45 protein-coding genes and 2 riboswitches (1 of these 47 cut by a window edge) are annotated in these 57,671 nt (G+C 47.2%); of the genes, 7 read left to right on the forward strand and 38 right to left on the reverse strand.

Annotated elements, in window-relative coordinates; all coding sequences use genetic code 11:
- Nucleotides 1-2,314: 2,314 nt before the first annotated feature.
- The 4 genes from ACWJJX_RS17590 to ACWJJX_RS17605 all read right to left on the reverse strand — a co-directional run bounded on the left by ACWJJX_RS17590 (nt 2,315) and on the right by ACWJJX_RS17605 (nt 9,942).
- Nucleotides 2,315-3,607 carry an AbiJ-related protein gene (locus ACWJJX_RS17590; RefSeq protein ID WP_454023158.1) on the reverse strand — a complete coding sequence of 431 codons (1,293 nt, stop codon included), beginning with the start codon at nt 3,605-3,607 and terminating at the stop codon, nt 2,315-2,317.
- A gap of 597 nt (nt 3,608-4,204) precedes the next feature.
- Nucleotides 4,205-5,587: a 23S rRNA (uracil(1939)-C(5))-methyltransferase RlmD gene (gene rlmD / locus ACWJJX_RS17595; protein ID WP_454023159.1), complete on the reverse strand. Its 1,383-nt coding sequence runs from the start codon at nt 5,585-5,587 to the stop codon at nt 4,205-4,207.
- A gap of 147 nt (nt 5,588-5,734) precedes the next feature.
- A complete protein-coding gene (locus tag ACWJJX_RS17600; protein ID WP_020955460.1) occupies nt 5,735-6,646 on the reverse strand; it encodes a diacylglycerol kinase in 912 nt (303 codons plus the stop codon).
- 152 nt (nt 6,647-6,798) lie between these two features.
- The gene (locus ACWJJX_RS17605) at nt 6,799-9,942 is read right to left on the reverse strand and encodes an efflux RND transporter permease subunit (RefSeq protein ID WP_070081472.1); all 3,144 of its coding nucleotides are present in this window, start codon (nt 9,940-9,942) and stop codon (nt 6,799-6,801) included.
- A gap of 128 nt (nt 9,943-10,070) precedes the next feature.
- Here ACWJJX_RS17605 and ACWJJX_RS17610 point away from each other — a divergent pair, with 128 nt between their 5' ends.
- Nucleotides 10,071-10,919 carry a TetR/AcrR family transcriptional regulator gene (locus ACWJJX_RS17610; RefSeq protein ID WP_345913216.1) on the forward strand — a complete coding sequence of 283 codons (849 nt, stop codon included), beginning with the start codon at nt 10,071-10,073 and terminating at the stop codon, nt 10,917-10,919.
- Between the two features lie 62 nt (nt 10,920-10,981).
- Here ACWJJX_RS17610 and gatB read toward each other — a convergent pair whose 3' ends face one another.
- From gatB to gatC, 3 genes are read right to left on the reverse strand one after another with little or no spacing between them, the layout of a single operon-like run.
- On the reverse strand, nt 10,982-12,412 hold the full coding sequence (gatB, locus tag ACWJJX_RS17615) for an Asp-tRNA(Asn)/Glu-tRNA(Gln) amidotransferase subunit GatB (RefSeq protein ID WP_015388583.1): 1,431 nt from the start codon (nt 12,410-12,412) through the stop codon (nt 10,982-10,984).
- A 13-nt stretch (nt 12,413-12,425) separates the two neighbouring features.
- Nucleotides 12,426-13,883, reverse strand: a complete 1,458-nt coding sequence (gatA, locus tag ACWJJX_RS17620; RefSeq protein WP_007609878.1) for an Asp-tRNA(Asn)/Glu-tRNA(Gln) amidotransferase subunit GatA — start codon at nt 13,881-13,883, stop codon at nt 12,426-12,428.
- 14 nt (nt 13,884-13,897) lie between these two features.
- On the reverse strand, nt 13,898-14,188 hold the full coding sequence (gatC, locus tag ACWJJX_RS17625; protein ID WP_003155732.1) for an Asp-tRNA(Asn)/Glu-tRNA(Gln) amidotransferase subunit GatC: 291 nt from the start codon (nt 14,186-14,188) through the stop codon (nt 13,898-13,900).
- A gap of 420 nt (nt 14,189-14,608) precedes the next feature.
- On the opposite strand from gatC, the gene putP reads away from it, so the two are divergent.
- Both putP and ACWJJX_RS17635 read left to right on the forward strand, forming a co-directional pair.
- Entirely contained in the window at nt 14,609-16,087 is a 1,479-nt protein-coding gene (gene putP, locus ACWJJX_RS17630) for a sodium/proline symporter PutP (protein ID WP_077721906.1), read from the forward strand.
- 120 nt (nt 16,088-16,207) lie between these two features.
- Nucleotides 16,208-16,900 carry an MgtC/SapB family protein gene (locus ACWJJX_RS17635; RefSeq protein WP_003155735.1) on the forward strand — a complete coding sequence of 231 codons (693 nt, stop codon included), beginning with the start codon at nt 16,208-16,210 and terminating at the stop codon, nt 16,898-16,900.
- A 36-nt stretch (nt 16,901-16,936) separates the two neighbouring features.
- Here ACWJJX_RS17635 and ACWJJX_RS17640 read toward each other — a convergent pair whose 3' ends face one another.
- From ACWJJX_RS17640 to ACWJJX_RS17660, 5 genes are all read right to left on the reverse strand, one after another.
- Nucleotides 16,937-17,932: a phosphotransferase enzyme family protein gene (locus ACWJJX_RS17640; protein ID WP_044053002.1), complete on the reverse strand. Its 996-nt coding sequence runs from the start codon at nt 17,930-17,932 to the stop codon at nt 16,937-16,939.
- 236 nt (nt 17,933-18,168) lie between these two features.
- Nucleotides 18,169-19,365, reverse strand: coding sequence for a CamS family sex pheromone protein (locus tag ACWJJX_RS17645; protein WP_003155737.1), 1,197 nt, complete (start codon nt 19,363-19,365; stop codon nt 18,169-18,171).
- Between the two features lie 15 nt (nt 19,366-19,380).
- On the reverse strand, nt 19,381-21,387 hold the full coding sequence (ligA, locus tag ACWJJX_RS17650) for an NAD-dependent DNA ligase LigA (protein ID WP_003155738.1): 2,007 nt from the start codon (nt 21,385-21,387) through the stop codon (nt 19,381-19,383).
- A gap of 24 nt (nt 21,388-21,411) precedes the next feature.
- Entirely contained in the window at nt 21,412-23,631 is a 2,220-nt protein-coding gene (pcrA, locus tag ACWJJX_RS17655; protein WP_454023160.1) for a DNA helicase PcrA, read from the reverse strand.
- Nucleotides 23,632-23,688: 57 nt separating this feature from the next.
- On the reverse strand, nt 23,689-24,378 hold the full coding sequence (locus ACWJJX_RS17660) for a heptaprenylglyceryl phosphate synthase (RefSeq protein ID WP_003155740.1): 690 nt from the start codon (nt 24,376-24,378) through the stop codon (nt 23,689-23,691).
- A 195-nt stretch (nt 24,379-24,573) separates the two neighbouring features.
- Between ACWJJX_RS17660 and ACWJJX_RS17665 the strand changes: the two genes are divergently transcribed.
- Nucleotides 24,574-26,148 carry an FMN-binding glutamate synthase family protein gene (locus tag ACWJJX_RS17665; protein WP_454023161.1) on the forward strand — a complete coding sequence of 525 codons (1,575 nt, stop codon included), beginning with the start codon at nt 24,574-24,576 and terminating at the stop codon, nt 26,146-26,148.
- Nucleotides 26,149-26,183: 35 nt separating this feature from the next.
- On the opposite strand, the gene ACWJJX_RS17670 is transcribed toward ACWJJX_RS17665, so the two are convergent.
- The 3 genes from ACWJJX_RS17670 to ACWJJX_RS17680 are packed head-to-tail and all read right to left on the reverse strand — an operon-like array spanning nt 26,184 to nt 29,260.
- Entirely contained in the window at nt 26,184-26,495 is a 312-nt protein-coding gene (locus tag ACWJJX_RS17670) for a YerC/YecD family TrpR-related protein (protein ID WP_003155745.1), read from the reverse strand.
- A gap of 2 nt (nt 26,496-26,497) precedes the next feature.
- Nucleotides 26,498-27,493, reverse strand: a complete 996-nt coding sequence (locus tag ACWJJX_RS17675) for a DUF3048 domain-containing protein (protein ID WP_063174586.1) — start codon at nt 27,491-27,493, stop codon at nt 26,498-26,500.
- A 24-nt stretch (nt 27,494-27,517) separates the two neighbouring features.
- Nucleotides 27,518-29,260: an adenine deaminase gene (locus ACWJJX_RS17680; RefSeq protein WP_003155748.1), complete on the reverse strand. Its 1,743-nt coding sequence runs from the start codon at nt 29,258-29,260 to the stop codon at nt 27,518-27,520.
- A gap of 121 nt (nt 29,261-29,381) precedes the next feature.
- Between ACWJJX_RS17680 and ACWJJX_RS17685 the strand changes: the two genes are divergently transcribed.
- Complete coding sequence (locus ACWJJX_RS17685) at nt 29,382-29,612, forward strand: YgaP family membrane protein (protein WP_003155749.1); 231 nt, start codon at nt 29,382-29,384, stop codon at nt 29,610-29,612.
- A 167-nt stretch (nt 29,613-29,779) separates the two neighbouring features.
- Here ACWJJX_RS17685 and purD read toward each other — a convergent pair whose 3' ends face one another.
- From purD to ACWJJX_RS17800, 23 genes are all read right to left on the reverse strand, one after another.
- Entirely contained in the window at nt 29,780-31,048 is a 1,269-nt protein-coding gene (purD, locus tag ACWJJX_RS17690; protein WP_146283750.1) for a phosphoribosylamine--glycine ligase, read from the reverse strand.
- 14 nt (nt 31,049-31,062) lie between these two features.
- On the reverse strand, nt 31,063-32,601 hold the full coding sequence (gene purH / locus ACWJJX_RS17695; protein ID WP_043866892.1) for a bifunctional phosphoribosylaminoimidazolecarboxamide formyltransferase/IMP cyclohydrolase: 1,539 nt from the start codon (nt 32,599-32,601) through the stop codon (nt 31,063-31,065).
- Nucleotides 32,598-33,185 (reverse strand): phosphoribosylglycinamide formyltransferase, encoded by a 588-nt coding sequence (purN, locus tag ACWJJX_RS17700; RefSeq protein ID WP_454023162.1) that lies wholly within the window; start codon nt 33,183-33,185, stop codon nt 32,598-32,600. Before purN ends, purH begins: the two co-directional genes overlap by 4 nt.
- The gene (gene purM, locus ACWJJX_RS17705; RefSeq protein WP_003155753.1) at nt 33,182-34,222 is read right to left on the reverse strand and encodes a phosphoribosylformylglycinamidine cyclo-ligase; all 1,041 of its coding nucleotides are present in this window, start codon (nt 34,220-34,222) and stop codon (nt 33,182-33,184) included. Before purM ends, purN begins: the two co-directional genes overlap by 4 nt.
- 91 nt (nt 34,223-34,313) lie before the next feature.
- Nucleotides 34,314-35,744 (reverse strand): amidophosphoribosyltransferase, encoded by a 1,431-nt coding sequence (purF, locus tag ACWJJX_RS17710; RefSeq protein ID WP_060674456.1) that lies wholly within the window; start codon nt 35,742-35,744, stop codon nt 34,314-34,316.
- On the reverse strand, nt 35,720-37,948 hold the full coding sequence (gene purL, locus ACWJJX_RS17715; protein ID WP_454023163.1) for a phosphoribosylformylglycinamidine synthase subunit PurL: 2,229 nt from the start codon (nt 37,946-37,948) through the stop codon (nt 35,720-35,722). Before purL ends, purF begins: the two co-directional genes overlap by 25 nt.
- Entirely contained in the window at nt 37,932-38,615 is a 684-nt protein-coding gene (purQ, locus tag ACWJJX_RS17720; protein WP_198863519.1) for a phosphoribosylformylglycinamidine synthase subunit PurQ, read from the reverse strand. Before purQ ends, purL begins: the two co-directional genes overlap by 17 nt.
- Nucleotides 38,612-38,866 carry a phosphoribosylformylglycinamidine synthase subunit PurS gene (gene purS, locus ACWJJX_RS17725; protein ID WP_003155758.1) on the reverse strand — a complete coding sequence of 85 codons (255 nt, stop codon included), beginning with the start codon at nt 38,864-38,866 and terminating at the stop codon, nt 38,612-38,614. Before purS ends, purQ begins: the two co-directional genes overlap by 4 nt.
- The gene (gene purC / locus ACWJJX_RS17730; RefSeq protein WP_146283754.1) at nt 38,866-39,585 is read right to left on the reverse strand and encodes a phosphoribosylaminoimidazolesuccinocarboxamide synthase; all 720 of its coding nucleotides are present in this window, start codon (nt 39,583-39,585) and stop codon (nt 38,866-38,868) included. Before purC ends, purS begins: the two co-directional genes overlap by 1 nt.
- Before the next feature lie 75 nt (nt 39,586-39,660).
- Nucleotides 39,661-40,953: an adenylosuccinate lyase gene (gene purB, locus ACWJJX_RS17735; RefSeq protein ID WP_454023164.1), complete on the reverse strand. Its 1,293-nt coding sequence runs from the start codon at nt 40,951-40,953 to the stop codon at nt 39,661-39,663.
- Complete coding sequence (purK, locus tag ACWJJX_RS17740) at nt 40,953-42,134, reverse strand: 5-(carboxyamino)imidazole ribonucleotide synthase (RefSeq protein ID WP_454021865.1); 1,182 nt, start codon at nt 42,132-42,134, stop codon at nt 40,953-40,955. Before purK ends, purB begins: the two co-directional genes overlap by 1 nt.
- Entirely contained in the window at nt 42,088-42,576 is a 489-nt protein-coding gene (gene purE / locus ACWJJX_RS17745) for a 5-(carboxyamino)imidazole ribonucleotide mutase (protein WP_003155768.1), read from the reverse strand. Before purE ends, purK begins: the two co-directional genes overlap by 47 nt.
- Before the next feature lie 132 nt (nt 42,577-42,708).
- Nucleotides 42,709-42,810, reverse strand: a riboswitch (purine riboswitch).
- Between the two features lie 78 nt (nt 42,811-42,888).
- Entirely contained in the window at nt 42,889-43,086 is a 198-nt protein-coding gene (locus ACWJJX_RS17750; RefSeq protein ID WP_007609843.1) for an NETI motif-containing protein, read from the reverse strand.
- Nucleotides 43,083-43,637 carry a DUF2179 domain-containing protein gene (locus ACWJJX_RS17755; protein ID WP_014469850.1) on the reverse strand — a complete coding sequence of 185 codons (555 nt, stop codon included), beginning with the start codon at nt 43,635-43,637 and terminating at the stop codon, nt 43,083-43,085. Before ACWJJX_RS17755 ends, ACWJJX_RS17750 begins: the two co-directional genes overlap by 4 nt.
- 118 nt (nt 43,638-43,755) lie before the next feature.
- Complete coding sequence (locus ACWJJX_RS17760; protein WP_003155777.1) at nt 43,756-43,929, reverse strand: Fur-regulated basic protein FbpA; 174 nt, start codon at nt 43,927-43,929, stop codon at nt 43,756-43,758.
- Nucleotides 43,930-44,067: 138 nt separating this feature from the next.
- On the reverse strand, nt 44,068-44,850 hold the full coding sequence (locus ACWJJX_RS17765) for a hypothetical protein (RefSeq protein WP_014304542.1): 783 nt from the start codon (nt 44,848-44,850) through the stop codon (nt 44,068-44,070).
- 197 nt (nt 44,851-45,047) lie between these two features.
- Nucleotides 45,048-46,370 (reverse strand): NCS2 family permease, encoded by a 1,323-nt coding sequence (locus ACWJJX_RS17770; RefSeq protein WP_088461587.1) that lies wholly within the window; start codon nt 46,368-46,370, stop codon nt 45,048-45,050.
- 133 nt (nt 46,371-46,503) lie between these two features.
- A riboswitch (purine riboswitch) is annotated at nt 46,504-46,605 on the reverse strand.
- 124 nt (nt 46,606-46,729) lie between these two features.
- Nucleotides 46,730-48,172 carry a DUF4179 domain-containing protein gene (locus tag ACWJJX_RS17775; protein ID WP_454023165.1) on the reverse strand — a complete coding sequence of 481 codons (1,443 nt, stop codon included), beginning with the start codon at nt 48,170-48,172 and terminating at the stop codon, nt 46,730-46,732.
- The gene (locus tag ACWJJX_RS17780; protein ID WP_038457145.1) at nt 48,154-48,687 is read right to left on the reverse strand and encodes a sigma-70 family RNA polymerase sigma factor; all 534 of its coding nucleotides are present in this window, start codon (nt 48,685-48,687) and stop codon (nt 48,154-48,156) included. The genes ACWJJX_RS17775 and ACWJJX_RS17780 overlap by 19 nt, the downstream gene beginning before the upstream one ends.
- 104 nt (nt 48,688-48,791) lie before the next feature.
- Complete coding sequence (gene guaA, locus ACWJJX_RS17785; RefSeq protein WP_007408887.1) at nt 48,792-50,333, reverse strand: glutamine-hydrolyzing GMP synthase; 1,542 nt, start codon at nt 50,331-50,333, stop codon at nt 48,792-48,794.
- A 163-nt stretch (nt 50,334-50,496) separates the two neighbouring features.
- A complete protein-coding gene (locus ACWJJX_RS17790) occupies nt 50,497-52,704 on the reverse strand; it encodes a DUF4129 domain-containing transglutaminase family protein (RefSeq protein ID WP_146276258.1) in 2,208 nt (735 codons plus the stop codon).
- An 18-nt stretch (nt 52,705-52,722) separates the two neighbouring features.
- Nucleotides 52,723-53,892, reverse strand: coding sequence for a DUF58 domain-containing protein (locus ACWJJX_RS17795; RefSeq protein WP_454023166.1), 1,170 nt, complete (start codon nt 53,890-53,892; stop codon nt 52,723-52,725).
- On the reverse strand, nt 53,892-54,854 hold the full coding sequence (locus tag ACWJJX_RS17800; RefSeq protein WP_128575069.1) for an AAA family ATPase: 963 nt from the start codon (nt 54,852-54,854) through the stop codon (nt 53,892-53,894). The genes ACWJJX_RS17795 and ACWJJX_RS17800 overlap by 1 nt, the downstream gene beginning before the upstream one ends.
- Before the next feature lie 336 nt (nt 54,855-55,190).
- Between ACWJJX_RS17800 and gabP the strand changes: the two genes are divergently transcribed.
- Nucleotides 55,191-56,576, forward strand: a complete 1,386-nt coding sequence (gene gabP, locus ACWJJX_RS17805) for a GABA permease (protein ID WP_454023167.1) — start codon at nt 55,191-55,193, stop codon at nt 56,574-56,576.
- Nucleotides 56,577-56,684: 108 nt separating this feature from the next.
- Nucleotides 56,685-57,671 carry the 5' portion of an outer spore coat copper-dependent laccase CotA gene (cotA, locus tag ACWJJX_RS17810; protein ID WP_182069622.1) on the forward strand. 552 nt of this gene lie beyond the right edge of the window, so the window shows 987 of its 1,539 coding nt (coding positions 1-987); it begins with the start codon at nt 56,685-56,687; its stop codon lies off the right edge, out of view.

The following is a 57,671-nucleotide window of genomic DNA, read 5'->3' on the forward strand; positions in this document are numbered from 1 at the left end:
ATACTCCAAGATGGAAACTCTCCAAGTTCAATTCCAAGGGGTTTGAGTTTATCAATCCTTGCTGCAAACTCATTAAAATTATCTATAGAAACACTACATAAAGTTATATGCCTATACTCGGAGAAATTTAATTCCTTTATAGGATTATGTTCCTCATCGCATACAATAACTCTTCCCTCATTTTTTAGTGTTTCTATTAATCTACTAGCTTGTTCATGAGGTTTCTTTGCTAGATTCTCTATTGATTTAATGAATGCTTCGAAGTCAGTAGTAGGATGAGTATAACTAAATGATCCACCCTTTACTTCCACCACGAGTAATTGGTCATCAAAAATTAATATGCCATCACATTCACACCATTGGTTTTTTCCGTTATTCCCAGTCTTACTTTGGTAATAAATAGATCTATAAATATCTGAATTTGGTAATAACCTATTAAATAAATCAAAAGGTATCTGTTCAGATATTATCTTTTGTTTTTCATTCCACTCTTTTTTATACTCTGGTTTTAATCTAAATATCAACCTTTGTATCACTCTATACAAATTGTCAAAAAGACTATAATAATCGAAGCAATAGATAGCGCCTTCAATACTTATAAAAGGCCGCTCTTCTATAGGCGTTCTTCTTAGTGGCCAGCCTGAAAAATCTCCATCAGAATAAAAACTTTTTTCCTCTCCAACCTCCCATGACAGGTGCTTTAACAAAGCTTTTGGCAAGCCCGTTATTTTTTCCACATTAAATAAATCATATCCCATAAAGCGTCCCTTGAAGGAATCGCTAAGATCCTTTAAACCCATTTCCACTAATAATTCATCCATTTTTTCTTGAGGGTTTTTGGATGTATCCTCAACACTTTCTCCTAATACCGGAAGAGTTTTATCCATAATAAATCTAAGATCACAGACAGCATCACTCATTCCACGCATTAAGGATATTTGTAATTTTTCCAAGCTTAAAAGAAAATTGTTAATATTTACACCAAAGAGTTCAACAAAGACTTCATCATGAGGAGATAATAGTTCTAGATGATGAATAATATCATGAACTGGATACCTTTTACCTCTTACCGAAGTTCTCACATCCTGAGCTTGAACATAAAAGAAATCATATTCCGGATTATATTCTGGGTCGGTACTCTCTAGAAATGCCGAATGTGTTATGTGATAATAACTTAAATTAGAATAAAGTTCGCTGACTTTTTTGTGGATTTCTCCCCATACTTCGGTGACGTTCTTGTTGATATTATCCCCTTTTTTCTGCTCCGTTGAAGCAATAACACTTTGTAGATAATCCACCATCCGTAAAGAAATAATTTCATCAAAACCGTAGTTCACTTCAGATGTCTTACCCAACATTCCCATATAATAGTTACCATAACTTTGATGTAATAATAATAAAGGATCACAACCCGAAACTAATTCACGAATTTCAAAAACAAGTTTATCTATTTTGTTTTTTACATCTGGATATTCTTTAACTAAGTGACTTATATATTCTCGCCGCATCTCGTATGTCATATTATTCCTTACAATAACTTCTTTTCCAAAGGACGCTAATTCTATTGGTCCAAAGTTAGCATAGTTATCCGGTTTTAGAGTTTTAATCCTTCTTTTTTTCATAATGCTCCTCCTTAAAAAGCAACTCCTGTTTTTATGAAAGATAAAAAATTCTAGGTATTGTTAGTAAGTTTAAAATTAAGTTAATCAACTCCTATTGGTCATAAATGTATATATCCTCTTACTCATAATTAAGATTTAGTTATCTGGACAAGAAAGTAATCCTTAAATCATCTTACTATAAAATTCATATTTTTAAAAAATTACACAAAATTAATATTTTTGTACCTGCGTAATAAATTTTATGATAAGCTTCTTCTGAGAATGATAGTGATGATATTCCTTATAAAAAACATCAAAAAACTTAAGGAAACTGGTGAAACATGTAGAGGAGAACAGAACTCTTTTCTTGGAGAGATTGCCATACTTTATTTATTAATACTAATATTGTATTTGTATTACTCATGTTAGTCACTCATTCCTCAATTTCACTTTAATGTGAGTTACGTTGATTCTGTCTACCTTTTTGCTTTTGCTGGTTAACACTATATTAATTAACTCTATTTTCATAAGAATAATAGGCATAAATACAAAACATAATATTTCTTTACTAAAGGTAGAAGAAATATTAGATGCAATCATATAGTTCTTAACAGAGAGCAACAATCAATTATGACCTCCCATTCTTTAAATTAATAAAAGAATGATATTCAAACTGTACTAGCCCGAGGTTATTTTAATAACAGACAGTTATCTTAAATCACTCCTTTATTATCCAAGTATCTAATGGCAGTCGTGACTAAAGAAAGGCATCGTTTGTAAAAATAATCATAATGCCTATTATCCCTAATATCGACTTTTGTAGTTTCATGATGACGGATTCTAAAGTTGTTTCCGATTCTTGTAAGCTCCTGAAATTCATTTTCGAATAATTCTTTAAAGATCCCATTGTTACCACTCATATTTTCAGTAATTCTATTTACTGATTTTTTCTTATCTAACGTTGGCGAATAATATGTCTTTAGTCTTTCAAAAGCATCCCAGAGTTTTTCAACAGCGATATTCAAATTCTCTTTCTCATAATACCTACTAGCTTCCTGAAGTAGTTCTTTCAATCCTGCCTCGCCAATTGAAGCCCATGAACTATTTGTTATGTGACTAGTTACCAAGCTTTCAATTTTTCCGTTATTTAACTCCAGAAGAATATAATTCAAATTAAATATTGTATTAATATCTGCCGCAAAATCACTGTTACAGTGCTTTTCAAAAAACTCTATTGCATCTATCACATTATAAGGCGAAGTGGACAAGATAAATTCTTTGAGGCTATCAGTTTCGACATATTTATTCTCCTTATTAAAGCATTTGGGAGTATAAAACATCTTTATATCTTGAAGAATTTCTTCACTTATTAAAACATCATATTCCCATCCCGTTTCGCTTACCTTTCTAATTCTGAAATCATATTTCTCGAAGATTTTGTAAATTTGGTTTCTTGCTTCCCGTTTAATTTTAAATACTATTTCTTTCTGTTTTATCGCTTTTTTATTTCTTTGAGAAAAAGGAACAAACATGTCATTTTCCGCTTGATATATTCTCCAACTATACACATCACGGTTGGAGATTTTCTCGGCAGGATATAGTTCATAGCCATCATGCTTTAATAATTTATTTATCTCAGTAAGAAAATCCATCCAATACCCTTTTTCAAATCTAACTGTCGGATGAAATATTTCACAAATAAATCTCAAGTATATTTCATCGTTCCCATCTTTTAAATGAAACCGCTCGTCCTCAAACACCCAACAATATGGGTAATCATTATTGTTTATTGTGTGTTGCCATATGTCGCCTTCAGCATCTGAAAATCTATAGTCAGAACTTGGCATACTTTTTAAATCATATAATCTTTTGAGAAATTCAATCTCATCCATTTGTCCAAAATAATGATAAGTAACTTTTTTCGTATCAAATATTTCTTCTATATCCATTCCGTTTTGAAACAAATCAAGAATATCACGTTTTGTAATCTCGCTAATTTTGTTCATAGTTATGAATCATTCCCCTTTCAATACTATCCAAAAGAAAACTACTTGCATAAATTAACTTCAGACAATAAGTTTTGTCTTCCACCATAAAGTTTATGGATACTCAAAGTCTTTTTTATTTGCTTTTTCAAAGTAAAGGGACATTCCTATAATTAATTCACAGTATTAACTATTTTCTCACTATTTGTTTGACTTGTATAAGCAACGCTTATTCCTTTCTTCAAAACATTTGGATTGAATTAACCATCAGGAGGAACGTACGTGGTGAAATTCAAGATGAGGAATATCAAAACGCTCATAGATGACAACAATTACAGATTAAGGAGCTAAATGAAAAAAGAGTAACATTAGAAAAAAGGTTTCATTAAAGACAAAACGAGGACTTATCAAAGCTGATTCAGCAAATTAAGGAATCACTCAAAAAACTGTTCTAGATGAAAAAATGGTATACAAACTTATAGAACGAATAGAATGAAATAAAAGAAGGTGGAAGTCCGAGAATCTTTTAAAGGTTCTCGGATCACTATATATCTTCTTTTTTACTCAATAATTCTCATGAATTCTAGGTCTGACTTATAAGTTCTTTTTTAGTGTTGATTATTCGTCGTTTAGTACAAGCAATGCACAGCACTCCACATGATTCGTATGCGGGAACATATCCACAGGCTGCACTTCGAGCGTCTGATATCCGCCATCCTCAAGCACCCTCAGGTCTCTTGCAAGCGTGCCTGGATTGCAGGACACATACACCACCCGCTTCGGTTTCATGTCGATGATTGTCCGCAGGAGGGCTTCGTCGCAGCCTTTTCTTGGCGGGTCGACGACGAGGGTGTCGGCCGTGATGCCTTCTTCATACCATTTCGGAATGACGGTTTCCGCTTCTCCGACTGCGAATTCCGCGTTTGTGATGCCGTTCAGCTCAGCGTTGCGTTTCGCATCCTCGATGGCTTCCGGCACGATTTCGACGCCGTACACTTTTTTCGCCTGCTTCGCCAAGAAGAGAGAAATGGTCCCGATGCCGCAGTAGGCGTCGATGACGGTTTCTTCTCCTTGCAGCTCTGCGTACTCAAGCGCTTTGTCGTAGAGCACTTTTGTCTGTTCCGGGTTGACCTGATAGAATGATCTGGCGGAGATGGCGAATTTGACGTCTCCGATGAGGTCGTAGATGTATTCTTCTCCCCAGATGACGTTTGTTTCGTCCCCAAAGATGACGTTTGTTTTATTTGGGTTGATGTTCTGCACGATTGATTTAACGTGCGGGAATTGCGCCGTAATGTCTTCGATGATCTTCGCTTTGTGCGGAAAATCACTTGTTCTTGTGATGAAGACGATCATCATTTCGCCCGTGACGACGCCGTATCTGACCATAATGTGACGGAGCCAGCCTTTATGGCGTTCTTCATTATAGGCTTTGACACCGTATGCTGCACAGATGTCTTTGACGGCTTGAACGGCTTCGTCGTTTTTGGATTGCTGAATCAGGCAGGCGCTCATGTCGATGATGTCATGGCTTCTTTGCTGATAGAATCCGGCGACGAGTCCGCCTTCTCTTTCTCCTACCGGCACCTGCGCTTTGTTTCTGTAGTTCCACGGGTCTTCCATGCCGAGCGTCGGGTGCACGGTGACTTTTGAGAGGTCCAGCTTGCCGATCCGTTCTAAGACGTCTTTGACTTGTTTCTGTTTAAACAAGAGCTGGCCTTCATAGGTCATGTGCTGAAGCTGGCAGCCGCCGCATTGCTTGTAGATCGGGCACGGGGCATCCGTTCTGTGCGGGCTTTCTTCCTTCAGCTCAATCAAGCGGCCGAAAGCGAAGCCTTTTTTGACGCGTGTCACTTTGATTTGCGCTTTTTCCTCAGGCAGGGCGTTCGGCACGAAGATCGGGAAGCCCTGAACCTTTGCGACGCCCGCTCCTTCGTGCGTCAAATCCTCAAATGTCACATCATAGTATTCATTTTTTTCTATCGGGGGTTTCATTTTCATCTATAATCACCTCTCGTTTTACCAAAAGCCTTGTTTCAGCGTGCTGGCAAACCTTCAAATTCAATGTCAGCCTTCAAAGGTTTCCGATCACGCTGAAAAGATGACAAAATCCTAAAACGAATACTGTTTTAGGATTTTGTCCGCGTATTAGTCATCCAGCTGTTCCGCTTTCTCCTTCGGCATGATGACGTGAATATGCCGATACAGGTTCACGAATTCGCCGGGCAGCATGCCGCCGTATTCGCCGTCCAGGTTCAGCTGCATCTTTTCTGATACATTGACTTTCACGCGGTTCGCTTTTGTGTAAATAATGTGCTGATCGTTAATATGATCGCCTCTGAGCGCCATGCTCGCGACTCTGATAAACTCCGCGAGATTGGCTTTTTTCAAAATAATTAAATCAAACATGCCGTCATTCAGGCTGGAATCAGGGGCCAGCTTCTCGAATCCGCCGACCGAGTTGGTCAGCGTCACTAAAAACAGCATAATTTCGCCTTGAAACAGCTTGCCGTCATATTCAATCTCGACTTCTGTCGGTCGAAGTGAAGGCAGCATTTCCATTCCCTTTAAATAATAAGCAAGCTGGCCGAGCATCGTTTTCAGTTTGCTTGGCACATCGTACGTCAGCTCCGTCAGACGGCCTCCTCCGGCGATGTTGATAAAATACTGACCATTCACCTGTCCGATGTCGATCGGGCGGGCTACGCCGTTAATGACGGTATCAGCGGCATTCAGTATATTCTCTCTCGGAATGCCCAGCGCTCTGGCGAAATCATTTGTCGTGCCGACCGGAATGATGCCCAGTGTCGGGCGTTTGTCTAACGGCGCAAGACCGTTGACGACTTCATTAATCGTTCCGTCTCCGCCGGCTGCGATAATCAGGTCAAACTCCCGCAAAGCGGCTTCTTTTGCGGCGTGGGTGGCATCCCCCGCGCATGTGGTGGCATGGGTGGAGGTTTCATAACCAGCTTGTTCAAATTTTTGCAGGACCTGGGCAAGATTTTTCTTAAAAAGCTCCCGTCCTGAAGTCGGATTGTATATTATGCGTGCACGTTTCATTATCTCATCATCCTACTTAAGAGTATCCGATCCATTATTAACACTAACAACCTTTAATTATACTATGACTTGAGAAAATCGCAACAATATGTACAGGAATTGCCAGAAGAAAAAAGGCCTCGGCTCCGTTTAAGGAGCCAAGGCCCGCTGTCTTACTCTTCTTCCGTTCCAGGTTTTTTCTTACGGAATTTCGCTAATACTTCATATACGATCGGTACAATCAGAAGGGTCAGCAGAGTCGAACTGATTAAACCGCCGATAACGGTGACACCGAGTCCTTTAGAAATGACCTGGCTTCCGCCTTCAAAGCCCAATGCCAATGGAAGCAGGGCGCCGATTGTCGCGATCGCCGTCATCAGAATCGGACGCAATCTCGTAGAGCCGGCTTCCAGGAGCGCTTCTCTCGTCGATAGGCCTTCCGCTTCTTTATGGATGACGCGGTCAATTAAGACAATCGCGTTTGTGACGACGATTCCGATCAGCATCAGCATACCGATCATGGCATTCAGACTGACCGTCTCTCCGGATACATACAGTCCGACTAATGCGCCGATGACTGTAAACGGAAGCGAGAACAGAATCGCAAACGGCGCTAATGCTCCGCCGAACGTGATCACAAGAACGAGGTATACGATGGCGATTGCGGCAAGCATCGCTAACCCGAGTTTCGTAAAGGAATCTGCAATATCCGCTGATACACCGCCGGTATCAATTGATACATTGTCCGGTTTATCCAGTTTGTCAACTTTCTTTTGAACGGCTGATGACACCTTCGTGACGTTGTCAGAAGTGACGGTTGCCGTTACGTCAGCGTACACTTTGCCGTCGCGTTTGGAAATGGTATCAGACGTCGTGCCGTTTTTCACTTTCGCCACATCGCCGATTTTTACTTCTTGGCCTGCAGGCGATGTGATAGTTTTATCCTCTAATTCTTTTACACTCTTATACTGGTCTTTTTCTGTTTTGATGTTGACGTCAAGCTCTTTGCCGTCTTTTTTCACCGTTGTCAAAGGAGACTGTGACGTTTGGGACATCAGGGCTTGGGAGATTTGCGAAGCCGTCAGGCCCTGCTTGCTGAGTTTCTCCTGGTCAGCGACGAACGTGTACTCGTCATATGTGCTGGAAAGGCCTGAGTTGACGTCTTTCAGATCCTTCTCCTTTTTCATGATGCCTTCGATGTCTTTGACCGTGCCTTTAATATCAGACTCTGAATCTCCGTACACATAGTACGTTAATTCGTTGTTGTTGCCTGACGAACTGAAATTTTGTGATTTCCATTCGCCGCGGCTCGATGTTTTTTTGATTTCTTTTAAGACATTGTCTTTTTCTTTGTCAAAATCAGGCGTGTCATCCTCGTATTTCACGTAGAACAATGCGCCGTTTGAGCTTCCGCCGAGCGGACTTTGCGATCCTAAAGAATACTGAACAGTATCGACATGTTTGCGTTTAAGCAGCATATCTTCCGCTTTTTGCGCAGCTTTTTCAGCTTCGCTTTTCGTTTCGCCCGGTTCAGGCGTGTATGTGAGCTGCATCGTTTTGTCCGCTTGCGCAGGCAGGTAGCTCGCGCCGATCAGAGGTACGAGGAACAAACTGCCGACAAGCATCAGAACCGCGATGATAGATGTAATCCATTTATGGCTTAATGACCAATTCAGCACTTTTTTATAGAAATTGGCCAATCTGCCCGGCTTATGCTCTTTCGCTTTAACAGGTGCGCCTGTGAGCGATTTTTTGAATAAGCTGTGCGCAAGCATCGGCACCAGTGTGATCGAAATCAACAGTGATGCGGCAAGCGCGAAGACGATTGTTAAGGCAAACGGCATAAACAGTTCGCCGATCTGTCCGCCGACCATGGCAAGCGGCAGGAATACGGCAATGGTTACGATCGTTGATGACATGATCGGTTTAAACATTTCTTTTGTCGCTTCACGCACCAATTGCTTCCCGCGTAAAGGTTCATCTTTCAGCCTCATGCGGCGGTAAATGTTTTCGATCACGACAATCGAGTCGTCGACTACCCGTCCGATGGCGACCGTCATCGCACCGAGCGTCATTATGTTCAATGTGACATCAAGCTGATTCAGCACAAGAAGTGCAATCAGCAGTGACAGCGGGATGGAAACGATAGAAATCATCGTTGATTTAATATCTCTTAAGAATAAGAGAATGATCACGACCGCAAAAATCGCGCCGAAAATCGCTTTGCTTAACATCGTATCCACTGACTCTGTAATCGGCTCTGCCATATCAAGAGTCGAGCTGTACTTGAACCCTTTATGGTCTTTTTTGTATTGATTCAGTTCATCTTTAATCGCATCGGCCACTTCTACCGTGTTGGCGTCATTGGCTTTTACGATATTAATTCCGATGCTGTCCTTTCCGTTCGTGCGGGAAATGGATTCAGCTTTTTTCACATCTTTAATGTCGGCAATGTCAGAAAGCTTGACTGTCGGCACCCCTGCTGACGCGCTTTGCTGTGCCTGCTGCATAGCCTGAGCATCCGCCGCAGATGCCGCACCGGCTCCGCCCGCTTGACCTTGAGCGGCAGAAGAAGATGTGACCGGAATTCTCATCTCTTTCAGATCTTTAATTGACGTAATATTTCCGTTAACGACAACTGATTTTTCTTTGTTGCCGAATGTGTACAATCCAAGCGGCGTATTGACGTCAGAGCCTTGGATCACTTTCTTGACGGTATCTTCATCAAGTCCGTACTCTTTCATTTTTTTGTCTTTGAAAGAGAATTCCACCTGCTCTTCCTGCTGCCCGGAAACTTGTACGGACGCAACGCCCTGAATGCCTTCAAGCTTAGGAACGAGAGTGTTTTCCACATTTTTAGTCAGATCTTCAAGCGAGCTTTTGCCGCTTGTCACACTGAGCGTCAAAATCGGGAAAGAGTTGAGGCTGTAACGGGAAATGTCAGGTTTTTTCGCGTCATCAGGAAGGCTGACACTGTCCAGCGCTTCAGCGACTTCGGTTTTCGCCTTGTCCATATCCTTGTTGTAATCATATTCAATCATAACCGATGAGACGTTTTCAGAGGATGTGGACGTTACGACGCTCACTCCTTCTAAATTCTGCACCGCCTGCTCGATCGGTTTTGTCACGTCATCCGCAACTTGACTCGGAGCAGCTCCGGGATAAGTCGTATTTACCGAGAGGTAAGGCATGTTGACGTCCGGTATGGATTCCTGCTTCATATTCATACCGGCATACAGCCCTGCTACAGTAACGATAATCGTCATCAGCCAAACTGCGAATTTGTTCTTCAGTACAAAGTTAATAATGTGGTTCATCATGTCCTCCGTTAATTTTTATTGACTGACTGGTCATTCTATATAATACTAAACGGTATAACTCAACATCGTCAACTAATAAGGCAGTAAATTTTTCTAAATTTTTCAGGATTAAGGGGAAGCACGTCATGAACGAAAAAAAAGAGAAAATCATAAAAACAGGCATCCATTTATTTGCCAAAAAAGGGTTTTCTTCAACAACCATTCAGGAAATCGCCGGTGAATGCGGAATTTCAAAAGGGGCCTTCTATCTTCATTTTAAATCAAAAGAAGACCTTTTGCTCTCAGCATGTGAGTATTACATCGGCATGTCTATGGAAGAAATAAAGAAAATCAAAACAGAACATCAGCATAAATCGCCTAAGGACGTATTCCGAAAACAAATCGCTTATCAATTCCAGGAATTTATGGAGCACAAGGACTTTATCATTCTCTTGCTGAGCGAAAAGGTCATTCCTGAAAATCAAAAGGTCAAACAGTATTTTCATGAGGCCAATATTCAATTTAACATGCTGTACCGGGATGCTTTGCTCTCCGTTTACGGAGATGCCGTCATACCGTTTATAGCGGATGCGTCCGTTATGGCGCAAGGAATAGTGAGCTCCTATATTCATTTCTTGATTTTTAATGAACATACGGCATTCCGGACGGAAAACGTGGCGGCCTTTCTGATTGCCAGAATCGATGATCTGATTACGGGACTGATAAGAGACAATCCCGATCCGCTGCTGCCGGAGGATATCTTCACTCAGCCCGCGGCGGACAGAGAAAGACTGCTTGCGGATATTCAAAAGATAAAAGCACAGCAGGGGCTGCCTGAGGACGTCCTCGTATCGCTTGAAGTCATTGAAGAGGAATGCGCAAAGGAAGAGCCGCGAAAACCGATTATTAAAGGAATGCTGTCCAACTTGGCAGGCAGCGGAAATGAGCAGATTGAAACGCTGCGGGCTTCCATTGAAACCTATTTCAGCTTATAAAAAAAGAGACCGGCGCTTACCGGTCTCCGTGTCAGCAGCGCCCTTTCAGGCGGCTGCTTTTTTTATCGTTTTTTGATTTCTTCAAGTAAGATTTTGTTGACCATCGGCGGGTTGGCCTGTCCTTTTGAGGCTTTCATAATCTGCCCGACAAGGAAGCCGATCGCGCGGTCTTTTCCGTTTTTGAAGTCTTCAATTGACTGCGGGTTGCTGTCAAGCGCATCTGTTACCAGCTTCAGAAGCACGCTTTCGTCAGAAATCTGCACAAGGCCTTTTTCTTTGACGATTTTTTCTGCGTCGCCGCCTTTTTCAATTAATTCTTTAAAGACTTTCTTCGCGATTTTGGACGAGATGGTTCCTTTTTCAATCAGCTTAATCATGCCGGCAAGGCCTTCAGGAGTCAGTGCGACATCCTCAAGCTCTTTTTGTTCGGCGTTCAGGTAAGCTGAGACTTCACCCATCAGCCAGTTTGATGCCTGCTTGGCTTCCGCGCCTTTATTGACCGTTTCTTCGAAGAAATCAGCCATTTCTTTCGTCAGCGTCAGAACCATTGCGTCATAAGCCGGCAGGCCGAGCTCTTCGATATAACGCTTGCGGCGCTCGTCCGGAAGCTCAGGAATGGTTGCTCTTACGCGTTCTTTCCATTCGTCATCAATGCAGAGCTCGACAAGGTCAGGCTCAGGGAAATAACGATAGTCGTCCGAACCTTCTTTGACACGCATCAAAATGGTTTTTTTCGTCGCTTCATCGTAGCGGCGCGTCTCCTGCTGAATGACTCCGCCTGACAGAAGCACCTGCTCTTGGCGTTTTTCTTCATGCTCAAGTCCTTTTTGCACGAACGCGAAGGAGTTCAGGTTTTTCAGCTCCGTTTTTGTGCCGAATTTCTCCTGGCCGATCGGACGGAGGGAAATGTTGGCGTCACAGCGCAGTGAACCTTCTTCCATTTTACAGTCGGAAACGCCTGTGTATTGGATAATTGATTTCAGCTTTTCGAGATATGCGTAAGCTTCCTCCGGTGTGCGGATATCCGGCTCAGATACAATCTCGACAAGCGGCGTGCCCTGGCGGTTGAAGTCAACGAGGGAATAGCCGTCGCCCGTATGCGTCAGTTTTCCCGCATCTTCTTCAAGGTGAAGACGGGTAATGCCGATTTTTTTCGTTTTTCCGCCGACTTCGATTTCAATCCAGCCGTTTTCGCCGATCGGCTTGTCAAATTGAGAAATTTGATATGCCTTCGGGTTGTCCGGATAGAAATAGTTTTTCCGGTCAAACTTCGTATCCGTTGCGATTTCACAGTTCAAAGCCATTGCGGCTTTCATCGCGAATTCGACCGCTTCTTTGTTCAAAACGGGCAGCACGCCGGGATAGCCGAGGTCGATGACGCTCGTTTGGGTATTCGCTTCCGCGCCGAATGGCGTCGGTGAGCTTGAGAAAATTTTAGATTTTGTTTTTAATTCCACATGGACTTCAAGTCCGATTACCGTTTCAAAGTTCACTTCATTTCACCCCTTACAGTTCAGGTTTCGCTTTATGATGATCTGTTGCCTGCTCAAAAGCATGAGCGACGCGGTATACAGTGCCTTCATCGAAGTGTTTTCCGATGATTTGCAGTCCAAGCGGCAGTCCGTCCGCAAATCCGCACGGCACGCTGATTCCCGGCACACCCGCGAGGTTGACAGGGATCGTTAAAATATCGTTGGCGTACATTGTGAGCGGATCGCTGGTTTTTTCGCCGATTTTGAATGCCGGTGTCGGCGTTGTCGGTCCGACGATGACATCGTATTTCTCAAATACGTCTTCAAAATCTTTCTTAATAAGCGTGCGCACTTTTTGCGCTTTTTTGTAATACGCGTCATAGTAGCCGGAGCTGAGCGCGAAGGTGCCGAGCATGATGCGGCGCTTCACTTCGTTGCCGAAGCCTTCAGAGCGCGTCTGTTTATAAAGATCAATCAGGTTGTCCGCATTGTCTGAGCGGTAGCCGTAGCGGATGCCGTCAAAGCGCGCAAGGTTTGCAGACGCTTCGGAAGAAGACAGCAGATAATACGTCGCAAGCGCGTATTTGCTGTGCGGCAGAGATACTTCTTCCCATGTCGCTCCGAGGTCTTCAAGCACTTTTAAAGCGGCTAAAACCGATTCTTTCGCTTCTTTGCCGACGCCTTCTCCGAGATATTCTTTCGGCACGGCGATTTTTAAGCCTTTAATATCGCCAGTTAATGAAGAAAGAAAGTCCGGCACTTCGACATTGGCGCTCGTAGAGTCCATTTTGTCCGGGCCTGAAATCGCCTGAAGCAGGAATGCGTTATCTTCTACGTTTCTTGTGATCGGTCCGATCTGGTCAAGTGAAGACGCAAAAGCGACCAAACCGTAACGTGACACGCGTCCGTATGTAGGCTTTAATCCGACAACCCCGCAGAAAGAAGCCGGCTGACGGATGGAGCCGCCCGTATCAGATCCGAGTGAAAACGGCACTTCGCCGGCTGCAACCGCAGCTGCGGAACCGCCGCTTGATCCGCCGGGAACCGTATCGAGATTCCAAGGGTTTTTCGTCGCTTTGTACGCGGAGTTTTCAGTAGAAGAACCCATCGCGAACTCGTCCATATTCAGCTTTCCGATTGTGACGGCTTCAGCGGCTTGAAGGCGTTCCACAACCGTCGCATCGTAAATCGGATCGAAGTTTTCGAGGATTTTGCTTGAGCATGTTGTGCGAAGCCCTTTGGTCACGATGTTGTCTTTGACGCCGATCGGCATTCCGAAGAGAAGACCGTGTTCAGACCGTCCGTCAACCGCTTCGTCAAGTTCTTTCGCGTAAGCGCGGGCTCTTTCTTCATCAAGCTGTAAAAATGCCTGCACCTTATCATCCACGGATGCGATCCGTTTGTAAGATTCATCAACAAGATCGGAAATCTTGATTTCTTTTTTATGTATCATTTGTTTCAGTTCTGTGATTTTGTGATCAAATAATGACATACTGTCTCCCTCCTTTAATCCAGAATAGATGGCACACGGACATAGCCGTCTTTATGATCGGGAGCATTTTTCATGACATCCTCGACCGGAAGGCCTTTACCCGCTTCATCTTCTCTCATTACGTTTTTCATTTTCAGCACGTGTGTTGTCGGTTCCACGTTATCCGTGTCCACTTCATTAAGCTCCTCGGCAAACGAGATGATGCTGTCAAGCTGTTCTGTGAACATTTCAGCTTCTTCATCCGTAATGGCGAGTCTCGCCAAATGAGCGACATGCTTTACTTCTTCTATAGAAATTCGTGACATAAGATCCACCTCCGCATAATTCTCCGTTTCGTCATATAATACTGATCATATCAAAAACGAGCCCTCTAAAGCAACAAAACGCCGCCTTCTGAGGCATGATGAAACCCTCTCTATTTTATCCTAAATCGGGGAGAAAGAGAAACGAATTATATGTCAGAAAATTTTTACTTTTATAATTTATTGGTAGCGTTTTCATCTCTAAGCTGTTCTATGTTGGCGGGGATTTTTTCCTTGAGCGGGCCAGGTTTCGAGAGTTGATTGATCGGGGATACTTTGTTAGGTTTAGTAACCATAGCCGGCACTAAATATGTGATTCGCATGGAATGATGACTAAAGGCTGGATCGCCGGCGCATATTCCGGCACTACTAATCTACAGAGGTGATGCAACATTTACATGAAAGAAGAGAGGGTCCAAAAACGTGAGTATTGAATTAATTATATCTCTTGGCATTTACTTTGCTGCCATGCTGTTAATCGGCTGGTACGCATTCAGAAAGACAACGAATATTAATGATTACATGCTGGGCGGAAGAGGACTCGGCCCGTTCGTAACGGCGCTGTCCGCAGGTGCGGCGGATATGAGCGCATGGATGCTGATGGGAGTTCCCGGCGCAATGTTCGCAACGGGGTTATCGACCTTATGGCTGGCGCTCGGTTTGACGATCGGCGCGTATTCAAATTATCTGCTGCTTGCTCCGAGGCTGCGCGCTTACACGGAAGTTGCGGATGATGCGATTACGATTCCCGATTTTTTCGATAAACGGTTCCGCCACTCGTCATCATTGCTGAAAATTGTTTCCGCCGTGATTATTATGATCTTTTTCACACTGTACACATCGTCCGGGATGGTATCCGGAGGCAGGTTATTTGAATCGGCATTCGGCGCCGACTACAAATTCGGTTTGTTTTTAACGGCGGGTGTTGTTGTCCTTTACACGCTGTTTGGCGGTTTCCTCGCTGTCAGTCTGACTGACTTTGTACAGGGAGCGATCATGTTTGCGGCATTAGTGCTTGTGCCGATCGTTGCTTTTACCCAGCTCGGGAGCGTTTCAACGACGATTGATTCGATCAACGCCGTTAACCCGAAACTATTGGATATCTTTAAAGGCGCGAGCGTCATTAGCATTATTTCTTATTTGGCATGGGGACTCGGCTATTACGGCCAGCCTCATATCATCGTACGATTTATGGCGATTAAAGAAGTGAAAGATTTAAAACCCGCCCGCAGAATCGGGATGAGCTGGATGGTTATTTCAGTTGTCGGTTCATTGCTGACCGGGATTATCGGGGTTGCGTATTCTCATCACTTCGGGGTCTCCGTAAAAGATCCGGAAACGATTTTCATTATTTTTTCTAAAATCTTGTTCCACCCGCTGATTACGGGCTTCCTGCTGTCCGCGATTTTAGCGGCGATCATGAGTTCCATTTCCTCACAGCTTCTCGTAACGGCAAGCGCCATTACGGAAGATTTATACCGCGCCTTTTTCAGACGGGAAGCGAGCGATAAAGAATTGGTCATGACCGGACGCCTGTCAGTATTGATCGTGGCCGTTATCGCCATCCTGCTTTCCATGAATCCGAACAGCACCATTCTTGATCTGGTCGGATATGCGTGGGCTGGCTTCGGTTCGGCTATCGGCCCGGCGCTCTTGCTCAGTCTGTACTGGAAACGGATGAATGAATGGGGAGCGCTTGCGGCGATGATTACCGGGGCAGCGGCCGTTTTAATCTGGATCACCACAGGGCTTGCCGCTTCAACCGGCGTATACGAAATCATTCCGGGATTCTTCCTCAGTCTGATTGCCGGTATTGCCGTCAGCCTGCTGACCAAAAAACCGGCCGATGCTTCTTATCAGCTGTTCAGCCGGATGGAATCTCTTTTGAAAAACAAGAAATAGACAAAAAGCCGTCAGATTTTATCCCTGACGGCTTTTTTCTTCCGCACTTGTCCTGCTATAAATACTGTGAGAAAATCATATCAATTTATTATAAGAAAAATTGCGGAGGTGCTGTGCAAATTGAGCTGGCCTATCGAACCAGACATTTTATTAAAGCTGGGCATTGCCACGCTGATCGGCATGATCATCGGTCTTGAACGCGAACTGAAAAACAAACCGCTCGGACTGAAAACCTGTATCGTCATCGCCGTCAGCTCCTGTATGCTGACGATCGTCAGCATTAATGCGGCATATCATTTCCCGAAATATTACCGTATCATGATGGATCCGCTCCGCCTTCCCGCCCAAATCATTTCCGGCGTCGGTTTTATCGGCGCGGGCGTGATCCTGCGTAAAAGCAATGACGTCATATCCGGCCTGACGACATCGGCTATCATCTGGGGCGCGGCCGGGCTGGGTCTGGCTACAGGCGCCGGCTTTTATAAAGAAGCGTTCGCAAGCCTCTTGTTTATCCTGATCAGTGTCGAATTTCTTCCGTGGCTGATCAGAAAAATCGGTCCCAACCGCTTGAAGGAAAAGGATATCCGCGTGAGAATGTCTCTTTCCGATAAAGACAAAATGACCGAGATTTTAAAGGAAATGAAAAGCAAACAGCTCCGCATTCACTCCGTCCGGATTGATGACCTGGGTGAAAAAGAATTTCCGATTATGGAAGTGAAAGTCAGTGTTCATAAAAACCGCTACACCACTGACGTCTATTATGATATTAAAGAAATTCAGGGTGTCGTCGGAGTAAAATGTGATACGTTATAAAAAACGCCGGGCTGGATTCAGCCGGCGTTTTTCTATTTATACGAATGCAGAAAATTGATACTCCGTAATCGGTGTTTCATTTTCGATATCGCGCCTGAAGGCTTTCAGCATCCCGAGTTCCTCGTCCCCGAGTGAATTGAGGTCAAACGCCTGATGCAATAATCCGTAGATCAGCATATGGCGCAGCCGGAGGAAATCCGGGATGTGTTCAAGCCAGGCGGGATCAAGGTCATTTTCTTCTCTGTAGCCTTTCATAAAGTGAGTCATGAATTCACCCGTAAACGCGGCCTTGTCTTCATACGGGATGACCGGATACCACAACATGTTGTACAGCAGAATACTGATATCATTCACAAACCAATTGTAGCCGATATCATCAAAATCAAATGCAGTGATTTTTCCGTTGTCCCAATTAAAATTGCCATGATGCAGATCGGCGTGCACAAGGCCGTAGTTTTTAGGATTCTTCGGCAAACGGCGCAGTTTTTCCATTAGAGCATCCGCCCGCTCAAATACGAGATGCTGATCTGCGGGCACGTATTTTCTCAGCTTCAGCTGCTCCTCTTCATCCCATTCCTGCCTTTTATATGCCGGATCGCTCAGACGGTAGCTTTTCGTCAGCCGGTGCATGTTCCCCGTGTACTTTCCAAGCTGGTAAAACAGCGTTCCGTTCCAGTCTGATTCCTCCACTTTGCGTCCGGGCGCTTTTTCATAGACTCTTAATAAAAACGCTCCGCCTTTTCCGTCCGGCACTTCTTCGACATCTTTGCCATTTAATGAAGGAATCGGCTTTGCTACTGAAAGCCCTCCCTTTGCCAGATGATGAAGCCATTCCATTTCCCCGAGAATATATTCCGGCGTTCTTCTGATCGTATGCGTAATTTTTAAGATATACGGTTCGTTATCTTTCACAATTTCATATACGTAGTTCTCTGCGTCCGCAATAAATTGAAACTTGGTAAATCCGTATATTTCACCGGCCTCAGCCAGTACCTTATCTTCCTCAAAAATCGCTTTAATATCTTTATGCATGCTGATTCACCCTTTTCATAACATTTGTAGGCGGTGTGTGTACTCAGCAAATGTCATTCATCAACATTCCTGCCCTTCTTTTTTCACAGCAGATTCGTAACATCCGCTTAGAAATGAAATGTGTTTTCCTGTTAATTCCTAATTATACAAATATCTTAACATACCTCATTCCTCTCTCCAACGATATTCACACTAAAAAACCCTTGCTCATACAGAAATGAACAAGGGCATCTTGGTTAATCGTAAATATGGACGGTCGGTTCTTTGTCACCCGCATTGCGGACGATCAGCGCTTCCTGCCCGTCAGACGAGGTAATGTTAATTTCGACATCAACTGAGCCTTTTGAATAATAATCCATCAGCTCACCTGTTAAGTATTGGGTGAAGGCGATGACTTCGCTTTTCCCGTAAAATTGCATCGGGATTTCAATCTTCATTTTTCTCATTTCATCGTTTTCGTACATTGCCGTTCCGACAACTCCTGTGTAATTCGGGAAGTAGCTGTCGATGGCGTTTTTGAAGCGTTTAAACACTTCGGAATCATCAGGGTATTTCTTTGCCGTGTCTGTATCCGCCGGATAGAAGACGTACTTTTCTTTGACATCATCCCAGTTTGAAATGGTGGATGAGCCGGCCTTGACTTCTGTTTTCGCAATGTAATTCCCCGGTACGATTGATGTTTTCGGCGCTTGTTTATAAAGGGCGACGGTAATCGGCACATTTTTCAGGTTATCCATTTTCCGAAGGCGGTTAACGACTTCCTGTGCGATTTCTTCACCGTGGCTGCGGATCGTTTTGTCGCTGAGCTCCACTTCCTGCTGCGGATCACCTGTGTTTTCGCGGTAATAGTATACAGAGTTGAGAGCGAGACCGATCATGACACCGCCAAGCTGGATGGAATTTTTATCTTTTCTTACTAAGTAATCCTGCTCAAGCATGGACGCTAAGTAAATCGGGCTGTTTTCGTTTTTCTCTTTTGCTGATCCCGAGCTTGGCAGCACCGGGTTTAAGCCGAGATTCTGGAAATTGGCGTCTGCCTTTTTCGCCTTTTTCAGATCACTGCCCTCTTTTTTGCGGTCAAGCCAGCTGAGTACCGTGTCCTCATCTAAATACTGGCCTTCCTGATACAAATAGTCATCCGTCGGGAACGTGTCTTGAGCGAGCCGCATCAGCCCCGTCTCGAATTCATCGATGTCCAGCCTCGTGTTCAGCCGGTCCGCGGTCAGGCCGCGCGCTTTTCCGGCCTTAAACGGGAGCACCATTTTATAGTAGGAATCAGAGATATTATATTTCGGTATGATCGCTTTTTCAGAAGACTTTGCCGTTTTCTGCGTGATCTCTTCCTCTTTTTTTCCCCCGAAACTCGGCGAACAGGCCGACAGCATGAGTACTGCCGCCGTTGCCGTCGCCGCCAATGCCAACATCTTTTTCAATAGAAAACACTCCTCTTATTTCTTTAGCTCTCCCAATAGCTGTGCTTCATTCCATACTTCAATGTTTAATTCCTGCGCTTTTGTCAGCTTGCTTCCGGCCGCTTCTCCGGCAATCAGCAAGTCTGTTTTTTTGCTGACAGATCCCGTCAGCTTTCCGCCGAGCGCTTCAATCTGCGCCTTGGCTTCATTTCTGGACAGCTCTTCAAGCTTTCCGGTTAACACGATGGTTTTGCCGGCAAAATAAGAGTCGCTGTCCTCCGCTTTTACTTTTTTCGGGCCTTTGTAGAGTGTGTTCACACCGAGTTCCTCAAGTTCATTCAAAAGCTCAAGCATTTCCTCTTTGCGGAAATAGGTGATAACGGCATCGGCCATCTTTTCGCCGATTTCATCTACCGCAAGCAGCTCTTCTTCCGTGGCTTGTTTCAGATTTTCCAGGCTTTCAAAATGCATGGCCAGTGTTTTGGCCGCTTTTGAGCCGATAAAACGGATGCCGAGACCGAACAGCAGGCGTTCCAGCGAATTCTCTTTCGACTTTTGGATGGAGCTGATCAGATTGTCAGTTGATTTTTCCCCCATCCGCTCAAGCCGGATGACCTGTTCTTTCGTCAGCTTATACAAATCAGCGACATTACGGACGAGATGTTCACGGAAAAGCTGTGTGATGACACGTTCTCCGAGTCCGTCAATATTCATCGCGTTGCGTGAGACAAAGTGAATCAGGCCTTCTCTGATCTGCGCCGGACATTCCGGATTAATGCAGCGCAGCGCGACTTCCCCTTCAATGCGGACAAGTTCGCTTTCGCACTCAGGGCAGCTGGTCGGCATATTGAATTCTTTTTCTTCCCCGGTCCGCTGTTCAATTAAGACATTGACGACCTCAGGGATGATGTCGCCCGCTTTTTTGACGACCACTTTATCGAGAATGCGGATATCCTTCTCTTTAATTAAATCTTCGTTATGAAGGGATGCTCTTGAGACCGTCGTTCCCGCGACTTTTACCGGTTCCAGAACGGCGGTCGGCGTAATAACGCCCGTTCTTCCGACATTCAGTTCGATATCGAGCAGTTTTGTCACGACCTCTTCCGCCGGGAATTTGTAAGCAATCGCCCAGCGCGGGCTTTTTGCCGTATACCCGAGTTCTTCCTGCTGGTCGAGCGAATCGACTTTGATGACGATTCCGTCAATTTCATAAGGGAGATCGGCCCGCTTCGCCTGCAGCTCTTCGATCATTTCAATGACTTCATCTATCGTGTCGCATTTTTTCCGTTCCTGGTTTGTTTTAAAACCGAGCTCATCCAGAAAATCCAGGCCCTGACTCTGTGTTTCCACACCCATCTCGTCAAGCTCCGCTATACTGTAGACGAAGATGTCAAGATTTCGTTTCGCTGCAATTTTCGGATCGAGCTGTCTGAGTGAGCCCGCAGCCGCGTTCCGGGGATTGGCGAACGGCTCCTCTTCATGTTTCAGCCTTTCCTCATTGAGCGCTTCAAATGACTGTTTCGGCATGTACGCCTCTCCGCGCACTTCTATGGAAAGATTACGTTTCATTTTCAGCGGAATGTTGCGGATCGTTTTTAAGTTTTCGGTGATATCTTCGCCCGTCGTTCCGTCTCCTCTTGTCGCGCCTCTGACGAAATAGCCGTCTTCATAACGGAGAGAAACAGCAAGACCGTCTATTTTCAGCTCCACATTGTAAGCGACGCCGTCACCGACAGCCTGACGGACGCGGCGGTCAAAATCGCGGAGATCATCATCGTTAAATGCGTTGCCGAGACTGAGCATCGGCGTGCCGTGCTGCACCTTTTGAAAAGATTCAAGCACCGCTCCCCCGACCCGCTGTGTGGGCGAATCAGGCGTTCTGAGTTCCGGGTGCTCTTCCTCTATGGCAATCAGCTCCTGCATCAGTCTGTCGTACTCGGAATCCGGCACGCTCGGTTCATCTAAGGTGTAATATTCATAACTGTACTGATCGATGGTGCGGCGCAATTCTTCTGCCCGGTGTTTCGCTGTTTCTTTGTCCATCATGTTCTTCCTTTCCTCTTCAGGTTACTGCTTTTCAATCGGCGCAAAAGCGGCAAGCAGACGCTTCACGCCGACTGGGCTCGGGAATGCGATATCAAGCTCGGTGCTTTCGCCTTCTCCTTTTACGCTGACAACCGTTCCGGTGCCCCATTTTTTATGGCCCGCTTTATCGCCGACCGCCCAGCTGAGCGAGTCGCCGCCTGTTTTGTTCGCGTAGGAAACGGGACGGGATACGGGCCCGCGTTTCGGCTGCACTTTTCGTCCCGGCTGCATGCGAGCTGTTTTCTTCTCATTTAGGTTCTCCAATAAATCGCCAGGTATTTCCCTGATAAAGCGGGATTCCGGATTCATATTGGTGCGGCCGAATAAGGTGCGCATTTTGGCATTCGTTAAATACAGTTCTTCTTCCGCCCTCGTAATGCCTACATATGCGAGCCTGCGTTCTTCTTCCATCTCGGCTTCTTCCATCAGGGAGCGGCTGTGCGGGAACACGCCTTCTTCCATGCCCATTAAGAACACGACTGGAAATTCAAGCCCCTTAGCGGCGTGCAGTGTCATTAAAGTGACGGCATCCTTTCCGCCTGCTTCTTCTTCCTTCTGGTCGAGCTGGTCAATATCCGCGATCAGCGCCAGATCGGTCAGAAACGCGACGAGAGACTTGTCTTCGCTTTTTTGTTCGAAGTTTTTCGTCACGGAAAGAAACTCGTCGATATTTTCAAGGCGGCTTTGGGCTTCGATTGATTTTTCGGCCTTCAGCATTTCTCTGTATTCCGTTTTTTCGAGAATTTCTTCCGTGAGTTCCGTAATGGACAGGTAATCCTGCATGTTCGTCAGATTTTCAATCATCGCGCCAAAGCCGTCAAGCGCGTTTGCCGCTTTTGCGCTGACTCCGATGAAATCAACCTGTTTGATCGCCTGGAACATTGACATTCCGTTCATCGCCGCATATGACGCGATTTTTTCTAGCGAAGTGGCGCCGACGCCCCGCTTCGGCACATTGACGATCCGCGTAAAACTGATGTCGTCGTCCGGATTTGACACAAGGCGCAGGTATGCAAGAATGTCTTTAATTTCTTTCCTGTCGTAGAACTTGGTTCCGCCGACGATATTGTAGTTCAGACCGGATTTTAAAAGGGTTTCCTCAATGACGCGCGACTGGGCGTTTGTCCGGTATAAAATCGCGATATCGGAAAGCTTCCGCCGCCCCGAGCTGTGCAGCTCATAAATTTTGCCCGCGACGAATTGGCCTTCGCCGAATTCATTGTCGCCGCTGTAATAAGAAAGCTTGATGCCTTCGTCATTTTCCGTCCACAGTTTTTTCGGCTTGCGGTTTGAGTTGTTTTTGATCACTTCGTTAGCAGCTTGCAGAATCCGCTTTGTTGAGCGGTAGTTTTGCTCGAGCAGAATCACGTTTGCGCTCGGGTAATCTTTTTCAAAGGAAAGGATATTCGCGATATCCGCCCCGCGCCATCTGTAAATGGACTGGTCGGAGTCACCGACGACGCATATATTTTCAAGGCGGGCCGCAAGCTGCTTCACAAGCAGGTATTGCGCCCTGTTCGTATCCTGATACTCGTCTACGTGAATGTACTGGAATTTGCGCTGATAAAACTCAAGCACTTCCGGCACACGATCGAAAAGCTTAATCGTCGTCATGATTAAATCATCAAAATCGAGCGATTGGTTTTTCAGCAGTTTTTTCTGATAATCGGTATACACGTCACTCGTGACCTGATCGTAGTAGCCGCCGGCCGTTTTTGCGAATTCCTCAGGTTCGATCAGCTCGTTTTTGGCGCTGCTGATGGAGCCTAAAATACTTCTCGGATCAAACTTTTTCGGATCGATATTCCGCTCTTTCAAAATCCCTTTAATAACGGAAAGCTGATCAGCCGTATCAAGAATGGAGAAGTTTCGGTTGATGCCGATTCTGTCAATATCCCTGCGCAGAATCCGCACGCACATGCTGTGGAAGGTGGAAATCCAGATTTCATCCGCGCCGGGTCCGAGAATGCTCTCCACCCGCTCCTTCATTTCTCTGGCGGCTTTATTTGTAAAGGTAATCGCCAGAATGTTCCATGGCGCCACGTGTTTTTCCGCCATTAAGTATGCGATTCTGTGCGTCAGCACACGTGTTTTTCCGCTTCCCGCGCCCGCCATCAGAAGCAGCGGACCGTCCGTCGTCTTGACCGCTTCCTGCTGAACGGGATTTAATCCGCTTAATAATTGATTGCTAATGTAATTCATATCCGTTCACCGCCTATCAAACATATGTTCTATCATAAATCAATTTCGTCCGCTTGGCTACTTTGTCTTTACAGCCGCCACCGTTTTGAGCGCCTGATCAAAATCTTCATATACGGCATTTCCGACAACGATGACATCGGCATGACGGCCGAACCGTTCCGCCGTTTCCGCGTCTTTAATCCCGCCTCCGTAAAACAGGACGGACTTGTCCAGCACAGCCTTCGTTTTCTCCACCGTTTCTATGTCCGCCAGCATCCCGCTGTATTCCAGATAAAAAATCGGGAGATGAAGCAAATGTTCCGCGACCCGCGCATAGGCGAGAATATCTTCTGTTTCTATATGTGTATCCGCCTCCGTCAAAGCGGCCGCCTTACAATCAGGGTTGACGATGCAGTAGCCCTCCGTCACGATTTCCTCCATTGACATGAGCTCTCCGTATTCTTTCATCGCCTGATGATGCATGCCGACAATCCAGTCCGCCTTTTTGCTGTTGAGCACACTCGGAATGAAATAAAGATCAAACCCGGGCACAATGGAATCAATCGTCGACACCTCAAGTACGCACGGCACTAAAAACCGCCGCACCTTTGACATCAGTCTCAGCACATTGTCCTCGGTGATATTGTCGCTTCCTCCGATCACAATGGCGTCAGTCCCTGATTCACAAAGCCGTTCCAGCTGTTCATCCGGTAAATCTTTATTCGGATCGAGTTTAAAAACATGCTTCCACTCGTTAACATCGTACATGCGTTTTCGTTCCTCCATTCGTTTCTTGCCATTTAAACATTATAACAAATTCGTTTGGCCCGGAAAAACGGAAAAAGACGTCATTCACCTGATTCACAAAAAAAGATTGCGCTCCGCCGGACGGGAAACGGCTATGTTTGAAAACAGACAAAATGTGGAATGTCAAAGAGAAAAAAGGCAAGGAGTCTGATCTCAATGGAACAAGCCATTATCGTACTGATTTGTATATTGATTTTTATTATTTTAGTTCCCGCCGCATTGTTTCTCTGGATTTACATAAGAGACGAAAAGCAGGAAGAACATTCAGTGCTGCGCAATTATCCCGCAGCGGGAAAACTGCGCTATATATTTGAAAAAATCGGACCTGAGCTGCGGCAGTATTTATTCAGCAATGATAACGAAGAACAGCCGTTTTCCCGGAGAGAATATGAACAGACGGTCATGTCGGGAAAGTATAAAAGCAGAATGATGGGCTTCGGCTCAGAACGGGATTTCGATCAGCCGGGCTATTATATCCGTAACGCCCTCTTCCCGAAACAAAGGGAGGAGCTGCGCACAGATCAGACGCCGAAGATCGACACGATGGTATACAAGATTGACAAAGACAACCTGCTGAAACGCAGCGAACACCGCGAAAAAGCAAAAGCGGACCCTTATTACCTGCATCCGGACGATGTGCAAGTGATCGGCCGCGACACATGCAAGAAACCGTTTTATGTAAAAGGGTTAATCGGACAATCAGCGATAAGCTACGGCTCACTTGGCGACCGGGCAATCACCGCCCTGTCAAAAGGGCTGCACCAGGCCGGCGGCACATGGATGAATACAGGCGAAGGCGGCCTGTCTGAGTATCACTTGAAAGGCGGCGCGGATATTATCTGCCAAATCGGCCCCGGGCTGTTCGGCGTGCGCACTGAAGATGGAGAATTTTCATGGGAAGAATTTAAGAAAAAAAGCCGCCTCGAGCAGATTAAAGCCTTTGAATTAAAGCTTGCGCAAGGGGCGAAAGCAAGAGGCGGTCATATTGACGGTTCAAAGGTGACCGAAGAAATTGCCGCCATCAGAAATGTGCAGCCCGGACAATCCATTGACAGCCCAAACCGCTTCAACGAATTCTCAAATGCTCCGGACATGCTTGATTTCATTGAGAAATTAAGGACTGTCGGTGAAAAACCGGTCGGCATCAAAATTGTCCCGGGCAGCCGCAAAGACCTTGAAGACCTTATTTCCTGTATGAGTTCATCAGGCAAACTTCCCGACTTTATTACGATTGACGGCAGTGAAGGGGGAACGGGAGCTTCTTTCCATGAACTGGCGGATTCCGTCGGCCTGCCGATTCTGACCGGCCTCCCCCTTGTTGACGGCCTTTTGAAGACATACGGTATAAGAGATAAGCTGAAAATTTTCGCATCCGGAAAGCTGCTCACTCCGGATAAGATTGCCGTTGCCCTCGCGTTAGGCGCGGATTTTGTCAATATTGCCCGGGGAATGATGTTTTCAGTCGGCTGTATCCGCGCTCAAGTATGCCACACCAATCATTGTCCTGTCGGAGTAGCGACAACCGATCCAAAACTTCAGCGCGCGCTCAGTATCGAGGATAAACAGCACCGCGTCTGCAACTACGTGCTCTCGTTGCGTGAAGGGCTGTTTCACCTTGCCGCGGCGGCGGGTATCAGCTCGCCGATTCATTTCTCAGCTGAACACATCGTATACCGGGAGGAAGACGGAAGCCTGAGGGAACTTCCCGGCCTTTTGAATCAGCACGCATAAAAAAAACCGCCTGCCGTCATCGGCAGAGCGGTTTTTTACGTAGCTGAGGAGGATTCTCCTTTGTTTACTCGGTCAAGCGCCATTTCATAGGCGTCGTTCCCGTAATTTAAGCAGCGCTTCACCCGGGAAATCGTCGCTGTGGAAGCACCCGTTTCGCTTTCAATTTTATGATACGTATTTCCTTCGCGGAGCATTCTCGCCACTTCCAAACGCTGCGCCAGCGATTGGATTTCATTAATCGTACAAAGATCGTCAAAGAAACGATAGCATTCCTCCAGATCTTTCAGCGATAAAATAGATAAAAATAACTGGTCCAGTTCTTTTCCGCGTAATTTATCGATTTGCATCGTCAAACACCTTCTCCTTTACTAATGGAAGCTGCATCGAGATCAGGCACGATATTAATCCATGTCTTTCCTGGCACAAACGGAAGAATCTCACCGCCTTTTACGGGCAGAATACGGCCGTCTTTATATTCCCAGTCTGACTCTATAACATCGCCGTGCTGAAGCAGGAGGCCCTTCCCCCCTGACTGAATATCGATGGCCCGCCTTCCATCTTTGTCTGTCATGCGATGGCCGGCTTCAACAATAAAAATGTTGTGCATGGCTAAAGGCTTTCCGGTCTCCCGGTCTGTCGCTTTCACACCATCAGAGCTTCTTGTATAAGCATCAGCTTTTTTATCATAATCGTATTCGACAAGATTTGTAACGTTTTGTGTTCCATAATCTATCCGAATATTGTAGGTTTCGTTTCCGGGTTTTGCATCTGATGTCTGAAATGGGAGCGGTTCTGTTTTTCCGTTCAGCTTGTATCCTTTTTGTTCCGCCGCCTTCCTGATATTGTCATACGACGTGTAGGAATTGTGGGGCGGCTTGCTGAAATCGGCTCTCCAAAACAGGCTGCCGTCAAAATCCAAACCGTTTATATAATCGTAAGTTCCGGACTCCAGCTGCTTTTTAGCGCCGGGACTCCAGCCATGATGGACAAATATGCTGTTAAACCCGCTGCTGAGCGTGACAAAATATTCCCTCGCGCTCCGCACAGGCCCGACCGTTTCCGGCATCTCACTTTGAAAAATCGCGAGAAACCGCGTAATCCGGCCCTCCGCGAGCGCTTCGATGACAACATCCGCCTTTGACAGCCCGGATTGGGGCCTCGCCTTCGGATGATTGTTCACTGCGACTGCAATCGGACGGCGTTCTGCGAGCTTCTGCTCAGTTTTCAGCCCCGTTAAAGGAGCTTCCGCTTCTTTCGGCTGCACCTGATCGGCATTGTTCTGCCGGCAGGCGGCAAGCAGCAAAAACGCAAAACAAAGCATACAAACGGTTTTCCATCTTTTCATATGTCGGCTCCCTGCTTTTATATTTTAACGCATTATCGATGGAAAGAGTACAGTTTTTTTCATCACGTCGAATATTCCTCTCGGCGTAATGCGGATATAAGGCAGGTGTGTGCTCTGCAAAAAGAGCAGCGTATAGATCGGATCGCAGAATCGGTAGCCCCGCTCCTCCAGCAGCGTCCTCAGTTTTTGCTCTTTCTCAAGCACTTCTTCATAATTCTCCGCAGATGCAGAACCGTTTAAGGCGAGGGGGATCTCATGCAGAATCTTCCCGTTTTCGGCAAGCACGATTCCGCCGCCGATTTCTTTCATCCGTGAGAAAGCGAGCAGGATATCTTCTTTATTTTTTCCGGCAGCGATAATATCTCCGGTTGTCGTGTAGGAACTGACAAAGCCCTGCACCCGATCGGCAAAACCTTTCAGCATTGTATTGACCCGCCATTTTCCATGCTTATCGAGAAGCGTGAGATAGCATTCATCATGATCAAAAGAAAGCTGGTCAACAGAATTATCAATCGCAATCATATACGGCTCCATAATGACGGCGTTGCGCATTATCACACCCATCGGCATTGAAAACTGTAAATCATCCATCGTCATATCATATGAAAGCTCAAGAGGGACAAGACCGCCCTTTTTCCAATCTGTTTCTGTAAACGCATTCATATTTCGGCCGTCTTCCCTCAGCAGGATGCCTTTGGAGATCACCGTGACCGGGTCCGGATTCATCGGGTCATCGAGAATGTTCAATGAAGCAAGCCGGCCCGGACCGATCACACCGAGAAAGTCATCCATTTGATAATACTTCGCGATATTAAAGGAGGCCATATTGTAGGCGTCAATCGCCGGAACCCCTTCCTCCAAAGCGATTTTGATTAATTCATTCGTCATGCCGCCTTTATAAAAATGCGGCGTCGCTCCATCCGTCGTGTAAAAGAAATGATCATAATGCCGGAAGCCTTTTTGATGGAGATCCTGCAAAATCGTTCTCAAATCAGGGCGGATGGATGAATGTCTGAGCGAAACATAGTAACCCAATTCAAGCCGTCTCATCACCTCGTCGCCATTCATCGCCTCGTGGTCAGAATCAGCCCCGAACAGTTTCATCTTCGTCAGTGTTTTTTCAGAGGCTCCGGGAAAATGCCCTTCTATCCGCTTGCGCAGTTTCTTTGTCGCCTGCATGCAATGAAGCATCAAGTCATCACCGTCCATGAGGCGCGGCCATCCGGTCAATTCTCCGCCTTGAATGACATCCGGATGCTCAATCCATTGCTTGCGGACATCAAAAGAAAGGAGCTGGTCCTCATTCAGCACTTCAGTCTGCAGATCATATCTGGACCACCAGAAATATTGCACCGGCTGTTTTTTTAGTTCTTCCAATATAGTAAGCGCTTTCTTTTTACCGCTGTGCAAAAGAAAAAACAAGTTATCATTAACAAACGTCGTTGTTCCGAATTGAGACACATATTCGGCGAGCGTTTGGGGATTATATATTTGAAAAGGATGTGTATGCGGTTCAATGTAACCTGGCACAATGTATTTTCCTTCACAATTTATGGTATGAATGTGCTCTGCTGCATCAGGAAGCTCATGACCAACATATACAATTCGGTCTCCGTAAATCCAGACGTTCTTTTTCAGCCATTGTTTTAAAAAAGGATTTAATACGAGAGCATCCCGTAAAAGTAGCGTTGGAAGCAGCTTTGAGTCTACAACATCCGCCTGTGATCTGATGTCTTTATTTTTCCAGTTAAAGGTACGTTCGGACATTCACATACTCTCCTTCGCTTATATTAGACCCATCGTATCACATCCGCACAATTATCGCACGGCTAAAACGTTACAAATTATTGAAGATGAATGAAAAACTTTTTCTAAGGGAGCTGAAATGATGAAACCGAATATCAGTTTATTAAACGCCGTTATGCGCATCACTTGCGGCCTCACCATTTTGTCTGCCGCTTCAGCGAAATACACGAGAAAACCTTGGTGCAAGATGCATCTCTTCTGTATGATGATGGGCGCGATGAAAGCGGCGTCCGGCATCCTCCGCTTCTGTCCGGTGACATATATGTTCCAAGCCGGGATGAATCAGGATGACAGCCATCAGCAAGAAAAATAACAAGCCGTTTCGGCTTGTTATTTAATTTCTCCTGTCCCGCGAGTCTGAGAAGAATCTGCCGTCGATCCCGGCATCACAAAAGCCGGGACAGAATTCAAGACTGCATGACAATCTTAGTCGTCATTCAGAAGAAAACCCGCATCTTTTATGACGCGGGGGTCTCCTCTTTATCGCTGCGATGCTTTCAGCGCACGGACGCCGATATCGCTTCTGTAAAACAGTCCGGGTTTTGTCAGCCCTGAAACGGCGCTGTACACTTTATCCCTCGCCGCTTCAAATGTCTCAGCAAATGCCGTGACATTGGCGACCCGGCCGCCGTTTGTAACAAATTGTCCGCCGTCTTTTTTCGTTCCGGCATGAAAAACGGCGATCCCGTCTTCAGCGGACGTCAAACTGCCGATCGGCGTCCCTTTCGCATAGCCTTCCGGATAGCCTTCAGAAGCCAGGACAACGCTGACCGCGGCCGTATCCTTCCATCTTAGGTCAACATCCTTCTCATGCAGAAGATCTAAGAGCACCTGAATGAGGTCAGATTCCATTCTCGGCACGACGACCTGTGTTTCCGGATCTCCGAAGCGCGCGTTGAATTCAATGACTTTTGATCCGTTTTCCGTCAGAATCAGTCCCGCGTACAGCACGCCCGTGAAGGAGCGTCCCTCTTTCACCATTGCTTTTGCCGCCGGCTTCACAATCGTTTCGACTGCGCTTCTGACGATATCATCGGAAATGTGCGGCACCGGTGAGTAGGCGCCCATTCCGCCCGTGTTCGGACCTTTATCTCCATCGAAGGCGCGTTTATGATCTTGAGCGATGACCATCGGATAGACGGTCTCCCCTTTTACAAACGCCATTAAAGAAAATTCTTCGCCGGCGAGGAACTCTTCAATGACAACAGATGCGCTCGCCTCCCCGAATTTCTCATCCTCAAGAAAATCGTGCAGGCATTCAATCGCTTCTTCTTCCGTCATCGCGACTGTGACACCTTTTCCGGCGGCAAGCCCGTCCGCTTTAATGACAATCGGCGCGCCTTTTTGCTGTACATATGCTTTCGCCTCTTCAAATGAAGTAAACGTCTCGTACTCCGCCGTCGGAATGCCGTATTTTTTCATTAAATCCTTGGCAAACTGTTTGCTTCCTTCAATAATAGCCGCTTTTTCAGACGGTCCGAAAACAAGCAGTCCGGCTTTTTCAAACTCGTCGGCTATCCCTTCAATCAGAGGAACTTCGGGGCCGATAATCGTCAGCCCGACATGATGTTCTTTCGCAAACGCAATGAGTGCGGCATGATCGCTTTCTTCAATGTTGACCAGCGCCGCGCAGTCTGCCATACCGTCATTTCCGGGCGCGGCGTACACCGTGTCAACAAGCGGGCTTTGCGCCGCTTTCCAAGCCAATGTATGCTCTCTGCCGCCTTTTCCGATAATCAATACATTCACGCTTCGTTCCCCCCTTAATGTTTGAAATGTCTGATGCCGGTGAATACCATGGCGATTCCGTATTCATCCGCTTTTTTAATCGAATCTTCATCGCGGACCGATCCGCCGGGCTGGATAATCGCCGTGACACCGGCTTTTGCGGCTTCTTCGACTGTATCCGGCATCGGGAAAAACGCGTCTGATCCGAGCGCGCTGCCTTTTGCTTTTTCTCCGGCCTGCTCAATGGCGATTTTGGCTGAACCGACGCGATTCATCTGTCCTGCGCCCACACCGACCGTCATATGGTCTTTTGCAAGGACGATCGCGTTCGATTTCACGTGTTTGACGACTTTCCAGGCCAGCTTCAAATCTTCCCATTCCTGCTCGCTCGGCTCTCTTTTTGTCGGGATGCTGATGTCGGCGTCATCAAATCCATGGACGTCTAAATCTTGAATCAAAAGACCGCCCTGTACGGAAGTCAGCTGTTTTTCTTTCTTTCCTGATGCGGTCACGTCAAGCGTGAGCAGACGAAGGTTTTTCTTCGCCGTCAGCACGTTCAGCGCTTCTTCACTGAAAGAAGGGGCGATAATGATTTCTAAAAAGATGCCGTGAAGGGCTTCAGCCGTTGCCTGATCAACTTCACGGTTCAGCGCGATGATGCCGCCGAAAATGGAGGTTTTATCAGCTTCATACGCTTTATTGAATGCTTCCTCTATTGAAGCTCCCGTACCGACTCCGCATGGATTCATATGTTTAACGGCAACAGCTGCGGGTTCTGTAAATTCCCGGACGATTTGAACGGCCGCATCCGCGTCCTTAATATTGTTATAAGAAAGCTCTTTGCCGTGAAGCTGTTTTGCCGCTGCGATGGAACCGGAGACAGGAAGTGCGCTTTGGTAGAAAACCGCCTCTTGGTGAGGGTTTTCACCGTAGCGGAGCGACTGTTTTTTCTCAAAAGTAACAGTGAATTGCTCAGGGTCTTTCTCACCGGCCTCGCGTGTTAAGTAATCAGCGATTAATGCGTCGTATGCCGCGGTATGGCGGAATACTTTGGCCGCAAGCTCGCGTTTTCTTTTGAGCGAAACGCCGCCGTGTTCTTTCATCTCATTGAGCACGGAGCTGTAATCGGCCGGATCTGTGATGACCGTCACATCCTGATGGTTTTTCGATGCGGCGCGCAGCATGCCGGGACCGCCGATATCAATGTTTTCTATCGCTTCATCGTATGTTACGTCTTCTTTTGAAATCGTTTCTTTAAACGGATAAAGGTTGACGACCACAAGGTCAATCGGTGCAATGCCATGCTCATTGATCTGCGCCATATGCTCTTTATTGTCTCTTACGGCAAGCAGACCGCCGTGAATATTAGGATGGAGTGTTTTTAACCGTCCGTCCATAATTTCAGGAAATCCGGTCACTTCTGAAATGCCGATGACATCCACACCGTTTTCCTGAAGAAGTTTTTTTGTTCCTCCGGTCGAAATGACTTCGACGCCGAGCTCTGTCAGTTCCTTTACGAAAGGTACGAGATTTGTTTTATCAGAAACACTGATTAGTGCGCGTTTGATTGTCATGCCTTTTCACCTCTGTTATTTAGTCCCAGCAGCCGTTTCACAACGCTCGGATACCATTTGTGCTCAAGCTCGTGTATTGTATGCTCTATGTCTTCAAGCGTATCGTTTTCCTGTATTTCGAATGCTTTTTGCGCGATAATCGGTCCGGTGTCCATGCCTTCGTCGACGTAATGAACGGTAATGCCCGCCACTTTCACACCGGCCCGATACGCCTGTCCGACAGCGTCAATCCCAGGGAATGCCGGAAGAAGCGAGGGATGTATATTAATAATGCGGCCCCCGTATGCTGAAAGCAGCGTATCTCCAATCAGTCTCATATAGCCGGCGAGAACGATTAATTCCGCCCCGTGCAGACGCAGCTGTTCAATAATGGCCCGTTCAAAGGCCGCTTTGTTTTCAAAAGATGACGGTTCAAAGGCGAATGACGGGATATGTAAAGCCTCCGCCCTTTCCGCCGCCTTTGCCTGAGGCTTATCCGTCACGAGAAGCGAGAGCTCCGCATTCCACTTCTCTTCTCTCATGCGTTTGGCAATGGCCTCGAAGTTCGATCCGTTTCCTGAAGCAAATACCGCAAACTTTTTCATGAAAGAGCCGCACCGCCGAAAGAAATGCCTTCGCCCCGCTTGACCCGGCCGATCAGATAAGCCTTCTCGCCCTGAGCTTCAAGCGTGCCGATGACGTCTGTCAGGTTTTCTTCTTTAACGGCAAGGACAAAACCGATGCCCATATTAAAAACATTGAACATTTCTTCTTCTTTCAGCTTGCCGTGCTCCTGCAGAAACGGAAAAATCGGCGGGATCGGCCATGAGCCGTGATCGATTTCCGCGCTCAATCCGTCCGGCAGCATCCGCGGGATGTTCTCGATGAATCCTCCGCCTGTCACATGCGCCATGCCGTCCACCTTACCGCTTTTCACCGCCTTGAGCACCGGCTTCACATATATTCTCGTCGGTTCCAGCAATTCTTCTCCGAGAGGACGCGCAAACGGTTCATAGACAGTATCCAAATCAAGTCCGCCGTCATCAAGAAGCACTTTTCTCACAAGGGAAAATCCGTTGCTGTGAAGGCCGCTTGAAGTAAGTCCGATTAAGAGATGCCCCTCTTCGATATGTTCACCGGTGACGATTTCGTCTTTTTCCGCGACGCCGACTGAAAAGCCCGCAATATCGTATTCATCAGACGTATACAGCCCCGGCATTTCCGCCGTCTCACCGCCGATAAGCGCTGATCCTGACTGCTCGCATCCGTCCGCCACGCCCTGAACGATCTGCTCAATTTTCACAGGATCAGCTTTGCCGACCGCCAAATAATCAAGGAAAAACAGCGGCTCCGCTCCCTGGGCAAGCACATCGTTTACACACATCGCGACCGCATCGACGCCGATCGTGTCATGCTTATCCATTGAAAATGCGAGTTTCAGCTTGGTGCCGACACCGTCTGTTCCGGAAATTAAAACAGGCTTTTGATACGGAAGCTCTGACAGATCAAACATTCCGCCAAAACCGCCCAGGCTTCCCATAACGCCGAGCCTTTTCGTGCGCTCCACGTGTTTTTTCATTCGTTTGACGGCTTCGTATCCGGCTTCGATGTCAACTCCGGCATTTTTATAAGCATCAGACATCCCTATCACTCCTTGTCAATTCGTTTCTCCTTAAAAGGCAGAAAGAGAAAGGCAGCCTGAATTCCCGCTGCCTTTATGTCATTTTCACATTTTATTTTGTCAGCACCGCTTCTTTTACGTGAGGAAGCACTGTATCCTGATAAATTTCCGTCGGATATTTGCCCGTAAAACAAGCGAGGCATTGTCCGCAATTGGTGTCTTCAAATTTTCGGCCGACTCCTTTTAACAATCCGTCTACACTTAAGAAAGAAAGCGTGTCGGCTCCGATGATCTGACGGATTTCTTCCACGGAATGAGAAGAAGCGATCAGCTCCTCATGGGTTGATGTGTCGATGCCGTAGAAGCACGGATGAGCGATCGGCGGTGAACTGATCTTGACGTGCACCTCTGTCGCCCCCGCTTCTCTGAGCATTGTGACAATCCGGCGGCTTGTCGTCCCGCGCACGATGGAATCATCAACCATGACGACCCGTTTTCCTTCGACAACACCGCGGACGGCGGACAGCTTCATTCTGACGCCTTGCTCACGGAGAGCCTGTGACGGCTGGATAAACGTTCTGCCGACATAACGGTTTTTAATGAGACCGAGTTCGTACGGGATGCCCGTTGCCTCGGCATAGCCGATGGCCGCAGAAATACTGGAATCAGGCACGCCTGTGACGACATCCGCTTCAACCGCTGACTCCTGGGCAAGCATTTTCCCGAGGTTTTTCCGGGCGCTGTGCACGTTAATGCCGTCGATATTGCTGTCAGGTCTTGAGAAATAAATGTACTCCATGCTGCAGATGGAACGGTTGATATTCATGGAAAAGCGCTCTGATTTCATGCCTTCATCGTTGATGATCAGCATTTCGCCCGGCTCTACCTCGCGAAGGTACGTTGCGCCGACGACGTCAAATGCGCACGTTTCTGAAGCGACCACATAAGCATCGCCCATGATGCCGATTGACAGCGGTCTGAGTCCGTTCGGGTCAAGCGCTACAATCATCTCTGTTTCTGTCATGATTAAAAAGGCATAAGCGCCTTTCAGCATAGATAGCGAATTTTTGATCTGATCCTTCAGCGAAAAGTGTCCGCTGCGTTTAATCAGATGAGCCAGCACTTCCGTATCGGAGGAAGTCTGAAAAATGCTCCCTTGGTTTTCAAGCTGCTGCTTCAACTGTGTGGCGTTGACCAAGTTGCCGTTATGGGCGAGCGCGAGGCTGCCGTTGTTTTGCGAACGGAACAGGAGCGGCTGAACATTTTCATATCCGCCCCCTCCAGCCGTTGCGTAACGAACGTGCCCGATCGCGCCTTTTCCCTTTACTTTGCTGAGCTCGCCGTTTTGAAATACTTCAGTAATTAGCCCTTGGCCTTTGTGCGCCGTCAGTTTTTCGCCGTCAGTCGCGACAATTCCCGCGCCTTCCTGCCCTCTGTGCTGGAGGCTGTGGAGGCCGTAATACGTAATTTGCGGGGCTTCTTCATGTCCCCAGATGCCAAACACACCGCATTCTTCATTCAGGCCTTTGATTTCAGCAAGCATGGAATAGCTCCTTTCCACGCGCGCTCAAGTTCTTTCGTTTGCGCGTGAACCAATTGTTGTCCGTCCTGGTTTTGAATCGCCAGAAGTCCGTCAGCCGTTACCTCACCGATATGAACCGCATCAGCCGCAGCTGCTTCAAACGCCGCTTGGTGTTCTTTTTTGACCGAAACGACGAAGCGGGATTGAGATTCAGAGAATAATAACGCCGCTTCCCCTTCAACAGTCACGTTGGCGCCAAGGTTTTCCGTCGTCATGACGCTTTCAGCAATCGCTACGCCTAAGCCGCCTTCTGATACGTCATGCGCGGATTGAACGAGGCCTTTTTTAATTGCGTCAAGCAATGCTTTTTGGCGTGACAGCTCTATATCAAGATCGATTTGCGGCGCTTTGCCGTAAATGCGGCCTTCTGTCATTTTTTGCAGTTCGCTTCCGGCAAACTCAGGTTTTGTTTCGCCGATCACGTATACAAGATCCCCCGCTTGTTTGAAATGCTGTGTCGTAATATGAGCGGTATCTTCAATTAAGCCGACCATGCCGATAACAGGCGTCGGGTAGATGGCCGTTCCGTTCGATTCATTATAAAGTGATACGTTACCGCCGATGACGGGTGTGCTGAGAACATTGCACGCCTCGCTGATGCCGTCGGCCGCTTTTTCGATCTGCCAGAAAATTTCAGGTTTTTCCGGGTTTCCGAAATTCAGATTATCCGTGACCGCAAGCGGTTCGGCGCCGGAGCATACGATGTTGCGCGCCGCTTCGGCAACGGCGATTTTTCCGCCTTCTTCTGGATCAAGATATAAATAACGGGCGTTGCAATCCGTCGTCATCGCCAGCGCTTTTTTCGTGCCGCGGATTCTGAGCACTCCCGCGTCAGAGCCGGGAGCGACCACCGTATTTGTGCGCACCATGTAGTCATATTGATCATACACCCACTCTTTGCTGGCGATTGTCGGCTGCTGCAGCAGGTCAAAAAGCGTCTCTGTCGCATCTTTCACTTCAGGCGCGGCAACTTCTGTTTCCTGAAACTCGCGGTAGTACGCAGGTTCCGCTGACGGTTTGTGGTATACAGGCGCCTCTTCCGCCAGCGCGTCGACCGGAAGTTCGCAAACAACCTCTCCGTTATGGCGGAGGCGGAGCATTTTATCACCCGTAACATGACCTACGGAAACCGCTTCAAGATCATATTTATCAAAAATATCGACAATTTCCTGTTCACGTCCGCGTTCAATGACGAGAAGCATGCGTTCCTGAGACTCGGAAAGCATCATTTCGTAAGCGGTCATACCCGTTTCCCGCTGCGGAATGAGATCAAGGTTCATTTCAATGCCGGAGCCGGCTTTGCTTGCCATTTCAGCACTCGAACTTGTCAGACCGGCCGCCCCCATATCCTGAATGCCGACTAAGGCGTCGCATTGGATGACTTCAAGGCATGCTTCCAGGAGAAGTTTTTCCATGAAAGGATCGCCGACCTGCACGGCAGAACGTTTTTCTTCAGATGAATCTGACATTTCTTCTGATGCGAAAGTAGCGCCGTGTATGCCGTCGCGGCCCGTTTTAGCGCCGACGTACATGACCGTGTTGCCGACACCTTTCGCCTGGCCTTTTTTAATATCTTTATGATCAATCAAGCCGACGCACATTGCATTGACAAGCGGATTGCCTTCATAGCTTGCGTCAAACTGCACTTCTCCGCCGACCGTCGGGATGCCGATACAGTTTCCGTATCCCGCGATTCCCGCCACTACTTCTTCAAACAAGTACTTCACACGAGGTGAAGTGAGTTCACCAAATCGAAGAGAGTTTAATACAGCTATCGGACGGGCGCCCATTGAGAAAACGTCACGGATGATACCGCCCACTCCGGTCGCAGCACCCTGGTATGGCTCAAGCGCTGACGGATGGTTATGCGATTCAATTTTGAACACGACCGCCTGATTGTCACCGATGTCAACGATTCCCGCGCCTTCTCCGGGACCCTGCAGCACGCGTTCGCCGCTAGTCGGGAATTTGCGTAAAACCGGTTTTGAGTTTTTATAGCTGCAGTGCTCTGACCACATCACGGAAAAAATCCCGATTTCCGTGTAGTTCGGCAATCTTCCGATAGTAGATTCAATGAGTGCGAACTCGTCATCACTGACACCCATTTGCTGATAGAGTTTCTCTTCTTTTATTTGTTCTTTACTTGGTTCAAGCAGTAGCGACATGAGTTTCCCTCCAATTTTTCACGATAGACCGGAACAATGTAAGACCGTCTGCGCTGCCGAGCAGTTCATCGACTGCGCGCTCAGGGTGAGGCATCATGCCTAATACGTTGCCTTTCTCATTCACGACGCCGGCAATGCCGCTGACGCTTCCGTTAATATCGCCGCCGTATATGAAGGCGATTTGATTGTTTTCTTTTAATCTTTCAAGCGTTTCGTCATCACAGTAGAAATTGCCTTCGCCGTGGGCAACCGGAATCGTAATCGATTGTCCTTTTTCATAGGAAGATGTGAATAACGTATCGCCGTTCTGCACGATTAATTCAACCGGGCGGCAGATGAACTTTAAATCTTTGTTGCGTCTCATGGCGCCGGGCAGAAGTCCGAGCTCCTGCAGAATCTGGAATCCGTTGCAGACGCCGAGAACCGGTTTTCCTTCGGCAGCCGCTTTTTTCACGGCCGGCATGATGTTTGCGAATCTGGCGATGGCGCCGCATCTCAAGTAGTCGCCGTATGAAAACCCGCCGGGGATGAGCACGCCGTCAAATCCGTCAAGGCTTGTTTCCTCGTGCCAGACATACTCGACTTCTTCGCCGAGTTCGTCCTTTACGGCGTGAAACATATCAATATCACAGTTGGAGCCGGGTAACACAATCACCGCAAATTTCACTGTGCGACAACCTCCTCAACTTCATATCGGTAGTCTTCAATGACTGTATTGGCAAGAAGCTTTTCACACATTTCTTTCACGAGCGCGTCAAGATCGCGGTCAGATTTTTCGATCGTCAGCTCCATGTATTTTCCGATGCGCACATCCTGCACTTCATTGTAGGTCATGCTGTGCAATGCATGCTGCACCGCGCTTCCTTGAGGATCGAGCACACTTTCTTTTAAGCTGACATAAACTTTCACTTTATACATTATGAAATGCCTCCCAGTCTTTTGAAAATCTCTTCATATGCGTCGGTTAAGCTTCCCAGGTTCCGTCTGAACAAATCTTTATCGAGCTTTTCGTTTGTGTCTTTGTCCCACAGACGGCACGTGTCAGGAGAAATTTCATCCGCTAAAAGCACCCGTCCCTCTCCGTCTAAGCCGAATTCCAGCTTAAAATCTATTAATCTGACGCCGCAGCCTTCAAAAATATGCTGCAGCTCTTGATTCACCTGGTTTGTAATCGATTTGATCGTTTTGACCTGCTCAGGAGCCGCTGCTTTTAAGAGCCAGATATGATCTTCAGTGATGAGCGGATCACCCAGTGCGTCATCCTTGTAGTAAAATTCGATAATCGGCTGCGGAAGCTCAGTTCCTTCCGGGATGCCGAGACGTTTCGACATGCTTCCGGCGGCAATGTTTCTGACCACGACTTCAAGCGGAATGATGCTCACTTTTTTGATGAGCTGCTCTGATTCTGAAACACGCTCCACAAAGTGGTTGTCAATTCCTTTGGCGTGCAGATGTTTGAAAATCAGGCTTGAAATTTCATTGTTCAGACGGCCCTTTCCGCTGATCTCCGCTTTTTTCTCACCGTTAAAGGCTGTTGCGGAATCCTTGTAGACCACGCGGAGAATCTGTTCGTCTTCAGTTTGATAAATTCGTTTCGCTTTTCCTTCATAAAGAAGATTATTGTTCACAATATTCACGGAAGGCCTCCTAACCCGAATGTTGGGAATATTCAATCTAAGGCGGCTGAAGAAGCCGCCTCCGGCTGGCTTCTTCTATAAACCTAAACGCTCAAAGATCAAGTCGACGTTTTTCAGATGATAATTGTAGTCAAAGCAATCGGCAATCTGTTCCGGTGTGAGGCGGGACGTGATTTTTTCCTCCGCTTCGACAAGCTGGCGGAACGGCACTTGTTTTTCCCACGCTTCCATCGCTTTCGGCTGAACCGTGTCATATGCTTCTTCACGAGGCAGACCCGTGTCGATTAAAGCGAGCAGCACGCGCTGAGAATAGATTAAACCGAGTGTGCGGTCCATGTTGCGTTTCATATTTTCCGGGAATACCGTTAAGTTTTTGACGATATTGCTGAATCGGTTCAGCATGTAATTCAGCGCGATTGTCGCGTCAGGAAGAATGATGCGTTCAGCTGATGAATGAGAAATATCACGCTCATGCCATAACGGTACATTTTCGAATGCCGTCAGCATGTACCCGCGGATCACGCGCGCCATGCCCGTCATATTTTCCGACCCGATCGGATTCCGTTTATGAGGCATAGCCGATGAGCCTTTTTGTCCTTTTGCAAAAAACTCTTCCACTTCACGTGTTTCACTCTTTTGCAGACCGCGGATTTCCACTGCGAATTTTTCAATGCTCGTCGCGATCAAAGCCAGTGCCGCCATGTAATCCGCATGACGGTCGCGCTGTAATGTCTGAGTGGAAATCGGCGCCGCTTTCAGGCCGAGTTTTTCGCAGACATACTGCTCTACGAACGGATCAATATTTGCATATGTGCCGACCGCGCCGGAAAGCTTCCCGACTTCGATCCCTTCTTTTGCCTGCTTGAAACGTTCAAGGTTGCGTTTCATTTCTTCGTGCCAAAGCGCGAGCTTCAGGCCGAAAGTCGTCGGTTCCGCGTGTACGCCGTGCGTGCGGCCCATCATGACCGTATATTTATGTTCTTTCGCTTTTTCTTTTATAATGTCAACAAATCTCTCAATGTCCTTGAGCAAGATCTCATTCGCCTGTTTTAATAGATAGGAAAGAGCGGTATCCACGACATCTGTTGACGTCAGGCCGTAGTGGACCCATTTTCTTTCTTCGCCTAATGATTCTGAAACCGCGCGGGTAAATGCAACGACGTCATGGCGCGTATCCTGCTCGATTTCCAAAATGCGGTTGATGTCAAAAGACGCGTTTTCGCGCATGACCTTGACGTCTTCTTTCGGAATGACGCCAAGCTCAGCCCAGGCTTCACAGGCTAAAATCTCGACTTCCAGCCATGCCTGGTATCTGTTTTCGTCCGTCCAGATCGCGGACATTTCAGGTCTTGAATAACGTTCGATCATTATGCTCGTCCTCCGTCTCTTTTCATCCATATGTTCGTGATGTCCTGAATCCATGTTTCATCAGGCTTCCGCAAAAATGTCATATGCCCCATTTTGCGGCCTTTTTTAATCTCATGTTTTCCGTACAGGTACAGTTTGGCTTCTTTTAAAAGCTCCGTATGCTCCTCCGCAAGCTTCACTTCATCACCGAGCAGATTCACCATCATCCCCGGTTTGAGAAGATCGGTTCTGCCGAGAGGAAGTCCGCAGACTGCTCTGATGTGCTGTTCGAACTGGCTCGTTTCACAAAGGTCGAGCGTATAATGCCCGGAGTTGTGAGGACGCGGCGCCAGTTCATTGATCAAAAGGTTTCCGTCTTCTGTGACGAACATTTCCACCGCAAGCGGCCCGACAAGCTCCAATTTCTCCGCGAGCTGAACGGCAAGCGCCTCTGCCCGCTTTTGAACCGTTTCCTCCGCTCTCGCGGGCACGATGCTTTGGAACAGAATATTATTTTTATGGATATTTTCAGCAGCCGGAAAGGTTGAAATCTCACCGTGAGCCGATCTCGTCACGATAACGGAAAGCTCCATCCGGAATGATACCCAGCTTTCCAGTATGCACGTGCCGTTTTCTAGCAGCGCGGCCGCTTCATCTGTCTGTCCTTCTTCCTTAATGACAAATTGGCCTTTGCCGTCATATCCGCCGCGGCATGTTTTCAGCACCGCCGGGAGCCCCAGTGCCTGAACAGCTTCCTCAAGCTCCCGTCCGCTGTTTACGATCCGATAAGGAGCGACTTGACAGCCTGCTGACTGGATCGCCTTTTTTTCCGTTTCCCTGTTTTGGGTGATAAGCAGCAGCTCGCTTCCCTGGGGAAGATATGCATGTTCTTTGAGCCAGTTGAGCGCCTCGTAATCGATATTTTCAAATTCGTACGTAATGATGTCACTGACTCCGGCCAATTTTTGAATCGCTTCACGGTCATTATACTGGGCGGTAATCTCAATATCGGCGATCTGTCCGCATGGCGAGTCTTTCACGGGATCGACGACTGCGACTTTATAGCCCATCTGTTTTGCGGCGACAGCCATCATTTTTCCGAGCTGTCCGCCTCCGATAATGCCGATGACGGCGCCGGGATAAATCGTTTTTTTATCAGACAAGCTGATCACTGCTTTCCAGCACCGTTTGTTTTGTCGCATTTCTTCTCGCCTCTAGTTTATCCGCAATGTCACCGTCAAATGCCGACAAAATCTGCGCGGCTAACAGACCCGCGTTCACTGCGCCCGCTTTTCCGATCGCCGTCGTCGCGACCGGCACGCCGCCGGGCATCTGTACGATAGACAGAAGAGAATCAAGCCCGTTAAGCGATTTTGTCTGAACCGGTACGCCGATCACCGGCAGCGTCGTTTTGGCCGCCGTCATCCCCGGCAAATGCGCCGCTCCACCAGCTCCGGCAATAATGACTTTTAAGCCTCTGTCTCTGGCGCTTTCTGCATATTCAAACATCAAATCAGGCGTCCGGTGCGCGGATACTACCTGTTTTTCATAAGGAATGTGAAGTTCGTCAAGTATGTCGCATGCATGTTTCATTGTCTCCCAATCGGAGGTGCTTCCCATGATGATTCCTGCTAGCGGCTGCATTCTGTTCCCACCTTCTCATGCTTTGTTTTTCAGAAAAAAAAGCCCGGCTTATATTGCAACTATGAGGAAGCAATACAAACCGGGCATGGCGCGCGTATCGTCAGTCGTTCGCTTCTGCGATATCCATGTCAGCTGTTTATCACTTTCCTGCATAGTCCGGCCGTTTACGGCAGCCGGGTAGAAACTTATGGGCCATATTCCCAAGATTATATGAGGTCGTGTTTTGATTTCATGTTTATCTTAACAACGGACTTGGATAATGTCAACGACATTATCGAACGATATAAAAATTCTTTCTTTTAATGTTCGTGTTTAGATCAATTTCCCTTCAAATACGATTTTTTTCCCGCAAGGAACGACTTGAATTGATCCATTTTCTTTCTTTTCTGTAAAGATCGGCTCTTCCATCCGCCGGACGGGCATATAACCCTCTTCCTTCATTAAAGTGAGAATGGTGTCAATCGTTTCATCTTCTGTTACTTCAAACCGTTTCTTTTTTGGCTTTGTCATTCCTTAATTCTCCTCTTCTTCACTGCTTTCACCCAGAATCCGCCGTGGATCGTTTTCGGCTCAAAGGCGATGATAAACGCTTTTTCATCAAGCGTTTTAATCGTATCATAAAGCTGAAGCTCATATTTGCGCGGCGTCAGAATCTGCATGGCGGTCCGGTCTCCTTCAAGTCCGCCCGCAACCCAGCTTGTAACACCGTATCCTTTTTCCCGGAGCTGTTTCGGCAGGTCCAGATCAAGCTCTTTCGTAATGACGTTGACTGTTATGTAGCCGAGCGCCAGTTTTTCTTCAATTTTCATTCCCACTATGACGCCGAGGCCGTAGCCGAGCGCATAGGCAATGACGTTTTGAATTTGATTCAGATTGCCGAGAACGAGACTCAGGCCGGTCACATATACAAGGATTTCAATCGTACTGATGCCTGCGGCGAAATAGCGCTGTCCCTTTAATGTCAGAATCATCCTGATCGTAAAGAAAGAGACATATATAATGTTAATGATGAGAATAATGAGAACCATACCTATACTGTTGGATAAAATTGTCTGCATCACTGATTCCCCTCCTCTGACTTTGAAAAGCCAATCTTTCAATTAAGGATAGTTTACCCTCTTTTCATCATTTTCAAAAGAAAAAAAAGCCCGCCCCGCAAGGCAGACTTTCAAGCTCTTATCAGTGAAGCTCGGCTTTTTTCAATCGTTTGACGGCTTCATATTCCTTCTCAAGTTCACTCAGCGTGTATCCGGACAGTTCCTGAACATGGTCTTGATAAAACCCAGAGCGGATCAGTTTTGTCCTCAGGTGCTGTTTTTTCCGATTAATGGCTTCTCGCAACAACGGGGCCATCTTCATCATCCCTTTCCGAATCATAAAGAGTAGTGCCGCTTTCGAATTGCTGTTGCTCTCATCATATCTCGGCCGGGTCCTCAAAACAACACGCTTTATTAGAAAAATTTGTAAACATTGTGAAAGACAAATTTCGACTTATAAAGGAATCAGCGAAGCAGTAAAGTACTCGGAAATGAGCGGCCATGTCACAGCCGTAAAAACGAGCATGATGATGACCGCCGCGGAAATACAGTACATCACGTCAGCCGCAGGCTTTTCAGCCGATTTGTATAGAATCTGCACAAACTGCACCATCGCCGAGGCGGCCAGAAACAAGGTCAGCGCTGTAAACACCACGGTGATGACCGGCAGATTCAATATCGCGAAAATCATCCACACGATAGAGCAGGCGACAGCCGGAACCAATAGCGATCCGACTCCCGCGGCCGCATCCCGCATCGTAATTTTCTGCTTCATCATATAACGTGATACAAGCCAGACCGCTCCCGCCGCAGCGGCAAAAAAGACGAGCGTATACACGAGAACGACGGTAAAGCCGTCAAAAAACGTATGATGCCGCTCCCCGTATCCGAGAGGCCTTTGCTGGCTTGCCCTCAGCTGAAACCAATTTCCGATTGAGAAAAAGATACTGAATACAAGCATTGAAATAAGAGCATATTTAAAGCGGGAAAAGCCGTCTTCCCCAACGACCTTCACCGGTGATGTCAAAATGCGCAGCGCGAAACGGCAATAACGTTTGACAGCGGCCCATGCAGAAGCGAGTTTTTCTGTAAAAGCCGGAGCCGGGCGCCGTTCCTTTTCTTTTTTCTTTTGCTTTTGATAACGTCCCGCATTTCTGGACATTCTCGACAGCGGTTCTTCATCAGTTCCCTGATGCTGTTTTTCTTCTTCCAACGTTTCTTTTCTTTCTTCCGTCATGTCAGCAACTCCTATCAAAAAAATACGGCGGAATTTGTTAAGCAAGAAAATAAAACACTTATATAAGGTACCGAAGCGGCCTTAAACAGTCAAGCGGTTTTCTTCACCCGGACACCCACATGACGTTTTATAGTATGTATTGGTTTTACGGAATAGGACAAAAACAAAAAACCGGCTGTCCTCAGCCGGTTTTTCCGTTATTTCAAGAAGATGAAATACAGGATAAAGATGACGAACAGCCCGTACATAATCGGGTGAACGCTTTTTCCTTTTCCTTTGCAGATCATTGTAATCGGGTAGAAAATAAAACCGATCGCAATCCCCGTCGCAATACTGTACGTCAGCGGCATCATAATCATCGTTAAAAATGCCGGAACAGCCACCTCGAATTTATCCCAGGCGATCTTACCGAGCGGCGCCACCATCAGCGCGCCGACGATAATTAAAGCCGGAGCCGTCACATTCGTGGTGACAACTGACAGAAGCGGCGAGAAAAACATCGCCAGCAAAAAGAGAATGCCCGTCACAATAGCCGCGAACCCGGAGCGCGCCCCCGCCGCAACGCCTGAACTGGATTCAACATAAGAAGTCGTTGTAGACGTACCGAGCACGGCTCCGATAACGATTGATGTTGAATCTGCCAAAAGCGCTCTTCCCGCACGCGGAAGTTTGTTTTCCTTCATCAATCCGGCCTGTGTCGCTACAGCTACCAGCGTACCGGCCGTATCGAAAAATCCGACGAACAGGAACGTTAAAATGACAATCAGCATTTGTACGGAGAAGATATCCGGAAGGTGCATCCACGCCTGTCCGAAAGTCGGCGCAAGACTCGGCACGCTGCCGACAATGTGTGTCGGAACCGGAATCAGCCCGCAGATCATACCGGCAACCGCCGTCAGAAGCATTCCGATAAACACGCCGCCGTTTACGCGAAGCACCATCAGAATGACCGTCACAATAACACCGAAAACCGTCAGCAGCACAGGGCCGCTGTGAATATTGCCGATAGACACCAAAGTCGATGAGTTCGCTTCAATAATGCCCGAACCCTGCAAACCGACAAATGTGATAAACAAACCGATACCCGCGCCGACCGCCAATTTCAGCTCAGGCGGAATCGCATTAATGATTTTTTCCCGCAATCCCGTCAGCGAAAGCGCCACGAAGATAATTCCGGAAATCAAGACGCCGGAAAGCGCAGCCTGCCATGAAATCCCCATGCCGAGTACGACAGAGAAGGCAAAAAACGCATTTAATCCCATACCCGGCGCAATCGCGATCGGATACTTTGCAATGAGCCCCATTAAAATACAGCCGGCCGCAGATGCCAAGGCTGTAGCGGTGAACACCGCGCCCTGATCAATTTTTAATGCTTCTGGAAATCCTTTCACACCGTTTAAAGACAATGTCAGCGGATTGACGAACAGAATGTACGCCATTGACAAAAAGGTCGTTAAACCGCCGATGATTTCATTACGATAGCTTGTCCCCAGCTCATCAAACTGAAAAAATTGCTTCAAGCCAATTGCCTCCTTCATTCTCTCCCATTTATTCTGCCCGTTATCCGCCAAATAAAAAACGCCCCAAATAACATTTTGGGACGCTTGACTACATACGTTCAGTCTGAATAAATAAGAATGGATTATTTATATCAAACGATTGAGATTGATCCGTAGTCAAGCCATTTACGGTAGCTTGGTAGAAACTTGCGGGCCATATCCCCGCCATTATACGATATCTGCATATTTGATTTCTGAGTCTATTGTATCAATTCAATTTTGAAAACTCAATAAAAAAAAACGAACAATCCCGTTAAAAAAATTTGGTTTATTCGTTAATTGACCAAAAATGGAAGACGGCAAAAGCCGCCTTCCCGACATTATTTTCCGTCCGCAGGCCGAACCGGCACCGCGAATGTAATCCCCTTGTCATCCGCCAGCAAGTTCATAACCGTTTGATTGACGTACAAAGCATATGAATCGAATGAGAAATCGCGCAATGAATAGTCTTTATCGGATGAATCATCCAATTCAAAAACGGATTCCATTTCACCCGTTTTAAGATTCGTGACTTTCGCCTTATTCCCTTTCAGATAATAGCCTTTTTCATACTCATTAAGCGATGGCCAAGTTTTCATTTTTTTCGTATTGCCGAGACCGATTGATTCACCGACATTCATCAGCTGATCTTCATCCGCCTTGCTTACATCAATTCCGCTGAATTGATAATCGACAATTACCCGTCTGTCTTGCTGTTTGATCTTTTTGATGGTAATGCCGACATGATGATGTTTCGTTTTATAACTGACGGGCAGTTTTGTTTTCAGAGGCACGATTTCTCCCGGCTCTGATTCTGTTTTTATATCGCCCGTTATGAAAAGTGTTTTCGCTTTCGGGTCTATCGGTTTGCTGAATTGAGTTTGGCCGCGTATTCTTTTCCCGCCGCCAGGAAGATTCTTCCTGCCGCCAAGTTCAATATTCGACATCGTCATTTCATAATGGTTTCCAGCATCATCCGTTGCTTCGTCAATCGAGATGGCATCATTTTTGGCTGCATCATAGAAGTCGATAGAATACAGGAGGGCCGATCCCATCGTTCCGTTTTCCGCCCGGATATCGAAAAAGCGGTATAATCCGTGATTTACATTCACAGCTTTCGTTCCTTCAAGAGAAACGGACTTTTGTTTTTTAATAGGGAGTGTAAAGCGCCAGTTTCCGGGGATATCCTTGATTTGTGTAATGACAAGCGGAAGCTTATCACCGTCTTTCAGCTTTGAGCCGTCCATGAACAGGCGAAGCTGCCCCGCGTACCGCCCGTCTTTCATTTTTTTCATATCACTGCTGTCATAATCCTCTGCTAACATATTCCGTGGATCTTTATAATCGACTTGAAAAGAGATGCTCTCCTCATCTGATTTCAAATTATCAACGATAAAGTTATAAACGAGCTGTCCGCTGTCGTAATACACACTTTTCACTGTCACCGTGATTCCGCGTGATTCCGCTTTTTCGTTCAGTTTTGTCACCAAATTGCTTTTAAACAGCGCAGAACCTGCCTTATCCTGAAACAGACTGTAAATTTGTCCGGCAACAGGAATGTTTCCCATAGCCGTATTAACGGAGGGCATGAACAAGCCTGAGGACAGATACAGAATAAACAAAGCAGCAGCAACCGCAAGGCCGTTTATCACTTTTCGTCCCCATCTCCGTCTGACGGCGCCTTCTTTTCCGGCACGGACAGCGGCGCTATGTATCACGTTTTTCAATTCAGCTTTCGGCACTCCAATGTTCTGATACAATTGCTTCATTTGATGCTTTTCCATATGTGTTTATCCTCCTTTTCCAGTTCCTGCTTCAATGCTTTTCTCGCCCTGTGCAGATGCGTTTTTACAGTGCCTTCCGCCATTCCGGTCTGTTCAGCGATCATAGCAATCGAGAAATCTTGAAAATAATAAAGCTGAATGGTCAGCTGTATATGTTCGTCAAGCGTTTCCAGGGCATTCCGAAGATCTATGTATTCTTCAATGTTCTTATTCTCCGCGCGTGTATCATGTTGCGGCTCAAACGGGATAACGTCTCCGTTCTTTTTCCTCATTGCAAAAATCGTATGAAGCAAAATCCGGATCAGCCACGTTTTAAAATATTTCGGCTCCTTCAGCTGCGCGATATGAAGAAAAGCCTTGTAAGCCGTTTCCTGCACTGCGTCCAGCGTATCTTCTTTGTGATGCAAATAGAGATAAGCTGTTTTATATAAAGTATCCTGGTGTGCTGTGATCAGTTTTTCAAAGGCTGCGGCATCGCCTTTTTTCGCCTTTTTGATCAATCGTTCTTCCTTCACCTTATCCACCTCCTATGCTGTTAGATATGAATCGGAGCAAAACGGTTTCAAAAAGATGAAAAAAAAACGCCTCTTTTTTAAAAAGAGACGTTTTTTATCTTCATTTATTCCCACTCAATCGTTGCAGGCGGCTTGCTCGTAATGTCATACACGACGCGGTTGATGTGTTTCACTTCGTTGACGATCCGTGTAGAAATCACTTCAAGCACATCCCAAGGGATACGCGCCCAGTCAGATGTCATGCCGTCAATTGATGTTACGGCACGGATACCGATTGTGTAATCATACGTTCTCGCATCTCCCATGACGCCGACGCTGCGGATGTCAGGAAGAACCGTGAAGTACTGCCAGATGTCGCGCTCAAGGCCGTGATTCGCCACTTCTTCACGCAGAATCGCGTCTGATTCACGAACGATTTCAAGTTTTTCTTCCGTTACTTCGCCGAGTACGCGGATGCCAAGTCCAGGGCCCGGGAACGGCTGACGCCATACGATATCATCCGGAAGGCCGAGCTCTGTGCCAAGCGCGCGCACTTCGTCTTTGAAAAGGGTGTTCAGCGGCTCGATCAGTTCAAACTGCATATCTTCAGGAAGTCCGCCGACATTGTGATGCGACTTGATCGTTTGCGCCGTTGCAGTACCGCTCTCGATAATATCCGTATAAAGCGTTCCTTGCGCAAGATAATCGATGCCTTTCAGCTTGTCCGCTTCATCATCAAATACGTAAATGAATTCGTTGCCGATGATTTTGCGTTTTTGCTCTGGATCAGAAACACCTTTCAGCTTGTTTAAGAATCTGTCTTTCGCATCAACTTTAATGACATTCATATTAAAGCCTTCGCTGAACGTTTTCATGACGCCTTCCGCTTCGCCTTTACGAAGCAGGCCGTGATCGACGAAAATACAAGTCAGCTGGTCGCCGATCGCTTTATGAATTAAAGCAGCCACAACAGAGGAATCAACACCGCCGCTTAGCGCGCAAAGAACCTGCTTGTCTCCGACTGTTTCACGGATTTTTTGCATTTCGATTTCGATAAAGTTTTCCATTGACCATTTGCCTTCACAATCGCAAACGCCGAATACAAAGTTTTTCAGAAGATCATTGCCGTATTCAGAGTGGCGCACTTCCGGGTGGAACTGAACGCCGTACCAATTCTTGTCCGCTTTGCTCATCGCTGAATTCGGGCAGTGATGGCTTGTTGCGTCAACAGTGAAGCCCTCTGGAACTTCTACAACCAAATCGCCGTGGCTCATCCAGACAACTTGTTCTTCCGGAAGATCTTTAAACAAGTCAGGAGTTCCTTGAATCTGAATGTTGGCTTTTCCGTATTCGCGCTGGCTTGCCGCCTCGACTTTTCCTCCGAGATAATGAGTCATCAGCTGCATGCCGTAGCAGATGCCTAATACAGGAATATCGAGTTCAAAGATTTTTTCGTCACAGCGGAAAGATCCTTCATCATATACACTGTTCGGTCCGCCTGAAAGGATAATTCCTTTTGGATTCATTTCTTTGATTTCCTCAGCTGTCAACGTATGGGGGTGCAGCTCGCTATATACGCCAAATTCACGGATCCGGCGGGTAATCAGCTGGTTATACTGACTGCCGAAATCAAGAACAAGAATCATTTCATTCACTAACTTCGTCATGGTTGTCACCTAATCTCCTCTAAGTTTTTGACACAGAAAAAACGGAGGACAAACGTTCAGCCCTCTGTCGCGCAAGACTTGTCCGGAAGCCCGGCTTTTTAACGCTCCCGGGCTCCCATTTAACATTCATTTATTCTAACAACAGGACGATATGCGGTCAAGACTATCTTGTTTTAATTATATTTTCCCACAACTGTCCCGATTCATTCCAAAGCTTTGCGGCATTATCCCTGCGGTATAAGGCCCGCTCATAGCGCAGCGTCAGCTCGGACATGTCGTTTGTATGGTACGCCTCGTCAATCCTCGCGGCAAAATCGCGGAGTGTTTCTCCGTCTCCCCTGCTGAAACCTTTTCGTTTCAGCTGACGGAGCAGCGCGGCATATGCGTCGAAAAAGACGTCTTCATCCGTTCGCCGCTTCAATCTGGCTGCTGTAACGTGCGGAATCCAGCGCGCCCGGAACAGCCAGGCGAGTGCCGCCGCGGCTGAAATTACGATGACGATGGCTGCATACGGCCACAGGTGTGCCGCGGTTTTGTTGCGGATTACAGGCTGCGGTGCCGCGCTGTGATCCCGCTTTTTCGGTGTTTCTTCTTTTTCCGGCTTTGTTTCCTGACGCTGCTTGTCAGACGGTGAATCCGAATTCCCCGCTGAGCCTCCGCTGTCTTTTGCCGCGGTATGATTTTGCTCTGACGTAAACTCCGTCGGATTGGTGAAGCCTTTTGTCGGCTCAAACGTCACCCAGCCCTGATCGGGAAAATACACTTCTACCCACGAATGGGCGTTGTTGTTTGTGACTTCATAAATGTGGCCGTTATGGTCGCCTGCCCCTTTATATTCGCCGGATGTATAGCCCTTCACCCAACGGGCGGGAATTCCCGCAGAGCGGAGCAGCACCGCCATTGCCGATGAAAAGTTATCACAATATCCTCTTTTCGTTTCGAACAGAAATTGATCGACATAATCCTGATTGTGCTCCGGAACCGCGACATCCTGTGTATTATACGAAAATGCGGAAGATCCGAGATAATCCTCGATCGCCTTCGCTTTATCGAACATATTATAATGATCCCGCGTCAGTCTGTCCGCAAGCTGTCTCACTCTTCCCGGAAGGCTGTCGGGGACTTGTAAATACCGGTCATTGAATTGATTCTGCTCACGGTATCGTTTCACTTTCACTTTTCTGAGATCATTCAGCTTAAAGACGGGCGCCTGAAAAGTCACCGTGTACCGTCCCATATTGCGGATGTTGCCCACTTGTTCACTGACCGGCGTAATTTGCTCGGTGTTTCCGTTCATTTCAAGCTGAATCGAGTGCTTCGGTTTAATATTGGAGACGCCGATCGGATACATGACGTGATTATAGAGATAATTCTCATCAATGGACACCTGTGCCGTATACCGTCTCGTCTGCACACTCCGGTCAAACCATACATCTTCCACATTGCCGCCGTTCAGTTTATAGGACATGCCCTGATCGGTCTCCACCCAGCCTTTTCCGGTGTATGTATCTTTCGTTTCCACCCGGAAGTACGCCCGTTCTTTTCCCTTCCATGTAAAAACCGGCGTATCATCCTCCTGAAAAGGGCCGCCCAATGTTTCATCATGATTGCCGTAGCCGATTTTGCTTTCGGCGGCGGGCACTTCTTTGTGGTTTGTTATTTTTTTTAGAAACGGCACGGGATCCGGCCAGTTCGGGTCTGATTTCGGAGCCGCCAGACCGAACACGACGGAAGCGCAGATAAACAGCATCAGCGGCAGAAACCATTTGAGTATCAATCTTTTTTTAAACGCTATGTGTTCCGTAAGCCTGATGCGCTCCATATACAAAAGCCCCATCATCAAAAAGCCGATAAAGACGATCCGGATGACGGCGTACGCGGCATCATAAGGAGTAAACGTATCAAGCACGGTGATATAAGCCACCGTCATGATAAAAAAGAATAATATTTTCCGCTGATAGATCACCCAGTAATGCAGCAAATACACGAGCAGCCATAAAAGCACAAAAAACAGCAACGTGCGGAATGACGGATTCATATCATTCCATCTTCCGGTCCCGATGTGGCGGGCATTTTGCATCACGTCCCGCAAAAAAGAAACGAGCCATTCCGGCTGAAAAATAGAACCTTTATAAAACAGGATGTGAATACTGATCAACGTAAACAGAATGCAGGACGGCACGGTGACGTACCACCTCATCCGGAAGAATGACAGCAGAAATGCCAAACCGATAAAAACGATGAAAAAACCGGTATGTTTTGTATCCGTAAAATTGTGCAGCGGCCTGAGCCATTCCCATAACAATAAAAAAGCGAGAAAATAAAACAGCAGCAGACTCAGCCTGCTTCCCTGGTTCTCGTCATGCGGCATGGCGCGCCACCTCTCTTTCTAAACAACATGGGACACCTGTTTGCCCCTGATCATTTGCACCTTAATATTTTTCTGAGCGAAGATGAGAGCGAGTTTCCGTTCTTTTTCCGAAAGCGCGGCATTCGTTTCTTTCGCCAAAAACACCGTCATGTCAGCACGGCCGGGCTCAGCCTGTTTGAGAAGGTCTTCTGTAAGACTGCCCGTCACGACGGCAATGGAAGCTTTACCTAGTTCTTTTCCTAAACGCCCGCCTGCATCAGCTTCTTCCGATTCTGAAGCTGATGCCAGGTAACGCAGCATCTGTCTGAAATGCCCCTCTCCCTCCCGGACGGGAAATACAGTCCGGTCGCTCCCCAATGAAATAAATCCTGCGGGAGAGCCCTTCACAAGCGCCGTGTAAAGCAGGGATGCCGAAGCTGACACCGCGGCTTCAAACGAAGGGGACGGCCTGCAGTCCAAAAGGAGAATCATATTCATACTCTGCAGCGGGTCAAATTCCTTCGTCATCAGCTCATTTCGCCGAGCCGATGTTTTCCAGTCAAGTGCGGAAAACCGGTCGCCCGGCTGATAATTTCTGACGCTCGCAGCCATTGCTGTGCGGTGTACCTGAAACGGAGCGCCGGCACCCGCACCCTCTTCTCCGGATGCAGCCTGCGGCTTATAGTGAACAGGCCCGTACGCCGGGAAAACCAGAACCGTATCCGTTACGGAAAACGACGCCGTCTTGTCCAAAAGCCCGAGAACATCTCCCGTCCGCACTCTGATCGTATGTAAATGATGCTCTCCGCGCGGCACCTGCGGCAGCTCATATTGTAACATCAGCTTCCTTTGAAACCACGGAAACACAAGCTGTTTCGCACTGCGCCTCTCACCAAGCGTTTCCGGCATCACATCTTCAATGACCATATATGTCAGCGGAAACGGCAGGCGCCTCGTCAGCCTGATGGTGACAGACAGCCTGTCGCCTGAGGTTAACTGGGCGGAGGACACGTCACGCGTCACCTGAAACGCCCGCAGCGGGTACACAGCGACCAGCCCGGCGTAAACGGTAAACGGCAAAAACGCATAAAATAAAAACCAGCTCACAAATCCGCCCTGAAACATGGCATAAGAAAAGACAGCCGCCGTCAGTACGGCCAACATAAGCAGCTTCCAGCCATATAGAAGCCAATGCATCTTCTTTCTCATTAGCGGACCGACATCCTTTGAACGGGAACTTTTTCCGTTTGCACGATGTTCTCTATAACCGCCTCCGCCGTCACATCGTTAAATTTCGCCTCGGCGGTCAAGATCATTCTGTGCGGCAGCGTATACGGAGCTAAATACTGGACGTCATCAGGAATGACGTAATCGCGGTCATGAAGCAGCGCGTACGCCTGCGCGGCTTTCATTAATGAAATTGAACCGCGCGGGCTGACGCCCAGATGTACGGACGGATGCCGGCGGGTATGCTGAGTGATGCCGACGATGTACGCTTTAATTCCATCATCCACCCGCACCTGCTCCAGTTTTTGCTGAAGGCTGATAAACTGTTCTTTAGAAATGACGGGCTCGATTGTTTCAAGCGGATTGCGCCCTTCCTGCAAAGACAGAACCCGAAGCTCCTCCTCGGCAGTCGGGTAGCCCATGCGCAGCTTAAATAAAAACCGGTCAAGCTGGGCTTCGGGAAGCGGATACGTTCCTTCATATTCAACCGGGTTTTGTGTGGCCATGACGAAAAACGGCTCAGCCAGCCGCATTGTCTTTCCGTCAATCGTGACATTCCCTTCCTCCATCGCCTCAAGCAGGGAAGACTGCGTTTTCGGAGAGGTTCTGTTAATTTCATCAGCCAGCACGATATTCCCCATGATCGGTCCCGGGCGGTATTCAAATTCCATTGTTTTCGTATTATAAATAGAGACACCCGTCACATCTGACGGCAGAAGATCCGGCGTGAACTGAATCCTCTTAAAGTCAGCTCCGATCAGCTTGGCCAAAGCCCGGACCATCATCGTTTTTCCGACTCCCGGCACGTCTTCCAGCAGCACATGCCCTTTTGCGAGAATGGCGGCCAGACTGAGTATGGCGATATCCCGTTTTCCTATGATGATGTTTTCAATATGCTCAACGGCTTTCTCCAGCAGCGGATGCAGCTCTTCTTTATAAGCCATTCTTCTCCTCCTAGTCATCTCTCAAATTTCAATTATCGTAACCTAACTTTACCACAAAATATAAACAGTATAAAAAAACGTTTCCAGCGAATTGTTTCCAGTCCGAAAAAGGAAAAAAGCTCCCTTTAGAAAGGAAGCTTTATTTCAGCTTGAGAGGCTCCATATGAACGTGTGAATGGTCAATGGCATGTTCCTCTTTCATCCCGGCGCCTTCTGCTGTACGGATGAGAAAAAAATGTCATATTTTCTTACATCATTTTCAACTGTCTGTGACATTTATGATAGAATAATACTTGTCGGAATATTCAGCATAAACAAACCAAAAGGAGGCAAAGAATGAATCAGCCTAACTCTTTATCTAAGGGATTAAAAACCCGGCATATGACCATGATTTCAATTGCCGGCGTGATCGGCGCCGGATTATTTGTCGGAAGCGGATCCGTCATTCATTCCACCGGACCCGGAGCGATTGTCTCCTACGCTTTAGCAGGATTATTAGTGATTTTTATTATGAGAATGCTGGGGGAAATGTCCTCCGTCAACCCGACAAGCGGTTCGTTTTCACAGTACGCGCATGACGCCATCGGTCCTTGGGCCGGTTTTACGATCGGATGGCTGTATTGGTTTTTCTGGGTCATCGTCATTGCCATTGAAGCCATTGCAGGCGCCGGAATCATACAGTACTGGTTCCCGGGCATTCCGTTATGGCTGACGAGTCTGCTTCTGACCGTGCTGTTAACACTGACGAATATTTATTCAGTTAAATCGTTCGGCGAATTTGAATACTGGCTTTCCTTAGTGAAGGTAGCGACGATCGTTGTCTTCTTAATCGCGGGATTTGCGTTCATTTTCGGAATCGTCCCCGGCAGCAAACCGGTCGGGCTGGAAAATCTGGCGGGCAGCGGCGGATTTTTCCCTAAAGGTCCGAGTTCCGTACTGCTCGGCATCGTCGTTGTCATTTTTTCTTTCATGGGATCTGAAATCGTCGCAATCGCAGCGGGAGAAACGTCAAATCCGGTCGAATCCGTCACAAAGGCGACCCGCTCAGTCGTTTGGCGGATCATTATTTTTTACGTCGGCTCCATTGCGGTTGTGGTCACACTGCTGCCGTGGGATTCAGCCAATATTTTGGAAAGCCCCTTCGTTGCCGTTTTGAGCCATATCGGGGTTCCCGCAGCCGCTCAAATCATGAATTTCATCGTCCTGACAGCCGTTCTGTCCTGCCTGAACTCCGGGCTTTATACGACGTCACGGATGCTGTATTCACTGGCGGCGCGAAATGAAGCGCCGCGGCGTTTTATGAAACTGAGTAAAAGAGGCGTACCGGTTCAAGCCATTATCGCCGGCACCTTTTTCTCCTACATTGCCGTTGTTATGAACTACTTTTCTCCCGACTCCGTATTTTTGTTCCTGGTCAATTCATCAGGGGCGATCGCACTGCTCGTCTATCTCGTCATCGCCGTCTCACATCTGAGAATGAGAAAGAAAATCGAACGGACAAACCCTGAATCTCTTAAAATCAAAATGTGGTTCTATCCGTACTTAACCTACCTGACGATCATCGCCATTTGCGCCATCTTGTTATCTATGCTGTTTATCAGTTCAATGCGGTCTGAATTTCTGCTGACAGGATTTATTACTCTGCTGGTACTTGCCTCATATGTATTCCGCAAAAAACAAAAACCGAAAGAGAGCGCTTCCGAAAGCCGGGTTGCGCAATAACCGCAGACACCCCCCTCAAAAAAGGGCGGGTGTTTTTTTAACCAACCTGTTCTAGGCAGCATTAACTGTAGTACAGGATTTCAATAAATGATAAGGACAGGATGAAAAATGGCACTAGAAAAATTTGCAGATGAACTGCCGATTATCGAAACACTCCAGCCGCAGAAGAAATCAGACGGCAGCACGTATTATGAAGTCACCATGAAGGAATGCTTTCACAAGCTGCACCGCGATCTCCCGCCGACCCGGCTTTGGGGGTATAACGGTTTGTTTCCCGGCCCGACGATCGACGTGAACAAAGATGAAAACGTCTATATTAAATGGATGAATGACCTGCCGGATAAGCATTTTCTGCCCGTGGATCATACCATTCACCATTCAGAAAGCGGCCATCAGGAACCCGATGTCAAAACCGTCGTCCATTTACACGGAGGAGCAACGCCGCCGGACAGCGACGGCTACCCGGAAGCATGGTTCACGAAGGATTTTAAGGAAACGGGTCCTTATTTTGAGAAAGAGGTATACCATTATCCAAACAAACAGCGCGGGGCTCTGTTATGGTATCACGATCACGCCATGGCGATTACGAGGCTCAATGTGTACGCCGGGCTTGCCGGGATGTATATCATCCGCGAGCGAAAAGAAAAGCAGCTGAAGCTTCCCTCCGGAGAGTACGACGTACCGCTTATGATTTTGGACCGCACGTTAAATGACGACGGTTCCTTGTCTTATCCGAGCGGACCTGCTAACCCTTCCGAAACGCTGCCCGACCCTTCCATCGTCCCGTTTTTTTGCGGAAATACCATTCTCGTCAATGGTAAAGCGTGGCCGTATATGGAAGTTGAACCGCGGACATATCGTTTCCGCATCCTTAATGCTTCCAATACGAGAACATTTTCTCTCTCGCTCAATAACGGCGGGAAGTTTATCCAAATCGGTTCTGACGGCGGACTGCTTCCCCGCTCGGTCAAAACACAATCTATCAGCTTAGCCCCGGCAGAGCGGTATGATGTGCTCATCGATTTCTCCTCCTTTGACGGAGAACATATCATTTTAACGAACGGCACCGGCTGCGGGGGCGACGTCGATCCGGAT

Source organism: Bacillus sp. YH3-2-B2 (assembly GCF_053663335.1).

Coding starts and splice junctions, on each gene's coding strand:
- ACWJJX_RS17590 (WP_454023158.1), bottom strand. CDS start 3,607: ATGAACAAAATTAGCGAGATTACAAAACGTGATATTCTTGATTTGTTT.
- rlmD (WP_454023159.1), bottom strand. CDS start 5,587: ATGAAAATGAAACCCCCGATAGAAAAAAATGAATACTATGATGTGACA.
- ACWJJX_RS17600 (WP_020955460.1), bottom strand. CDS start 6,646: ATGAAACGTGCACGCATAATATACAATCCGACTTCAGGACGGGAGCTT.
- ACWJJX_RS17605 (WP_070081472.1), bottom strand. CDS start 9,942: ATGAACCACATTATTAACTTTGTACTGAAGAACAAATTCGCAGTTTGG.
- ACWJJX_RS17610 (WP_345913216.1), top strand. CDS start 10,071: ATGAACGAAAAAAAAGAGAAAATCATAAAAACAGGCATCCATTTATTT.
- gatA (WP_007609878.1), bottom strand. CDS start 13,883: ATGTCATTATTTGATCACAAAATCACAGAACTGAAACAAATGATACAT.
- gatC (WP_003155732.1), bottom strand. CDS start 14,188: ATGTCACGAATTTCTATAGAAGAAGTAAAGCATGTCGCTCATTTGGCG.
- ACWJJX_RS17640 (WP_044053002.1), bottom strand. CDS start 17,932: ATGCATAAAGATATTAAAGCGATTTTTGAGGAAGATAAGGTACTGGCT.
- ligA (WP_003155738.1), bottom strand. CDS start 21,387: ATGGACAAAGAAACAGCGAAACACCGGGCAGAAGAATTGCGCCGCACC.
- pcrA (WP_454023160.1), bottom strand. CDS start 23,631: ATGAATTACATTAGCAATCAATTATTAAGCGGATTAAATCCCGTTCAG.
- ACWJJX_RS17660 (WP_003155740.1), bottom strand. CDS start 24,378: ATGTACGATGTTAACGAGTGGAAGCATGTTTTTAAACTCGATCCGAAT.
- ACWJJX_RS17665 (WP_454023161.1), top strand. CDS start 24,574: ATGGAACAAGCCATTATCGTACTGATTTGTATATTGATTTTTATTATT.
- ACWJJX_RS17670 (WP_003155745.1), bottom strand. CDS start 26,495: ATGCAAATCGATAAATTACGCGGAAAAGAACTGGACCAGTTATTTTTA.
- ACWJJX_RS17675 (WP_063174586.1), bottom strand. CDS start 27,493: ATGAAAAGATGGAAAACCGTTTGTATGCTTTGTTTTGCGTTTTTGCTG.
- ACWJJX_RS17680 (WP_003155748.1), bottom strand. CDS start 29,260: ATGTCCGAACGTACCTTTAACTGGAAAAATAAAGACATCAGATCACAG.
- ACWJJX_RS17685 (WP_003155749.1), top strand. CDS start 29,382: ATGAAACCGAATATCAGTTTATTAAACGCCGTTATGCGCATCACTTGC.
- purH (WP_043866892.1), bottom strand. CDS start 32,601: ATGACAATCAAACGCGCACTAATCAGTGTTTCTGATAAAACAAATCTC.
- purN (WP_454023162.1), bottom strand. CDS start 33,185: ATGAAAAAGTTTGCGGTATTTGCTTCAGGAAACGGATCGAACTTCGAG.
- purM (WP_003155753.1), bottom strand. CDS start 34,222: ATGTCTGATGCTTATAAAAATGCCGGAGTTGACATCGAAGCCGGATAC.
- purF (WP_060674456.1), bottom strand. CDS start 35,744: ATGCTTGCTGAAATCAAAGGCCTGAATGAAGAATGCGGTGTGTTTGGC.
- purL (WP_454023163.1), bottom strand. CDS start 37,948: ATGTCGCTACTGCTTGAACCAAGTAAAGAACAAATAAAAGAAGAGAAA.
- purS (WP_003155758.1), bottom strand. CDS start 38,866: ATGTATAAAGTGAAAGTTTATGTCAGCTTAAAAGAAAGTGTGCTCGAT.
- purB (WP_454023164.1), bottom strand. CDS start 40,953: ATGATCGAACGTTATTCAAGACCTGAAATGTCCGCGATCTGGACGGAC.
- purK (WP_454021865.1), bottom strand. CDS start 42,134: ATGCGACAAAACAAACGGTGCTGGAAAGCAGTGATCAGCTTGTCTGAT.
- purE (WP_003155768.1), bottom strand. CDS start 42,576: ATGCAGCCGCTAGCAGGAATCATCATGGGAAGCACCTCCGATTGGGAG.
- ACWJJX_RS17750 (WP_007609843.1), bottom strand. CDS start 43,086: ATGACAAAGCCAAAAAAGAAACGGTTTGAAGTAACAGAAGATGAAACG.
- ACWJJX_RS17760 (WP_003155777.1), bottom strand. CDS start 43,929: ATGGCCCCGTTGTTGCGAGAAGCCATTAATCGGAAAAAACAGCACCTG.
- ACWJJX_RS17765 (WP_014304542.1), bottom strand. CDS start 44,850: ATGACGGAAGAAAGAAAAGAAACGTTGGAAGAAGAAAAACAGCATCAG.
- ACWJJX_RS17775 (WP_454023165.1), bottom strand. CDS start 48,172: ATGGAAAAGCATCAAATGAAGCAATTGTATCAGAACATTGGAGTGCCG.
- guaA (WP_007408887.1), bottom strand. CDS start 50,333: ATGACGAAGTTAGTGAATGAAATGATTCTTGTTCTTGATTTCGGCAGT.
- ACWJJX_RS17790 (WP_146276258.1), bottom strand. CDS start 52,704: ATGCCGCATGACGAGAACCAGGGAAGCAGGCTGAGTCTGCTGCTGTTT.
- ACWJJX_RS17795 (WP_454023166.1), bottom strand. CDS start 53,892: ATGAGAAAGAAGATGCATTGGCTTCTATATGGCTGGAAGCTGCTTATG.
- ACWJJX_RS17800 (WP_128575069.1), bottom strand. CDS start 54,854: ATGGCTTATAAAGAAGAGCTGCATCCGCTGCTGGAGAAAGCCGTTGAG.
- gabP (WP_454023167.1), top strand. CDS start 55,191: ATGAATCAGCCTAACTCTTTATCTAAGGGATTAAAAACCCGGCATATG.